Here is a 56,805-nt window from a genome sequence, read left to right on the forward strand (position 1 = left end):
ATGAATCCGGCGATCCTGCGCGCGCAGCCGGCGATCGTCGCCCAGTTGGAAGGGCGCACCCTGCGTCCGCGCTTGAACGACCTGCGTCCGGACCTGTTTCCGATCAAGACCGGCGGCGGCTTCACCCGCGCCGAATCGCAGCACCCGATCAGCCCGAACCAGGCGCCGGACGACCGTTGCCTGTTCGAAGACCCGCGCAATCCGCAGCAGCGTTATTGGCTGCCGCGTTATCGCTTGCGCAGCGCCAACGGCCAGTACGAGATCAAGATCGCGCAGGCCCAGGACGGGTTGTGGGCGGTGAGTCTGGCGTTGGAGACGCTGCCTGCGCCGGAGATCGCCGACGCCGCGCGCACCGCGCAGATGCTCAGCGTCAACCGCGCCGCGGTGATCGCCTACCGGGTGCCCGGCACCGCGATCGAGCAACGCCTGCCGGCCGGCGAAATCCTCGACGACCCGCGCGGCGGTTGCGTGGTGATGCTGCGCCTGAGCCTGGCCGAACGCGACGGCTTGCTGCGCGCGTTCATGGCCCAGGACGCGCAATGCAAGCTGATCGTCTCGCGCGGCTACACCGTGGCGGTGCCGTTGCCGGCGACCGCGGCGCCGGACGCGCCCAAGCGTCAGCTGATGATGATCAAGGGCCAGATGCAGCTGGCGCGCGCGCCGGTGGCGGAGATGGCGATGGCCGCCGCAGTGCCGAAAACCGCGGCGCCGGTGGCGCGCGCGGCGATGCTCAAACCCGGTTTGGCCGCGGGCCTGCGCGCGTCGCCGGCCGGAATGCGCGCCGGCGGCGAATCGATCATCGAAGGCGACGAAGTGTGGCCGCGCAAGCCGTTCCCGCGGCCGCGCCCGATGCCGTTCCCGCAACCGCAGCCCGAGCCGGAACCGCAGCCGATACCGGAGCAACGCTTTGAAGTCTCCAACCAGCTGCAGGACTTCGCCATCGCGTTGTTGTTCGAGCCGCAACTGCATCCCTATCTGTATCCGGCCGGCAGCAACGTCGGCCAGCAGACTTCGCGCTGGGTCGTTCACGCGCTGCGTTATCCCGCCGACACCGGCCGCAGCCACGCCTACTTCCAGGACATGAACGACCCGGCGCGGATCTACTACCTGCCCGACGCGTTCAAACTCGCGCGCCGCAGCGAAGCGCCGCATGCGCCGTCGCTGGTGTTCCAGGTCGACCAGGGCGACAACGCCGAGCAAGTGATGGTGGATCTGACCTGCGAAGTGCGCCCGGTCACCGACGGCGAGCGCCTGCTGGCCGCGCGCCGCGCGCTGGCCGACAAGGTGCCGGCCAGCGCCGACAACCCGCATCGCGAGTTCGAACTGCGCCTGCTGCGCGCCAGCTCGACCCTGAAGATGTCGCTGCTGCGCAACGGCGCGGTGCGTTCGGAAACCGTGCCGGCGACCATCGACTGGGACAACGGCTTCACCGTCAACGAGCGCTTCGAGTTCAAGGATTTCCAGGACGTGTTCGGCGTGCTGATGGCGACCAGCAATTCCAGCCTGCTGCAAGGCAGCGTGGTGGTGGCCAGCGGCGTCGACGAGAACGTGACGGTGCCGGTCAAGCTCAACTTCGCCGACATGGAAGGCGAGTTGTTCCAGTCGATCGAAACCCCCGACGCGCAGACCGGCGCGGTCGCGGTCAAGCTGCTCAACGCGACCGAGAGCAAGCTGCGCATCACCCGCTTGCCGACCTGGATCACTCGCGGCGAGGGCCTGGTCGAAGGCCGGATCGAAGGTCTGGACCTGAGCCAGCCGGTGGAGATCGCGCCGGAGCAGAGCCTGAACTTCACCGTGCAGCCGACCGCGCCGCTGAGCGGCAGCGCCCCGGCCGACGCGATCTTCAACACCGCCTCGGTGCGCAGCATTCCCGACGGCGAGGCGATCCTCAAATACACCCTGGACGATTCCATCGATCAGGAAACCGTGCGCCCGGTGACGGTGATGAGCGCCGCCGAAGTGCTGGCCAACGCCGGCAACGCGGCCGGCGAAATCCTCAACATCGTGGTCGAGTTCCGCGGCAACCGCCGGGTGGTGATCGGCGCGGCCAACCTCAGCCAGGACATCGACGTGCCGGTGCCGCTGATGGACATCCTGCTGCGCAAGGACAGCGAGGGTTTCTACGAATACCGGCAGACGGTGATCTACAAATCCGGGCAGAAAGCGCCGGCCACGCCGTGGCGCCGCGACGACGCCGGCGTGTTGTTCGTGACGGCGGTCTGAGCATGTCGTTCGCATCCCGCCCCGATTGGCGCCAGCCGATGTCGATCGGCGAGCGTCTGGCCTACGCCGCCTACGATCAGCCCGGCCGCTTCCGTTTGCCGCCGGTGCGTTTGGCCGCGCAAGCTGCGGACGGCGAGTCGCCGCTGCGTCTGGATATCGTCCAGCAAGACCGCGGCGCCGCCGGACTGGCGCGTTACTCGATCCTGTCGCTGGCCTTCGCCGCCGATTTCCAGCTCGACGCGGCGCGACAGAACGCGTTCGATGCCGGGCAACGCTTCGAACTGTCGCCGCTGCCGGTGGAGGGCGCGTGGCTGCGCTTGAGCGCGGTGGAGGCGTTGAACCTGCCGCCGTCGCTGGGCGAACTGCTAAGCCTGGACAGCGCCAGCTTGAGCGCGTTGAATCTGGGCGTGCGCCTGGACAGCGCCGCCACCGATCTGTTCGTCGCGGCCTTGCAGCGCGGCTTGCTCGCAGTCGGCGCGCAAGCCTGGCTGCGCGTTCGCGGCGTCGCCGACCGCTTGCCGGTGACGATGAGCTTCGATCCGGCGGCGTTGTTGGCCGTGGTGCGCGGGCTCAGCGGCGGCAAGACGGAAATCGACCACGCGCTGCTGCGGCAGCGCCTGATCGACGCGCCGCAAACTCTGGGCCTGGGCTTGCCGGCCAGCTCCGGCGATGTGCTCAAGCAGCCCTTGGCCGATGCGGTGATCGACCGCATCGCCGCGCGCTTCGCCACGCCGCAGCCGTCCGCGCCCGACGCGCCGACCGGCGTGCGTCTGGTGTTCGACGAAGCGGCGATGGCGTCCGGACGAGTGCAATGGAACCTGGCCGAGCCGCAACTGGCGCCGCGCCTGATCCCGATCGAAGCCGACCCCCTGGGCCCGCTGCGGACGATGGCGGCCGGCGATCTGCACGACGCGGTGGTGCGCCGTCACGACGCGCGCGCCCTGGCCAGCGGCTGGCGCAGCGTCAGCGTGCGCGCCAATCTGCCGGCGCGCCGCGTCGGCGTGATGACCGCGCAAGTCGAACTGCAGCTGCCGGCCAAACCGCCGGCGCGGATGTTCACGGTCAAGGCCAATGCGGCGTTGCCCGCGGGCGACCGGCCGGTCGCCATCGACCTGCGGCTGTCGCCGAGCGAGCCGCTGGCGTATCAGTGGCAGACCGCGGCGGTGGTGCTCAGCGACGGCCGCGCAGAATCGATCAAAGGCCCGACGCGCAAATCCGACCGCGAGCATCTGCTGGTCGGGCCGGAGGATTTCGGCATGCGTCTGATTCCGGTCGAAGCCGAAACCGTGTTTCTGGATCAGGCCGACATCGAAGTCGAATGCCTGGGCACGCGCAAAGGCAAGCCGTGGTCGCTGCGCGGCGTATTGGACCGCGCCGCGCCGGAGCTGGCGTTCGCGGTTCCCTTCGATGTCGACGGCGCAAAGATCCGCGCCACCGCCCAGGCCAAGGCCGATGGCGTGCGCCGGGCGATGGCCCCGGTCGATGCCGAAGACGACGGCCTGCGCATGGACGCTTTCAGTTTCGAAGGCAGCGGCTCGCGCGAGTTGCAGCTGCTGTGCGAATTCGACGACGACGCGGCCTCGCGCAGCATCGAAATCGCCCCGGAAGACGGCATCGACGACAGCGCCCGGCGCAAGCAGATCAAATTCACCCGCAGCAAGCCGCGCGCCGAATGGACCTGGCTGTCGCTGTCGCCGTTCCGCTCCGGCTATCGCTGGCGCTGGCATTCCGGCGGCGCGACACCGGCGCCGTGGTCGCCGGTGCTGCAACCCGATACGCCGCTGCAGGTGCGCAGCAGCCACAGCGCTCAAGGAGTGGGAGCATGAATCCGTACATGGACAGCGGCGCCAGCGACGGCATGGCGTGGGAAGAGATCGGCGGCGTGTGGATCGCGCCGGGCGACGGCCCGATGAGTTGGACCTACCGCGCGCGCGCGCCGAGCGTGGCGCCCGGCGCCGACGGCCGGCCGCAGTTCGCCATGATCGGCGCCGGCGCGGTGACCGTGCTGGCGTTGACCGCGATGTGGGGCGTACCGGCGGCAACGCTGGACGCGCTGCGCGCCGAACTGGCCGCGCGCGCGCAGGTGCCGCCGGCGCAGATTCAGTTGTCGCCGGCGCCGGTGGAAGTCGGCGAGGTGCGGTTGATGCTCGGCGACGGCCACGGCGAATACGTGCAGTTGGCCAAAGCCGCTTGCTCGGGCGTGCCGCCTTATCACGCGGCGTTCAATCTGATGCTCGATCAGACCCAGGCCGAGAAAGTGCGCAGGGCTCTGAACGGCGAGCACGGTTGGCTGGAATTGCGTTACGCGGCGACCGACGCCGCTGCCGCGCGCAGCAGCCGCTCGGTGCAGGACAGCGAATCGGTCGAAGTGAAGGTGTCGCTGGGCGATGCGCAAGGGCGCGTGGAGGCCAGCGCCAGCGCGTACAGCCAGGTCGGCGTGCAGGACGAAGCCGGCTACGGTGCGGGGCGGTCGCGGACGTACTCGGCCGATGCCGCGGATTGGGGGCTGCCCAAGCCTTGAATGGAATCGATGGGAACGCCTTCGTCGGCGCAAGGATTCGCGCGACGGAAGCCTTGATCGTTTCGCCACCGCGGAACTGCTGAGCAAACGCAGCCCGCGGCGACGATATCGATGCAACGGCGCGAATCTGCGCCGGCGGCGTTTGCCGCAAGACCAGCGACGAGCCGAACGCGACCTGCAATCGCGATGGGCACGCTCATGCGCGAAATCGGGATGTGCGCCGGACCGGCGTGCGTCGATGGCCAAGCGCGGCCGCTGGTTTCTGTCGAAAAACCACTTGAAAACAGCGGTTTTTGTTTGTCCGGTGCGAAATGCGCCAAGCGTTAGAAAGATTCGAACCGAACGGTTTACATCGCGGCCTCCCCCATCGCGTGACACCAGCGGCAATGCGCGGGCAAGGAAAGCACGCAACAGGATTGAACGACTCAGGACATCAGGATAAGGAGCAAGTCCATGCTTAAGATCGATAACGTCGACACCCTTCACGACCACGTGGTGTACGGCGACGACGCCAATGATTTCACCTACTACATCATGCCCAACTCGCCGAACTTCGCGAAGATGGCCAGCGGCGGTCTGGCGCTGCGCTTCGTCGAGTACGGCCAGATCCGCGAGGACGGCGGCAAGAAGTTCGGCGGCTTCATCGCTTTCGACACCGAGCTGTCGGTGCCGGCGGACGTGCAGAAGAAGATCACCGACGAGCTGCAGAAGAAGCTGGCCGAGAAGTACAAGGGCAAGACCGTGCCCAAGGTCGCCATCGCCCCGGTCACCTGGACCGACGGCACCGTCGAGCTGCTGCTGACCGAAGGCGGCGCGCTGGTGGAGAAAATCCGCGGCGCCGGCAAGCCGTCGATCTACGGCAAGAACGTGGCCTCGTTCATGGTCGAGCTGACCGAACTGGGCACGGCGATCTTCAAGGAGACCCTCAGCACCGGTTCGGCCTCGGCGGTGCAGGTGGTCTACAAGATGAACTGCTACATGCGCCTGCCGGAAATGAAGGCCTGGGGCACCTGGAACGCGTCGGAGTTCTACAGCTTCTTCCAGGACATCAACACCGAAGACAACTTCTGGAGCGAAGACAGCTACACCGAAGTGGTCAATTCCAGCCGCTACAAGAACGATGTCACCAAGACCCACTTCGACTTCGTCCAGGCGCCCAATCTGAGCGCCGAGGACAACGCCAAGCTGGAAGCCGACATCCGCGCGATCATCAACAAGCAGCTGGAGCAAGCGGTCCAGCGCAACATGCTCAAGGAGATCGCCGAAGTCGATCCCAACACCAAGGAGCTGCGCGAAGGCCAGGACATCGAGGACATCCGCCGCACCATCAACAAGTCGCAGATCGCCAACGTGCGGGTAGAGTGGAGCGAGGCCAAGGCGGTCATCGTCAACCGCAACCCGCAGGGCATGCTGCCGACCATCACCTCGCTCAAGGACGACAAGAACAAGCCGCTGAAGTGGGAGGACTACTACTCCAAGATCAACCTGGACGAGTTCCTCAAGACCGTGCAGGTGGTGATGCGGGTCAACGCCGACTTCGCCAACCTGCCGATCCACAGCGTCGAGGTCAAGATCCGTTACCCGTACGGGCCGAACAAGAAGGTCCAGGAGTTCGTGTTCACCAAGCCTGACGACGTGGCCAAGTTCGAGGCCTTCGTCCACGAGGGCAAGCGCGACTTCACCTATCAGGTGACGGTGAACTACAAGGGCGCGACGTTCAAGCAGGTGTCGGAGGAGATCAAGACCGACGACACCAACCTGACCATCAACGTCGACGACCTGGGCATCCTGGCGCTGGACATCGGCCCGGGCGACATCGACTTCGCGCAGGTGCCGCGCACCCAGATCACGGTGCGCTACAAGCACGGCAAGCAGCCGGTCGAAGCCAAGTTCAACATGACCAAGGACACGCCGAACTTCCAGCTGCGCAAGATCGTCGGCAAGCCGCGCACCGAAGACATCGACCTGGAGTTCCTCTACACCCTGGCCGACGGCCGCCAGGTCAAGAAGATCGCCCAGCAGCAGGCCAAGGAGCTGTACGTCGACGACCCGTTCTCGGCCAGCAAGACCGTGAGCTTCCGCGCCGCCGGCGACCTGGCCGCGGAGATCGCCTCGATCACCGTCGATGCCAGTTACACCGACAAGGCCAACAAGTACAGCCAGAAGACCATCGTCACCTTGTCCAGCGACATGACCTCCTTCGACTGGACCTTCCCGGTGGTCGACGAAACCCTGGGCGAGATCAAGTACTCGGTGACGACCTTGTTCGCCGACGGCACCAGCAAGGAAGAAGCCGAGAAGGTCGCCACGCGCTCGACGATTCTGGTCGGCAAGAAGCTCGATCAGCTGGAAGTGGCGGTGGTGCCGGATCTGCTCAACTGGGACGAGCTCAAGCTGGTCAGCGTGGCCTTGTCGCACGGGACCAAGCGCATCGACCTGCGCTTCAAGCCCGGCGATGAGGAAAAGAGCTGGAAGCTGCCGCTGACCGACGGCGAAGCGCCGGACTACAAGGCCACCGTCACCTACTTCCTGACCGACGGCACCCGCAAGGTGGTGGGGCCGGAGGTGAAGACCGACATGACGATCTTCCTGGAAGTGCCGACCGAGTGAGCCCGCGCGGCTCGCACCACCCGACCGATCCGCGGCGCCGCGCCGCGGATCGGCCGACACCCAACGCTTACGCTTGACTCGGAAGGAGTCCGATCATGCTTCTCCTCGACAGCCGCACTCGCGAGATCAACGGCATCTCGGTCTTTCCCGACCATGCCGATCCCGAGCAGTGGTACTACATGCCGCTCAACCCGCACCTGACCACGGTGCGCGACAAGACCCTGGGCGTGGATGTCCCGCAATTTCTGCTGATCGGTTTCCGCGGCGACGCGGGCACCGGCGGCTTCCTCAATTTCGATTGCAACCTCGGCGCGACCCAGAGCCAGATCGACGATCTGGCGCGCGAAATCGCCAACGCCGAAAACCTGCGCAACAAGCCGCGGATCGCGCCGGTGCCGCTGGAAGACGGCAGCGTGCGCCTGATGATGCTCGGCAAGGCCAGCGGCGATGTCGGCGCGACCCCGGGCGCCGGGCCGCAGTTCGTGCTCAAGATCGACCACGCCGCCAAGCCGGCGCTGTACGGCGCCAACCAGGCCGCGTTCTCGGTGCGCCTGGACCAGGACGGCTACACGGTGATGGAGCAGTGCCTGGAAGGCGAGATCCTGCCGGTGGCGGTGATGTACTCGCTGGACTTCCTCGGCTTGCGCCCGGCCTACAACATCAATCTGAAGATCGATTGGGACCGGGTCCAGAAGCGCATGGACGAAAGCTTCTCCGGCGGCAACATCTTCTTCTCCACCGAGATCGGCAAGGCGGTGGACGAGTTGGTGGAAAGCCGGGCGATCGTGCTGGAGGCCGATACCTTCGTGGCCGAGAGCGAAGACACCAAGGGCATCATCGACCGCCGCGACGCGGCCCTGGCCCAGGTGCGCAACATGATCACCGACGCGTTCTTCACCGCCAGCCTGCCGCCGTGGTCGCCGGAGAAGAAGAACGACTTCGAGCGCGGGCTGGAAGCGATCGGCAAGTTCGCCACCGAATCCTCCGCGCGCGCCGCCGGCGGACCGATCGGCGCGCTGATGCCGAGCTTCAGCTACAAGCGCATGGACTACAAGCGCGTGGACAAGAAGAAGCTCAACGTGAATTTCTCCGAGCGGGTGGCGATCAAGCGCTCGATCTATCCGCAGGGCCATCTGGCCGCGCTGTTCAAGACCATCCGCGAGGGCAACGTGCCGCGCGATCGTTTGGTCAAGCAGATCAGCCTGGACAACGACTTCTTCAAGAAGCGCCGGGTCAAGGTGATCTCGCGCGCCGATCTGGCCGCCGACGACATCGGCAGCGTCAACGTGCGGGTGCGTTACGGCGACAAGGCGCAGAACGCGCTGCTCGGCGCCAGCCAGGGCGAGGCCAGTTTCGAATGGCTGAGCCAGCTCGAACGCGGGCAGATGAAGCGCGAGGTCCAGGTCGAGTACGAGGTCAGCTTCAAGGGCGTGGACGCGGCCGAACGGCCGACCAAGCTCAAGTCCAAGCCGCAGACGTTCGATGTGGAGAACGTCGAGATCATCCCGCGCGATCTGTACACCATCAACACCGTGCCGGTGTTCGCCGAGAACTTCCCCTGGGAGCGCTACAGCTCGGTCGACGTGTTCCTGCGCTACAAGGACCCGATCAACAAGATCAATCAGAACGACCTGGTGCGCCTGACCAAGGATTCGCAATCGGGCAGCTGGAAGATGTTCATGCTCGATCAGAGCAAGACCGCCTACGAGGTGCGGACCGTCTTTCACGGCATCACCGGCGGCGACACCGTGCACGACTGGAAGACCGTGGATGAGCCGCAAGTCAGCGTGCGCAATCCGTTCCCGACCCGGCGCGTCGTCCAGGTGGTGCCGAACTTCAACTGGAACGAGGTGCAGGAGGTGTTCGTCGATCTGCGCTATGTGGACAAGGCCAACAACCTGCAGGAAGAACAGCAGATGTCGTTCCAGGAAGGCGCGGCCTCGCAGACCTTCGCGGTGGACTTGCGCAATCCGGAGGTCAAGGGCGTGTTCTACAGCGTCAGCATCCTCTACAAGGACGGCCGCGACATCGAGGAGATTCCCGAGTCGGTGACCAACAGCAATCGAATCATGCTGAAGGCAGGCATGAAAGGCCGAAGAATCGTAACCGTAAAGCCGCCTTTGGACTTCGCCAAACGCAAGATGCGCAAGGTCAAGGTCTCGCTGCGCTTCGAAGACTTCACCGGCGGCCTGTCGTTCGCGGAAGACTTCGAGTTCACCGATGCCCAGGCCAGCGGCGAGTTCGAATACGACTACCTCGATGCGGCGCGCATGCGCTACGAGTACAAGGCCAGCTATCTGCTCGAGAACGGCACCAACAAGAGCGTCGCCTGGGCGCCGAGCGATGTCACCGATCTGGTGTTGAAGATGCCCTGATGCCGCAACCCGCCGCGCCGCGATTTGGCTCGTCATCCCCGCGCAGGCGGGGATCCAGAGACTTCAGAGCCATGCCGCGATAAAGCCCTGGATTCCCGCCTTCGCGGGAATGACGGAGTGAGAGTACGCGGCGGCCGATGGCATCAGGTACGTAAGGAAACGTTTCCGTCGCGCGCGCCATTCGCGCGCATGGACCAACGATCTATTGGAGTTCGTCATGCTCAGCCTCGAAAAGCCGATCACCATCGACGGCATCACCGTGTTCCGGGACCACTCGGACAAGAGCCAGTTCTGGTACCTGCCGGGGCCGGTGTCGCTGGCCACGCGCCAACCCGACGGGCGCAAGGAATTCAGTTTCCTCAAGTACCGCGTCGCCGATGCCGCAGCGGCCAACAAGGGCGGCGGCTTCGTGATGTTCGTGACCACCTTGCAGCTGTCGCCGTCGATGGAGTCGAAGATCATCGGCCGGCTCAACGCCGAACCCGGCGTGCAGTTGCCGGTGCGGTTGACCTGCGCGACCTTCGAAGAAGGCTCGGTGCAATGCGTCGCCCTCAACGTGCAGGGCGGCGGCGGCACCTCGGCGCAGCCGGCGCAACCGGGCACCTTCAACGCGGTCGAGCACATCCTCGGCGCGACGGTGCCGTCGATGGACGCGGCCAACCGCGCCGCCTTCAGCCTGAGCCTGTCGGCCGAAGGCGCGACCATCCTGGAGGCCGCGCTCAGCGACGGCATGACCCCGATCGGGGTGATCTACAACTTCAAGTACCTGGCGATGCGGCCGGCGCTGAAGGTCACCATCACTGCCGACTTCGAACGCATCTACACCCACTTCAGCGCCAGCCTGGAAGGCCAGTACGCGTGGTTCAAGGCCGGCATCGATGCGGCGTTCGAATCGTTGGTGCAGAACGGCGTGATCGATATCCAGGTGGAAGCCTTCACCGACGCCGAAGACCGCCGCGATCAGGAAAAGTGGGCGCTGGATTTCTTCAAGGAAGATCTGCTGAGCAAGTGGTTCGAGCCGACCTTGGTGCCGGGCAAGCTGGCCACCGATGCCGCGCATGCTGGCGGCGGGACGGGCGGTACCGGAACGCCCGGTACCGGCACTCCGGGCACGGGGACTCCCGGCACTGGAACGCCCGGTACGGGTACGCCGGGCACCGGTACTCCCGGAACTGGAACGCCTGGTACCGGCACTCCGGGTACGGGTACTCCCGGAACTGGAACGCCTGGTACCGGCACTCCGGGTACGGGTACTCCTGGAACTGGAACGCCTGGTACTGGCACTCCGGGCACCGGTACTCCCGGAACCGGCACCCCTGGTACCGGCACTCCGGGCACTGGAACTCCCGGAACCGGCACTCCCGGAACTGGTACTCCCGGCACCGGCTCCCCCGGCACCAGCGCTCCCGGCGGCGGCTTCAGCGGCGGCAGCGCCGGCACCAGCGCGGGCACCGGCACCGGCGGCGCCACCGGCACGCCGCCCGCGCCGCAGATCCAACCCGCGGTGCTCAGCGTCGACTCGACCGAACCTTCGCCGCTGCCGGCGGGCTTGTCGGTCACCCACACCCCGGCCGCCAGCGGCCTGGCCGAAACCATCACCGTCACCGGCGCCGGCGCGGTGGTGAAAGTCGACGACCAAGTGGTCGCCGCCGACGCCCAGGGCCGCGTCGCCATCACCGTCAATCCCGATTCGGCCAAGCGCATCGACGTGCAATGGCCGGCGACCGCGCAAGACCAGACCTTCGGCCTGTTCTTCGATTTCGACAAACCCGCCGAAGCCGGCTGGAACACCAACCCACCGTCGACCCAGTTCCGCGCGTATGTCGACAACACCACCAACGACCCGCGTTATCGCGACGCCTCCGGCACCTTGCGGATCGAAGGCGACGGCAACTGGAGCGGCAGCGAGCGCGGTGCCGAGCGTTTGATGGCGTGGATCCGCGGCTTGCCCGCGCCGCGCAATCTCAATTTCCAGGCCTACGCCAGCCACGAGCACGCCAACGGCGCGACCGAAGGCCAGCGCGAAATCTATAACCGGCGCCTGTCGCAACGGCGGCTCGATGTCGCCCTCGCCGTCGCCCGCCGCGCCGGCGTGCCGATCACCGTGACCACCCAGGCCGCCAATGGCGACGTCCCGGCCAGCAGCCGGCCCGGCACCCATTCGCCGATGGGCGGCGATCCGGACAACCGCGTCGTCCACGTCACCGGCCGCGCCGCCGGCGCTACGCCCAATCGCTGGCACGGACGTTTGCGCCGTCCGGCTTCGGTCACCCCGCCGGTGGTGCCGCCGGTCGTTCCTCCGGTCGTGCCGCCGGTGACTCCGCCCGTCACTCCTCCGGTGACGCCGCCGGTGACGCCGCCGACGTTGCCCACGCCGCCGACCGCGGTCAGCCTGTCGCTCAAGCTCAAGTTCGTGCGCCAGGAAGAACGCAAGAAACTGACCCTGCGCTACAACCGCGCCGAAGCCACCCGCCGCACCTTCGCGCCGCAAGGGTTCTTCGGCCTGATGCTCGGCGATCTGCGCGACAAGTCGAAGTACTTCAAGGAAATCGACCTGGACGATCCGTTCTTCCGTCAGTTCGCGGTCGAGGCGAGCATGCCGATCGCGTTCGAGCCGATCGATCTGAAGTCGGCGCAAGTGGCGCTGGATTACGGCGACAAGACCAAGCCGCGCGATCACAAGCACGCCGATTTCGTGTTCAACCCGGGCGAGGTCGGGGTCAAGCGCTTCGAAGTGTTCATGAACGCGACCCGCGACATCGATTACGCCGCGTCCTACCAGTACCACTTCGATCCGCAATCCGATTGGGCCGCCGACAAGACCTCGTACACGATTCCGGCGGCCAGGACCGAAGACCGCACCTTGTTCGTCAACCCGTACGAACACGTCGAGTTCCGCCAGATCACCGCAACGCCCGGCGATATCGATTGGGACGTGGTCGAGTCGATCGACGTCAAGCTGCAGGCGCGCGGTTACGCCACGCCCGAGCCCAAGACCACGCTGACCTTGACCGCCAACTCCGGGCCCAAGACCTGGCGTCTGCGCGGGGCCAAGCCGGCGCCGGCCAATCGCGGCGTGACTTATCAGATCGTGCAGCGGCGCAAGGGCGTGGCCGCGGCGGACCCGGCCACCGCGCCGGTCGAGATCGACGTGCCCGAGCTGTTGATCCACGACAGCTTCGAGGACGCGCTGCAGCTGGAGTTCATTCCGGTGTTCGACCCGGCGATGGTCAAGCGCGTCTACATCGACGTGAAGTACGAGGACGGCAGCTACAAGCGCAGCGAGCGTCTGGAGATGGCCGGCAGCCAGACCGAGCCGATGAAGTTGCGGATCGCCTTGAAGAACGGCGACAAGCGCAAGTACCGCCGCCGCTTCACCTTCGTCGGCATGCAAGGGCAGTTCGACCAGCGCGCGTGGGTGGACGAAACCGAAGAACTGGTGGCGGTGCTGTAAGCCGATGAACGCCGCCACCGCCCGCGATGGATCGCCACAGCGCAGAACAGGCCAGCCGATGAGCCCGCACGCCGACCTTGCAGCCCGAATGCACGACATGCGCCACGGCGCGGCCGATCTGGCCGCGCCGGTCGCCGCCACCTTGCAACGCCTGCGCGCGGTCCTGCCCGCGCAGGCCGACGCCGCGCAAACCATGCTCGGCCGGGTGCTGGCGCCGCTGCACGGCTCGTGTTGGCCGGAGGTCGCATGGAGTTTCAGCCGCCTGACCAACACCGGTTTGCCGGTGGAGTTCGCCTGGACTTCGCGCGAAGCCGCGGTGCGCTGGACCGCCGAAGTGGCCGCGCCGGAAGTCGCCGAGCACGAGCGTTTGGCGCAGGCCGCGCAAGCCCTGGATTGGCGCGGCGATCTGAGCGAATGGTTCGCCCATCAACGCCAAGGCCGGTTGAAATTCGGCGCCTGGGCATCGGCGCGGCATGGCGACGGATTGGCCAGCAAGTTGTATGTCGATCTGCCGGAAGGGCGCTTGCCGGAGCGTTGGCGGCAGGCGCACCCGGCGCTGGATTCGGCGTTGATGTTCTGGCGCATGTGTGGGGTCAATCCCGACGGCAGCGTGGAGTGCTACGCGCGCGCCAACGAGTTGGATTTGAACGGCCTGCGCGGCTTGGCGCGCGCCACCCTCGGCGATGCCGAGCCGATGTCGCGGCGCTTGATGCAGGTGTTGCCGGCGGACGATCTGCCGCGTCCTTCCGGCATCAGTCTGGCGCTGTCGGCCGACGGCCAGGTGCGCGCATTGACCTGGTTCACCTTCGCCAAGGCGATCTTCCGCGACGACGCGCAAGTGAGCGCGCGCCTGCGCGGGCTGGGCGAGGGCGCGTCGGCGCAGGTGTACGAGGCATTGGCGAGCGGACCGGACGATGGGCGCTGGCGTCACGGCATGGTCGGCGTCGGCGCGGACATCGCCGGCAATGCCTGGGTGCAATGCGGCGTGCGGCCGACATGAGCGGCAGGGCGCAGCGGATGCGCCGTGTCGATCCGAGTGCGGCCGGCGGTGCTTGCCGTGGCGCTCGTATCGACTTGGCTTGCGCGAACGATGCCATCGCCGAGACAAGACCGCGCGTCGATGCAGGTCGCGCGTACCTGCTCGAAAGCCAGGTGAGCCAGGGTGGCGCCCGCCACCGCGACCGCAACGGTTTCGTCACCGCGCTGGCGGTGCGCACATTGCGCCAACGCGGACTGGCGGTGCCGGGCGCGATGCTCGATGCCTTGCAGACCTGCCGCTCCGCGCGAGGCGGTTTCCGCTTCTGGCCCGAAGACGCGCGACCCGATTGGGCGCCGGACTTGCCCGACGACGTCGACGACACCGCGATCATGGCCTTGGAACTGCTGCGTGCCGGCCGCATCGACCTGGCCGACGCGCGCCGCACCGCTTGCATGACCATCGCGCGCCGGCGCATCGCGCGTCTGCCGATGCTGCATCCGCCGTGGCTGCGGATCGGCACCTTCGCCACCTGGAGCCGCGAAGGCGCGCTGTTCGATCTGGTCGATTGCACCGCCACCGCCAATGTTCTGGCCTTTCTCGCCTCGATCGATCTGTCGCACCTGCCCGGCGTCGCCGAAGCTACGGCGATGCTCGATGCGGCCCTGCGTTGGGCCGGTGACGACGAACTGCGTGCGAGCAGCCTGTCGCCGTTCTATCCCGAACCGGCGGAGTTCGTGCTGGCGTTGGAACACGCGGCGCAATGCGGCGCGCAGGGATTGGCCGAGTTGCACGCGCGGGTCGCGTCGACGGCTTGGGGCGCGGATGCGCAAAGCCGCGTCGCGAACCCGGAGCATCGCTTGTGTTCCAGTCCCTACGGCGTGGCGGTTTGGCGTTCGCCGGAACTGGCGCGGTTGCGTGCGTGGGCTTGGCGGTAAGGGCTGGTGGTCGAACGCGGCGGTGGCGTGACTTGCGCGATCGTTGTCGATTCGCGGTCGCAGCTCGCGCAGCTCCTACAGGGCTGCGGGCAAAATCACGAAATAGGCACATGGCCTACCTGTAGGAGCGGCGCGAGCCGCGACCGCGCCAATGAAGCTACCGCGCCGGTGCGATCGCAGTTCCTGCACAACGATCTTCGAAAAAAAAGCCCGGCCTAAGCCGGGCTTTTGCTTGAACGCTCGCCGCCGAATCAGGGCTTGGGCGCGTAACGCAAGGTCACGAACCACTCGCGGCCGGGCTGGTTGTAGTACGACACGGTTTCGTACTCGCGGTCGAACACATTGGCCACCCGCGCCTGCAGGCTCAGCGCATCGGTAAAGGCGTATTCGGCGCGCAGATCCAGGGTGCCGTAGCCGCCGACGCGGACGCTGTTGGCGACATCGTCGTAACGCGAGCCGTAGCCGACCGCGGTGGCGCCGACGCGGAACTTGCCGAAGGCGCGGTCCAGGTCGATGCGGGCGCTGTGCTTGGCGCGGCGCGGCAGGTCGTTGCCGCGGGCGAAGCCGACGCGGTTCTCGGTGTCCAGCCAGCTCGCGCTCGCCGCCAGGGTCCACTCGGCGAAGGTGGTGTCGATACCGATCTCGGCGCCGCGCATGCGCGCGCGTTCGATGTTGTTGGGCAGGTTGATCGCCGAGTCGAAGGTGATCAGCTCATCCACGCGGGTGTCGAAACCGTCGATGCGCGCATTGAAGTTGTCGCCGCGGTAGGCCAGGCCGATTTCCCAGGTCTTGGATTCTTCCGGCTTGAGCTGGGCGTTGCCGAAGAACGGGTAGTACAGCTCGTTGAAGGTCGGCGCCTTGAACGCGGTGCCGTAACCCACGGTGACGCGCCAGTTCTCGGCGAAGTTCAGGCCCCACGCGGCGCCGCCGGTGGTGTGGCCGCCGAACTGCTCGTTGTCGTCGCGGCGCACGCTGGCTTCGAACGACTGGTTGCCGAAGCGGCCCTGGTACTGGACGAAACCGGCCTTGTTGTCGCGTTCGATTTCGTCGTAAGTGGTGTTGCTGTCGACGCGGTCGCGCAGCCAATCGAAGCCGGCGGTCAACACGTGGCCTTCGAAGAGGTTGAAATCGGCCTGCAAGGTCGCGCTATCGCGATCGGTATCGAAGAAGCCGATGCGCTGCTTCGGAGAAATCCCGGCCGGCCCGACGGCCGTGCCCTTGAGGTCGTAGTTCTGCGAGGAGTCCACATTGCGGCCGGCGCTCAGCTGCACATGCACCGCCTCCGACGGACGCCAATCGAGCTTGCCGCCGATCACTTGCTGGACCGTTTCGGAGTAGTTGCCGAAGTCGCCGTCGTAGGAGTTCTGGCCTTCCGCGCGCAGCGCCTGACCTTCGATGCTCCACTGCTCGTTGAACTCGACGCCGCCGCGCAGCGACAGCGCGTGGCTTTCGTAGCCGTCGCGATCGGGCTCGGTGGTGAAGCAGCCGGCGAACACCGGGAAACCGGCGCCGCGGCAAGCGTTGATGCCCTGGGTCTTGCGGAAGCTGTAGTCGGCGCCGAACCAGTTGCCGCCGCTGCGGCCGCCGAAGCCGCTGCCGAACTCGACCGTGCCGTTGCTGCCGCCGCCGGCGTGCACGCGCGGGGCGAAGCCCTGCTGCTCGCGACGGGTGAACACCTGGATCACGCCGCCGATGGCGTCGGCGCCGTACAGGCTCGAACGCGGGCCGCGCACGATTTCGATCCGGTCGATCAGTTCCAGCGGCAGATCCTGCAGCGCGGCCAGACCCGAGGTCGGCGAACCGATGCGGATGCCGTCGACCAGCACCAGCACGTGGTCGGATTCGCTGCCGCGCAGGAACAGCGTGGTCAACTTGCCCTGGCCGCCCTGGTTGGCCAGGGTGATGCCGGCGCGGCCGCGCAGCAGGTCGTTGAGATCGCGCGCCTGGCTGCGCTCGATGTCGGCGCGGTCCAGCACTTCGACCGGGGTCAGCAGATCGTTGACGCTGACCGCGGTGCGGTTGGCGGTGACCACGACCTGATCCAGGTCGGTGGGCGCGCCGGCGGGCGCGGCGACGGCGGTGGCCGGCAGCGCGAGCGCGCAGGCGATGGCGAGGGACAGGTTCAGGCAACGCATGTGGGGACTCCAGCGCACGCGCGATCCAGCGCGCGACGAAAACGGCTAATGGGCGGCGGCGGGGAAGGGACGTGCGGGCAGGCAAGGCAGCGCGCGAAGGCGCTGTAGCCGCCGCAATGCCCTCCGCATCGCAACCTGTGGCGCGTCGAGGCCGGTCTCCGGACTCGCAAGCGGAACGGCGCGGGCCGATTCCCGGGCGCGGCGCCTTCCCGTGACTGAGCACAGTGGCGGTGGCCGCGACCTGACTTGCTTACCGTTGCGGGGGCAGTGCCGGAATGGGCGGGGCGGGTCGGAGTGTCCGACCGGACCTTGGCGCGTCACCGGCTTCCCGTTTCAACCCCGGCGGCTGGGCCGTGGGGTCACCTCGAAGCGGGGCGCAGTGTACGCGATGTGGGGGCGGGGCGCCTGGCGGCCTTCACCCCAACCCACGCCCCGGCCCGAACGCATAGCGTTCGGGCGTTCGGTGTCGCGCGAGCCAATGGCTCGTAAGCGCGACCCCTCACCCCACAAGCGGGAGAGGGGCTTAGAGCGCAGGGGCGAGGGATCGAGCCCTTTTCCCGCTTGCGGCGCCCGAAGGGTGTGCAAGGCTGAGAAGGTGCCCCGAAAGGGCGGATGAGGGCCGGCGGACTCGCAGCGCAGCCCCACTACTTCAATCGTTGCGATCATCGTCGCTGTGCTCGTCGCGCCCATCGTCGTCCGACGGACCATCGCCTTCATCGCCACGATCCTCGTCGTCGCGACCGAACCCGCCACCGAACCCACCCGGCTCATCGAACCGCTCTTCCTGCGCATGCACCGTAGTGCGCACCGGCGCGGCCGCCGGCTTGTTGCGCGGCGCCGGCAACAGCGCGGTGGCGGCGTCGGCGGCCAGGATCAGCTCCTGCCGGCGCTCATCGCTGATCTCCTGCCAGTGGCAGTCCAGCAGCGCGCCTTCGATCGCGTAGAGCAGGTTCAAGGTCGGCTTGAAGCCGGCGCGCTTGACCCGCATGAACGCCTCGACCGTGCCGACCGCGGCGATGTCCTCGTGCGTGCGCAGCCCGACCTGGCGCAGCCAGGCCGCGCTCTTGGGGCCGATGTTGCGCATCTTCGGCGCGCTCATGCCAGCGACTCCACATACACCCGCGCCAGCGCTTCCAGCCCGGCCTGATCGTCGGCGTCGAAACGCGACGGCACCGGGCTGTCCAGATCGAACACGCCGAGCAACTGGCCGTCGCGCAGCAACGGCACCACCACTTCCGAACGCGATGCCGCGTCGCAGGCGATGTGGCCGGGGAACTCGTGCACGTCGGCCACGCGCTGGGTCTGGCGGCTGCTCGCCGCCGCGCCGCACACGCCCTTGTCCAGCGGAATGCGCACGCAGGCCGGCAGGCCCTGGAACGGACCGACCACCAGTTCGCGGCCGTCGTAGAAATAAAAACCGACCCAGTTGAGCTCGGGCAGGGACTGATTGACCAGCGCCGACAGGTTGGCGGCGTTGGCGATGCGGTCGCTCTCACCGTCCAGCAGCGCGCGCGCTTGCTCGACCAATTGGGCGTACTGCTCGGACTTACCGCCCGAAAGTGTGGAGGCTGTAAACATCTTCGGAGTGTAGCAGCGGCGCTCGCCGCGACTACCATGGCCGGTCGGCGGCGCCGAAAAGCGCGAGGTCAGTCACACGCGCCGCCGGTTCCCGCCGCCCTCTCAGCGAATCCTGCCTATGTCCCCGTCTCAACCGCTCCCGCGCGGCCTGTTCGTCACCGGCACCGACACCGGTATCGGCAAATCCATCGCCAGCGCCTGCCTGCTGCACGCCTTGCGCGCCGGCGGCACGCGCGCGGTGGGGATGAAGCCGGTCGCCAGCGGTTGCCAGGCCAGCGATGAGGGCTGGCGCAACGAGGACGCGTTGCTGTTGCAGGCGGCCAGTTCGCCGACGCCGCGCTACCAGGACGTCAATCCCTACGCCTTGCCGCAACCGTTGGCGCCGGAAATCGCCGCGGCCGAAGCCGGCGTGGAGATCTCGCTCGACATCATCGTGCAAGCGCACGCGCGCCTGGCCGCGCTGGCCGAAACGGTGGTGGTCGAAGGCGTCGGCGGTTGGGCCGCGCCGATCAGCGCGGGGCTGGATCAGATCGATCTGGTCCGCGCGCTGCGCTTGCCGGTGGTGTTGGTGGTCGGCTTGCGCCTGGGCGCGATCAATCACGCCCGGCTAAGCGTGCGCGCGATCCAGGCCGACGGCGCCGAGTTGGTCGGTTGGATCGCCAACGGCATCGATCCGCACATGGAGCGCAGCGATGAGAACTTCGAGATTCTGCGCAAGCGTTTGCCGGTGCCGTGCTGGGGGCGTTTGCCGTATGCGGAGCAACCGGATCCGGCGGCGTTGGCGGCCAGAGTCAAGCCTGTTTTCTGAAGGGACGTCTGGCGCTAAGAGCGGCCCGCGCCCTAGCCCTCTCCCGCCAAGCAGGAGAGGGGACTGCCTGACTCCCTCTCCCGCTTGCAGGAGAGGGTTGGGGTGAGGGCAAGGCCGCCGCTCTAGTCCCAACAATAGCCCAAGAAAAAACCCGACAGCTCGCGCTGCCGGGTTCTTAATCGCATCAGACCGCCGGGAGAGAGTCGGCGGGCGGCGAATACTTACTTGGCGGCCGGAGCGGCAGCCTTGGTCGCGGCCTTGGTGGCCTTCTCGACGTTGGCCTGAGTGGCCTTGGCAGCGCTTTCGATCTGCGACTTGGCCAGCTCGGCGATGGCTTCGTTGGCCTTCAAGGTGCGGCCGAACGCTTCCTGACCGGTGCTGACGGCGCGCTCGATGTTCTCGCGAGCGATCTGCACGCCCTTCGGCCACAGGGTCTTGAACGCATCGGCGTCGCGGGCTTCAGCGGCTTCGCCGAAGAAAGCGAAGGTCGCGTTGACGCGGTCTTCGATCGCGGCGATCTGCAGACCGAACACGGCCTCGGCGTTGTCGAGGGCCAGACGGTTGACCTGAGCGGCCGTGTCCGCGAACTGGCGCGTAGCGGCGGCGAACTGTTCGTTGAATTGCTGGTACATGGCTTAGCTCCTGGAGAGGTTCAGACGGAGAACGACTGAATTGTGCGATGCAGCATAGGCGGCCTTTTGTTGCGATGCAACATCGGGCCGACCAGCGGTCGTGAACGGTTCAGAAAACCTGCCTATTCAGCTAGTTGCGGGCGAAGCGGCGCATTGGGCAAAGCGCGGCCGGGGCCGCGTTTGCGCGGCGCGGACGGCCGCTTGGGCCGAGCGTGGCGGCCGGATGTGTCGGAACCAAGGCGGGCGAATGACCGCGCGCCGATTGCGGCCGGCGTGCGCGTTATCGCTGTGCGGCTTTCGCGAAAACGGGCGCGGGCGGGCCAGACGCGGACGCGGCGCCGACGATCGCAACGGCTTCGCTGGAACGGCGCCGGGCGGATCGCCGGTGCCCGGCGCAGCGATCAGCCGCGGTAACGGCAACCCGCGGTGCAGGTCTCGTGCACCACGATCTCGCTCAGCAGCGGCAGCACCGGCTTGAGCTGATCCCAGATCCACACCGCCAGCCGTTCGCTGGTCGGGTTGTCGAGACCTTCGATGTCGTTGAGATAGTGGTGATCGAGCCGGTCGTAGATCGGCTGGAACGCCTTTTTGACGTCGGCGTAGTCCATCACCCAGCCGCTGTGTTCGCCCAACTCGCCGCGCAGGTGCACTTCGATCCGGAACGAATGGCCGTGCAAACGCGCGCACTTGTGGCCTTCGGGCACGTTGGGCAAACGGTGCGCGGCTTCCAGGGTGAAGATCTTGAAGATGTCGACGGAGGTCATGGCGGCGGCCGATGGAGCGATGCGGGCGCTGGCCGGCGGACGGTCGGCGCGTGGGAGCGGAGACGTTGCCTGCGGCCAGGGCGCGCGAAGCGAGCGTGCGACGAAGGCCGGATACGAAAAAGCCCGCTGCGCTGGCGGGCCCGGTGGTGCTGCGCTGATGCGAATGGTGGCTATGGGTGGACTCGAACCACCGACCCCAGCATTATGAGTGCTGTGCTCTAACCGGCTGAGCTACATAGCCACGGGGAACCGCGAATTCTTCATGTCGCGGGCCCGCTTGTCAATCCTTCCGGTCCGCTTTGCCCGACTTGTCGTCTGCGCCACCCCGTGGCAGAGTCGGAGACAGTGAATTTGGAGTCCGCATCGTGATCGATCCGGACGGCTATAGGCCCAATGTAGGCATCGTCCTGATGCACCCGGATGGGCGCCTGTTCTGGGCGCGCCGCGTGCATCGCGACGGCTGGCAGTTCCCGCAAGGCGGGATGAACACCGATGAGACGCCGCTCGAGGCGATGTACCGCGAGCTGCGCGAGGAAACCGGCCTGCTGCCGCAGCATGTCGAGGTGTTGGGCGCGACCCCGGGTTGGTTGCGCTACCGCTTGCCGCCGCGGGCGGTGCGCCGCAACGACCGTCTGGTCTGCATCGGCCAGAAACAAGTGTGGTTCCTGCTGCGGCTGACCGGGCAGGAGTCCGATCTGCGCCTGGACCTGACCGACAAGCCTGAGTTCGATCACTGGCGCTGGGTCGATTTCTGGTACCCGGTCGAGCACGTGGTGATCTTCAAGCGCGGCGTCTACGCCAGCGCGCTGCGCCATCTGGCGCCGTTCGCCCGACACGTAGCCGGCTCGCAGGCGGTGCCCACGCCTGGCCCGGACACCCGCCAGCGCGACCCGCAACTGGCCGCGCACGCCCATCAGCGGCCGCGCGCACGCTCATGCGGGCCGGGCGGCCCCGTCCGCGGCGGCGGCTCCGAGTCCGGCGGCTGAGGCGGGGCAGGCGGGGGGCGTTCAGGCTCCCGGCAGCTATTCGCTCCCGGTTAATTGACAATCATTCGCATCCGTGGCGGAATGGGTTCCGCAGCCAGCCGGCTGCATGCCCGAAGACCCGCACCGTGTACGTCTGCATCTGCAACGGAGTCACCGACCGCGATATCCGCCAGGCCGCCGAGGCCGGTTGCCGCAGCGTGCCCGAGCTGACCATGCGTACCGGCGCCGGCGCCAATTGCGGCAGTTGCCTGGAGTTGGCCGGCTCGCTGCTGGATCAGGCCCGCAACGTGCGCGATCTGCCGTTGGCGGTGATGCAGCAAGCCGCCTGACCCGGCCCGCGGCAGCTTGCCGCGCTACCCGTCGATTCCGCCGAACCGCCCGTCTCCGGGCGGTTTTCGCATGCGCGGCCCGCGCGCGGCGATGGCAACGATTCTCGACCTCCGTTGCGCACGATTCGCGTTTCGTCATAGCTTTTTCGAAAGGGCTACAGTGCCGGCCATTGCAACGTCGGAGCCCGGCCATGAAAGGCGACCCCAAGGTCATCGAATACCTCAACAAGGCGCTCTTCAATGAGCTGACCGCGATCAACCAGTACTTCCTGCACGCCAAGATGCTGAAGAACTGGGGCCTGAAGGAACTGGCCGAGCACGAGTACCACGAGTCGATCGACGAGATGAAGCACGCCGACAAGCTGTCGGACCGCATCCTGTTCCTCGACGGCTTGCCGAACTTCCAGGCCTTGGGCAAATTGCGCATCGGCGAAAACCCGCGCGAGTTGCTGGCCTGCGATCTGGCGCTGGAGCTGGAAGCCATTCCGCTGCTGCGCGAAGCGATCAAGTACTGCGAAACCGTCAGCGACTACGTCAGCCGCAAGTTGTTCGCCGACATCCTCGATTCGGAAGAGGAGCACGTGGACTGGATCGAAACCCAGCTCGCGTTGATCGATCGCCTGGGCGAGCAGAACTATCTGCTGACCAAGATCGAAGGCGAATAAGCCGGTCGCATCGGAACGAAAGCGCGCGGGCCGATCGCCCGCGGCTTGCGTGAGGTTTCAACGGTTCAGCCAGCCAGCGACGTCGATACGAAGCCAGCCCGCCAAGACCCGCGAAACGCGCAAGGAAAAAAGCCGCAGGCGATGAGCCGGCGGCTTTTTTTGTTGGGCGATCGCAGGGCGGCATTGGGTAGCCATGGTCGGGCGTTGGCCGCGTCGCCCATCGTGGTTTGCGTCGTGAGCGAGGTGGCGTGGTCGTACAGGTAGCCCAGATCGATCCGAAGCCCCCTGTAGGAGCGGCGCAAGCCGCGACCGCGAACTTGCCGTTCGCCGCGCAGCCCCGGGGCTGCGGGCACGCGCCCCGAATCAGCCCGAGGCCGAGGCCTGCACCTTCGGCTTGCGCCGGAACAACTTGCGCCAGATCCACCACAACGCCGCCGCGATCAACACGCTGATCGCGATCACCACGCCCAAGGTGACCCACGGATAGGCGAACACCAATGCCAGCAGCCCGACCACCGCGGTGTCCTCGGCCACCGACGCGGTCCAGTTGGTGACCGGCTCGGGCGAGGTGTTGAGCAGCGCGCGCGTGCCCGACTTCAATACATGACTGGTCAGCGCGACGCCGGCACCGGCGGCGAGCGCGCCGGCGCCGAGTTGGCCGTCGGGCGACATGGTCGCGGCCGCAAGAAACGCGCCGACCGGCACCCGCAGCAGGGTATGCAGCAAGTCCCAGCCCGAATCCACGCCGGGAATCTTGTCGGCGAAGAACTCGCCCACGGTCAGCAGGCCGCACACGCCCAGCACCCACGGCGACTGGGTCGCCTGCAGCGCTTGCGGCAGCTCCAGCCAGCCCAGCATGCCGGCCAGGCCGACCCCGAATACGGTCAGATAGACCCGCACCCCCGACAACCAGGCCAGAACTACGCCAACTGCGAACAGGTGCGCATCGGACATCGTGGCGTTCCCGTTAAGATTTAGGGTTGAGTATAGGTAAAGCCGGCGGTGTGAGCCGTCGTCGTTCGTATGACCAAGACCCCGCCGCCGCGTTTCGTCATCGTCCAGCAGCAGCCGGACAAGCGCCCTTATATCTGGTCGGCCGTGGCCGCGGCGTGGGTAGCCTCGCTGCTGGCGGCCTGGTTCTGGTCGCAGTCGCTGGCCGCGCCCAAGCTGCCGCGGCTGACCGCCGAGCTGGAGGCCACCCAGCGCGAGCTGAAACTGCGCCAGCAGCAGCTCGACCGCCTGTCCCAACGCGAATCCACCCTGCAACGCTCCGACCAGATCAGCCGCAGCGCCAACAAGCAGGTGCAGGCGGCCCTGGCCGAGCGCGAGGACGAAATCTCCGATCTGCGCGCGGACGTAGCCTTCTACGAACGCCTGGTCGGCGCCACCGCGCCGGCCAAGGGTCTGAACGTGCACTCGGTGGAGTTCAAGCCCGAGGCCGGCGGCACCTGGCGTTATCAGATCTACCTGACTCAGAATCTCAATCGCGGCGCGGTCAGCAGCGGGGGGCTGCAGTTCCAGGTCGAGGGGGTTCGCGGCGGCAAGCTGGCCGCGATCAGTTGGAACGAGTTGCATCAGAAGTCCCAGGCGCCCGCCCAGGACTATTCCTTCCGCTACTTCCAAGAGCTAGTCGGCAGCGTGATGTTGCCGGACGGTTTCACCCCGCAACGGGTGCGCGTGTCCTTGCGCGGGGCCACCGGCTCGATCGATCAGCAGTTCGCCTGGAAGAGCGGCGTCACCGTAACCGGGGAAACCTAAAGCGATGTTCAAGACCAACAGCAAACCGACCCAGATCCGCGAAGGCCAGGTCGACACCATGATCGGCCCGCAGGTGGTGATCCGCGGCGACCTGCACTTCAGCGGCGGGCTGTATATCGAAGGCCGGGTGATCGGCAAGCTGGTGGCCCAGGACGGTCAGCCGGCCAGCCTGACCCTGGCCGAGAACGGCAGCATCGAGGGCGAGGTGCGCGCGCCGGTGGTGGTCATCAACGGCGAGCTCAACGGCGATGTCTACGCCAGCGAGCGGATCGAACTCGCCGCCAAGGCCCGGGTTCAAGGTAATGTGCACTACAAGGTGGTCGAGATGACGGCCGGGTCGATGCTCACCGGACGCCTGATCCACGCCGAATCGCCGGCGGCGGCGTTGCCGGCGCCTGAAGCGCTGATTACCGCGGACGCCCGGGTGGATTGAGCGGCGCCGCCGGAGCCCATAGACGGAGCGGATGAGCGACCAAACCTCACAGCCCGCGCCGTCTTCCTCCGGCACCCCGGCCGAACGCGCGGACGCGGATCGGCCGGCCCACGGCCCGGACGGCCGCGACTCGCCCGCGCCAGCCGCCTCCGCGCACCGCTGGCGCCTGCCCGCTGCGGTATTGCTGGCCGCGGCCCTGGGCTTCGGCGCCTGGGGTGTGTGGCGTTCGGCGACCGAATCGGATGAACCGGCGCCGCCGGTCGCGGCCGGGACCGCCGCGGCGACCCCGCGCCAGCTGCAGGCCGAACTCGAACAACTGCGCCAGCGCGTGGCCACCCTGGGCCGCTCCGATGCGATCAGCCGCCAGGCCAACCGCGATCTGCAAAGCGCCCTGGCCGAACGCGATGAGGAAATCGCCGGCCTGCGCGCCGATGTCGCCTTCTACGAGCGCCTGGTCGGCGCCACCGGCCAGCGCCGCGGCCTGACCGTGCACACCCTGAAGATGCAGGCCCAGGACGGCGCGCCGTCGGCCTGGCACTTCACCACCACCCTGACCCAGAACCTCAACCGCGGCGCGGTCAGCGCCGGCCGGCTGACCCTGGCGGTGGAGGGCACCCGCGCCGGCAAGCTGGAAAAACTCGGCTGGACCGACCTGCGCCAGCAGCCGCAGGCGCCGGGCACGCCGTACTCGTTCAAGTACTTCGAGCAGGTCGAAGGCGACGTGTTCCTGCCCGCCGGCCTGACCCCGGTGCGGGTGACGGTGCGGCTGACCCCGCAATCGGGCGCGGCGGTCGAGCAGTCCTTCAGCTGGGCCGAGGCCACCCGCGACGCCGCGGTGCCGGCCGAGCCCGCGGCCGGCGGCCGCTGAGCGCGGTTTGCCGATGCGGGCGAACCGGCGCCGCGCCGGCCCGCATCGCACCAGCCGATCGCAGTGTTCGCCTGGCGCGCTTGAATGCGCGCGCGCTGGCCTTATCCTTTCGGCATGGAAATCACCACGCTTAATGCCGCGCCGGACTATCAGTCGCTGGAACGGCCGTTGCAGTTCACCTCGTCGGCCGCCAGCAAAGTGCGCGAGTTGATCGCCGAGGAAGGCAACGATGCGCTCAAGCTGCGCGTTTACATCCAGGGCGGCGGCTGTTCGGGCTTCCAGTACGGTTTCGAATTCGACGAGCAGCAGGGCGAGGACGATCTGGCGGTGCAGACCGACGGCGTGACCCTGCTGGTCGATCCGCTCAGCCTGCAGTACCTGATGGGCGCGGAAGTGGATTACACCGAAAGCCTGCACGGCTCGCAGTTCGTGATCCGCAACCCTAACGCCAAGACCACCTGCGGCTGCGGCTCCTCGTTCGGCGTGTGACTACCGCCGAAGCGGCCCTCGCGAACGCCCGTCCCTTCGCCTTCGTCGAGGCCGACGCGGCGTGGCAAGCGGCGCTGGACCGCGCCGATCATCTGCGCGACCAGTCCGAGGCTTTATCCGAACTGTGGCCGCGCGCGCGGGTGATCGTGCTCGACAGCGCGGGCAATGCCCTGGCCGAGGACAACGGCGATCTGTGCGCGCCGCTCGGTGTGGAGATCAGCCAGGGCCCGGGCGGAGTCGGCGCTTCGATCTTTCTCGGTCTGGCCGCGGACGGCCAGGCCTGGTTCGCGATCGACGCCGAACTGGTCGCCTTCGACGCCCCGCGCCGGGTCGATCTGCGCAGCGCCGCCAGCCAGTGGCCGTTGCTGCAGGCCAGCGTGTTCGCCCAGGCGCGCGCGCTGCAGCACTGGCGCAGCCGCCACCGCTACTGCGGCGTATGCGGCGGCGAGATCGGCTTCGCCCGCGCCGGTTGGACCGGCCGCTGCGGGCAATGCGGGATCGAACACTACCCGCGCACCGATCCGGCGGTGATCGTCGCGGTCAGCGACGGCGAACGGCTGTTGCTCGGCCGTCAGGCCGGGTGGCCGGCGCGGCGTTACTCGGTGATCGCCGGTTTCGTCGAGCCGGGCGAGTCGCTGGAGCAGACCGTCGCCCGCGAAGTGCTGGAAGAAACCGGCGTGCGGGTGCGCAGTTGCCGTTATCTGGGTTCGCAGCCGTGGCCGTTTCCGAGCGCGTTGATGCTCGGTTTCGCCGCCGAGGCCGAACCCGACCAACCCAAGACCGGCGACGAACTCGAAGACGCGCGCTGGTTCACCCTGGATGAGATCCACGCCGCCTGCGAGCGCGGCGAACGCGGCGCCGACGACGGCGGCCTGTTGCTGTCGCCGAGCATCTCGATCTCGCGTTGGCTGATCGATCACTGGCGCGTGGCCGCGCAGGCGCGCGCGCGGCGTTGATTTAGCCAAGGGCGCGAGGGGCGCGCGATACGCGGCCGATCCTGGCCGGACGAATCGTTTTCGCCGCGGACGCGCGGCTTCCGCGTTGGCCGCGGCTTGCGCGAGCCTGTCCACGCCGTGCGAGCCCGCGCGGACGCACAAGCGACGGACGTCGCCTTGGCGTCGCCGCGCCGCGACCGCGCCTGCACCCGGTCGCGCTAGAATCGGCCCAGCTCGCGCTTTTTTCTCCGTCTCGCCAGGAGCGTCGTCCCGATGTCCGTCACGCTGATCGCCGCCGTCGTCGCACTGGTGCTGGGCCATCTCGCGCAATCCTTGGCCGCCTCGGTACGTCACTACGGCTGGTACGGCGATTGGCTGCGCTGGATCGACAGCCGCTTTCCCGAAGGCAGCTTCTGGCGCGGGCGCTGGGGTCTGCTGATCGCGTTGGTGCCGCCGCTGCTGGCGGTCGGCCTGTTCCAACTGGCGCTGGCCGAGCCGCTGATCGGGCTGGGCGGGCTGGTGTTCGCCATTTTCATCCTGTTCTACGCCTGGGGGCCGCGTGATCTGGACCTGGACGTGGAAGCGCTGGCGTCCGCGCCCGACGCCGCATCGCGGCGCGAGGCCGCGGCGCGGCTGTGGCCGGAAGGCGCCACGCCGTCGCTGGACGGCGGCTCGCTGGTCGAAGCGGTGTTCCGCAGCGCCTTGCGGCGCTGGTTCGGGGTGCTGTTCTGGTTTTTGCTGCTCGGCCCGATCGGCGCGTTGGGTTACCGCCTGGTCGCGCTGGCCGCCGAAGGCGAGGCGTCCAAGCAGCTGTCCGGCGAAACCCTGGCCGGCGCGCGCACCTTGCTGGCGCTGCTGGATTGGCCGGTCTCGCAGTTGTTGACCCTGGCGCTGGCGCTGGTCGGCAATTTCGACACCGTGCTCGGCGCCTGGCGCGAGGCCGGCGGCGCGCGCTTCACCCTGGAAAACCGCTTCCTCGGCGCGGTCGCCCGTGCCAGCGTCAAGTGCGAGCTGGCCGAAGAGGCCGCCGACTACCTCAACGAATCCGGCGTCGCCGCCCCGGGCCTGCCCGGCCAGGGCGTGGCGGTGGTCGGCGGCGAGGTGCCGGAGCTGCGCGATGCGATGAGCCTGGTCTGGCGCAGCCTGCTGGTGTGGCTGGCGGTGCTGGCGCTGTTCGTGATCGCCGGCTTCGTGGCCTGAATCCCGGCCCCGCCGAACGCGCGCACGGTTCGGTATGAACTGTGCCGCGCGTCGCCCGAATCGGACCGCCTAAGCGAAAACCCAACGCCGCCGCACGGTTGGGGTAGGGGGGAGCGTCGGGGCTGCGTTTGAACGCATAGGGTTGCAGCGAAGCTGCGAGCCGCGCGGTCGAAGGTTTCTGGCCACCCCGGGAATCTCGACGGTCCTGCCGAGGGGGCTGGACAGTTTCGCGCGCCGCCGCATTCACGGCCCTGTCCGCGCATCGGAACGTGCGGTCGCTACCACAGCAGCCAGACAGCGGCAGCGAAGATGCAGCGCTTTACCCGCGCACGAGAGTCCGGCGTCCAAGATCGGGCCTCGTGTGCGGAGTAAACGTCGCCTCGTCGCCGCTAGCCTCATCACGCCAGCGGAGGATTCGGATTTGGTGAATCGCTTCACGTCACAGCTCCTGGTCGGTCTGAGTCAGGCCGATCCGAGCCCCAAGGGTTTTACGCCCGGCGTTACCGCGCAGGGCGGCCTGGGTTTCGTTCACCCGCCCGTTGCGGCTGGGCTAGTATCGAAGCAAGTAACCGGGGCATGGGCGAAGGTGGACGTGGGCCAGGATTCCACAGCGGCTAATCAGCCCGCGACGACGCGGCAGGGCGGCGACGATCACTTCGTCGGTTTTCTGCGCGAACATCGCGAGCCGTTGATCGCGTTTCTACGCAAGTCCGCCGCCTCGCACGAGGACGCGCAGGACATCGCCCAGGAAACGATGATGCGCATGCTGCGTTATCGCGACCAGCCGGCCGATGCGCTGAAGATCCTGATGTACCGCATCGCGATCAATGCGCTCAACGATCGCGGTCGGCGCCAGAAAACCCGTCACGCGCCCGAGCATGTGAGTCTGGACGAGGACTATCACGCGCTGCCGTCGCAAGAACCCAGCCACGATCAACGCGTGGCGACCGAGCAGGAGTTGGCGCTGGTGCGCGCGGCGATCATGCAATTGCCGATGCGCAGTCGGCAGATCTACCTGCTCAACCGCATCAACGGAATGAGTTACACGCAGATCGCACGTCACTGCGGTATTTCTGTAAAGGCGGTGGAGAAGAATATAGGCCGGGCGCTCGCGCTGTTGCGCGCGCGTATGAAGGAAAGCGGCTACGAGAGCTTGCAAGAACCATGACTACGATAAAACCCACATCGACCACAGCGACAGGCGATCCCGGCGACGGCCGCGCGGAAGCGTGGGTGGCGTTGCTCGATTCGCCCGAATGCACGCCGCAGGACCGCGCCGAGTTCGATCGCTGGCTCGACGCGGCGCCTTCGAACGTGCTGGCCTACGTCGAGGCCGAGCGCGCGCACCAAGCCGCCGCGCAGTTGTCGGGCGATGAAATGCTGCAAGCCGCCGCGCGCATCGCCTGGCGTTCGACCGGACGCGAAAGCGCGCGTTCGCGCTGGTGGATCCCGGCGGCGACCGCGGCTTCGTTGTTGGTCGCCACCGTGGTCGGCGTCAACTGGCTGCGCACGCCGGTACCGGCCGCCGAAGCGCATTACCTCACCGCGGTCGGCGAGCAGCGCACGCTGCGTCTGGCCGACGGCACCGAAGTGTTGCTGGACACCGATTCGGCGATCGTCGCGCGTTTCGATCAGGACCGTCGTCAGGTCGAGGTCGACCGCGGCCGCGTCCAGTTCAAGGTCGCCGCCGACGCGCGGCGTCCGTTCTCGGTCAAGGCCGGCACCGGCCTGATCCGCGACATCGGCACCACCTTCCAGGTACGCAAGGACGACAGCGCGGTCAACGTCGGTTTGATCGAAGGCGAGGTGATCGTCTCCAACGGCATCGCCCAGGCCGGCAGCACCCTGCAGCCGGGCCAGCAGATCAGCTACGACCACAGCGGCCGGATGAGCCCGCCCGAGCCGCTGGACCTGAGCGTGGCGCAGTCGTGGCCGGCCGGCGATCTGGTGTTCAAGAACCGGCGCCTGGACGCGCTGCTGATCGAAATGAACCGCTATTCGGCGACCAAGCTGCGCCTGGCCGATCCGGCGCTGGGCAAGATCACCGTCAGCGGCGTGTTCCACATCGGCGATCAGGCCGCGCTGCTGGAAGCCCTGGAGCAGGGCTGGTCGCTGAAGGCCGAACAGCGGGCCGAGGGCGACATCGTTTTGCATCGCAAGGCCGGCTGAGCCCCCCGCATGGCGTAGCGATGCTATGGTTGGGCCACGCCAACACACAGGGGGCGTACAGGTTCAGCTGTAGTCCGATCGATGCGGTTGGTGGATGGCCAAGATTTCTCATGCGTTCATCGTTTCCGTCGCGCTGACGTTCTCGTCCGTTGCCGGGGCTTTACCGGCCGCTCAGGGCGACATTCCAGCCGATGGCTACAACATTCCGCCCGGCGCGTTGGACGACGCGCTGAACGCGTTCGCGACCCGTAATCGTTTGCAGCTGATCTATTCGCCGGCCCTGGTGGCCCGGCGGCGCACCGCCGGCCTGAACGGCGTCACCGGCATACGCGAGGGTTTGGCCCAGTTGCTCGACGGCACCGGCCTCACCGCGGTAGCTGTAAAAGCCAATGTCTACTTGCTGCAGCCGGCTCCGCGGCCGCGGCCGAAACCGGCCGCGCCGGTCGCGATCAAGCCGGCCGCGCCCAAGCAGCCGACCACCACCGAGCTCGATACGATCCACGTCACCGGCACCCGGATCGGCCGCGCCGCGTTCGAAACCTCGCTGCCGCTGACCCTGATCACCCAGGAACAGATCCGCGCCAGCGGCCATCAGACCTTGTTCGATCTGCTGCGGCTGATGCCGGGCATGACCGGCCACCATCCGCGCAACGTCGCCACCGAAGGCGGCGCCAGTCAGGTGCCGTCGGCGGCGGCCGCTTCGGCCAGCCTGTACTCGTTGGGGCCGCGCGCGACCTTGTTCCTGGTCGACGGCCGGCGCATGGCCAATTACGGCCTGGTCTCCACCGACATGGGCGCGCTGACCGATCTCAACGGCATTCCGTTGAGCATGGTCGATCACATCGAAATCGCTCACGGCGGCGCCTCGGCGATTTACGGCGCCGACGCGATGGCCGGCGTGGTCAACATCATTCTCAAGAAGGACTACCGCGGCGCCGAAGTCGGCGGCAGTTTCGGCGTCTCGCAACGCGGCGACGCCGAACAGCAACGCCAGTTCGCCAGCTTCGGCGAGCAGACGCCCGGCGGCGGCAACATCTTCGTCAGCGTCGATCACTTCACCCGCAATCCGCTGATCGGCAGTCAGCGCGAATGGAGCACGGTGGATCAGCGCCGTTACGGCTTGCTCGACCGACGCATCCTGTCGGGTTTCGAGGATTTCGATGCCGGCGGAATTCGCGCAGTCAATGGCTGCAAGAGCCGCGACGCCACGCCCACCGGCATCGATTGCAGCCTGGATATTCCGCGCTACGTCAGTTTGCAGCCGGGCATCACCAGCAACGCTTTCTACACCCACTTCCGTCAACCGCTCGGCGAAAACACCGAGTTCTACGCCGACCTGCGCGCCACCCGGGTCAGCCTGGAAATGCAGAATGCGCCGTTCTACGCCTCGATCAATCTGCCCGAGGACCACCCCGACGCGTACAAGCCCAAGCCGTATCTGGATTTGAACTACTGGTTTTCCGAAGTCGGCCCGGTGCGCAACCGCACCACCACCAGCACCCGCGATTTCACCGCCGGTCTGAAGGGCTATCGGGACAAGTGGGAGTGGGACGTCAGCCTGTCGCGCCGGCGCAACAAGGTGGTCAACCGCATCGACGGCTTGATCAGCGTGCCCGCCGTCGATGAGGCGGTGCAGACCAAGACCTTCCACTTCGCCAAGACCGAAGAAAACACCCCCGAGGTGATCGAGGAAATTTCGCCGCAGGTCACCATGGGCGGCGAAATGGTGCTCGATACGGTCGCCGCCAGCCTGGAAGGCCCGTTGTTCGCCTTGCCGGCCGGCGACGTGCAGGTCGCGGTCGGCGCCGAAGCGCGGCGCGAACGCTTGAGCAACCGCCCCGACCAATCGTTGGTGCGCGGCGACGTGGCCTTGGCGCAGGAACTGGACGAACGCGAGGCCACCCGCAACACCGCGGCGATCTACGGCGAGGTCAACTTGCCCTTGCACGAAAAGTTGTGGATCGACGCCGCGTGGCGCCTGGACCGCAACAGCGGTTACGGCAACCAGGCCTCGCCGATGTTCGGGGTGCGCTGGCAGCCGTGGCAGTCGCTGATCCTGCGCGCTTCGGTGGGCGAGGGCTATCGCGCGCCGACCTTGGCCGAACTGCGCCGCCCGCTGGTGATCGGTACCGAGGGCCTGGTGCCCAACGGCGAGGCCACCGCGCCGTGTCTGATCGACCTGGGCAATGCGTGCCTGGTCGACCAGCACGCCACGGTCAATCCCGATCTGCGCCCGGAAACCTCGACCAGCCGCAGCATCGGCCTGAGCTGGACGCCGAGCGAAGCCTTCACCGCCAGCGTCAACCGTTATCGCATCCGCCGCCGCAACGAAATCCTGGCGATCAGCGCGATCGCGCGGCCGGAGTTGTATCCCGAAGCGATGGTGCGCGACTCCGATGGCTACCTGACCGGCGTCAACACCTACCTGGACAATATCGGCAGCACCGAGGTGCGCGGCTGGGAGTTCGAAACCGAATACCGCTTGCGCGCCGGACGCTGGGGCAATTTCACTTTCCGCCTCAACGGCCACTACATGGACAGCCTGTTGCGGCGCGGCCATCCTGCCGAGATCGAGCGCGATTACGCCGGCTTCGGCACCCCCGACCGGACCGTGCTGGGCAGCGTGCGCTGGACCTACCGCGATTGGATCGCCACCGCCAACGTGCGGTACATGGGCCCGGCCACGGTGGGGATCGACACGCCCGGACAAACCTGTCCGACGATTCGCGGCGTGCCCGGCCGCTGCCGCACGCCCAGCGCGACCTTGCTCGGCGTCGACCTGGCTTACGGCGGTTTCGACAAATGGCTGATCGGGCTCAACGTCAGCAACCTCAACGACCGCAAGCCGGTCAACTACGACTACAACAACGGCGGCTACAGCATCGTCGACGACGATCCGGTCGGGCGTTATTACTTGATCAGCGCGATGTACCGGTTCTGACCGGCGGCCGGTTTCAACCCGGCGCCAGCCACGAGAACGGCGGCCACGGCAGATTGCGCAAGACCCAGAACGCGGCCAGCAGGCCGATCCAGAAGCGACCGTTGGCGAGCGTGGCGACCGCGCGCCTGGGCAGCGGCAAGCGATAACCCAGCGCGTGCAGCAGCAACAGCGGCAGGGTCAGGATCAACCACGGCAGCAGCGGATTCATCGCCAGCATCTGCGCCCAATCGCCGTGCGCCAGCGCGTGCGCCGCGCGGGTCATGCCGCAGCCGGGGCAGTACAAACCGGTGAGGTGATAGAACACGCAGCCCGGCAGCGGGCTGTCGGCCGAGTTCGGATCGATCCGCCGCAGCGTCCACACCCCGGCCGCCGCCACGGCGCTGGCCGCGGTGGCGACGATGGCGAGTTGGGCATGGCGCGAGCGGACGTTCACTGGATCGTTCTCAGCCGCGCAGCGCGTCTTGCAACTGATCGATGACGGCTTGCGGAACCAGCGTGGAGGCGTCGATGAAGGCTCTGACCAGGTTGCCGATCAAGCTGAGCCCGACCAACGCGGTGCCGACCCAGCACCAGACCTTCGCCGTCTCCGACGCGCGCCGCGCGCCGTCCTCATCGCCCGCGGCCCACAGGCCGTCGACCTTGCCGCCGTACACGATCGCCACGATCCCCGGCACCGAGCCAATCAGGCAGCACAAGCACGCGCCGAGCACGGTCAGGGTGATCGACCAGGGCAGGTAGTTCGAATACGGCGAGGCGGCGCGGGCAGGCTGGTTCATGACGGTCCTTGTGTCTGGGTGGGGCGGGGGACAGGGAACTGTGGGTATCCCGGCTCTTGGTTATCCGGCGGCTACCTGTTGCTTCGCTCGATTCCGTCTTCCCGATTCCCGGCGGCCGCCTACAGCGGCCGCATCCATCCTAGCAGCGACCCACTACCGCGGCGCGATCAGGCTTTGTCGCCGCGCAAGGCCCGCACCTGCGCTTCCAGCGATTCCGCGCTGGCCTGGTGCGGGTCGACCGGCGCCTGCGCGATCACCTCGACCTCGGCGCGGAACCGTCGCGGCACCCGCATCCGCCGCAGCCGCGAATCGCGCTTGCTCCACATGCTGCTCCACATCCCGCGCAGCGCCATCGGGATCACCGGCACCGGGTTCTTTTCCAGCACGCGCTCGACCCCGGACTTGAACGGCGCGATCTCGCCGTCCTTGGTCAGCGCGCCCTCGGGGAAGATGCCGACCAATTGGCCGTCGGCCAGCGCCGCATCGATTTCCTCGAACGCGCGCCGCATCACTTCCGGGTCTTCCTTGGCGCCGGCGATCGGAATCGCCTTGGCGGTGCGGAAGATCCAGCTCATCACCGGGATGTTGAAGATCTTGTAATACATCACAAAGCGCACCGGCCGCGGAATGCTGGCGCTGAGGATCAACGCGTCCATGTAGCTGACGTGGTTGCATACCACCAGGCCCGGGCCTTCGTCGGGAATCCGCTCGGTGCCGGTCACCCGCAGCCGATACAGGCCGCGCACCAGCACCCAGCTGAGAAAGCGCATCAGGAACTCGGGCACCAGGGTGAAGATGTAGATCGCCACCAGCGCATTGGCGATGGCCAGGGCCAGAAACACCTGCGGAATCGTCCAGTGGAAGAACCGCTGCACCACCACGCCCAGCACCGCCGCCAGCACGATGAAGGCCGCGTTCTGGATGTTCATGCCCGCGATCACCCGCGACAGCTCGTTCTTCGGCGAGCGGTTCTGGATCAGCGCGAACAGCGGCACCACGAAGAAACCGGCGAACACGCCGATGCCGACCAGATCGATCATGATCCGCCACGAGCCCGCGCCATGAACGAAATCGCCCACGCTCAGGCCGTGCGCGACCGCCGCGCCGGGGCGGGCGAAGTACAGATCGATCATGAAGGCGCTGATGCCGAACGCGCCCAGCGGCACCAGGCCGATTTCGACCGTGCGCGCCGAGAGCTTTTCGCACAGCACCGAACCCACGCCGGTGCCGATGGAGAACAGCGCCAGGGCGAAGATGTACAGCGTCTCGTTGCCGCCGAGGTTGGTCGAGGCATACCCCGGCAACTGCGCGGTCAGCACCGTGCCGACGAACCAGAACCACGACACGCCCAACACCGAATTGCGCACCGCCGGCTGGCGGCGGGTCATGCGCATGATCTTCACCGACTCGGGAATCGGGTTCCATTGGATCTTCAGGTCCGGCTCGCCAGCGTCGGTGCGCGGAATCATCCGGCTGACCAGATTGCCGGTGATCGCCAGCGCGACGATCGCGCTGGCCGCGACCACCGGGCCGTGGGTGCCGGCCAGCTTGAAGATCAAGCCGCCGAAGATCATGCCGGTGAGGATCGAGATCGAGGTGCCCATCTCGACCAGACCGTTGCCGCCGGTGAGTTCTTCGGGCTTGAGCACCGAGGGCAGGATCGAATATTTGACCGGCCCGAACAGGGTCGACTGCAGGCCGGTGCCGAACAACGCGATCAGCAGCACGGTCATGCTCTGGGTCAAAAAGCCGATCGCCGCCACGCTCATGATCACGATCTCCATCGTGGTCGTGATCCGGATCAGCTTGTGCTTCTCAAGTTTTTCGGCGATCTGCCCGGCGGTGGCCGAGAACAGGAAGTAGGGCAGGATGAACAAGGCCGGCGCGAGGTTGGTGTAGAGCGTGCGCTGCGCATCGTCCACGCCCAGGTAGAACAGCAGGCCGATGATCGCCTGGCGATAGACGTTGTCGTTGAAGGCGCCGAAGGCCTGGGTCAGGAAGAACGGCAGGAAGCGCCGTTGGGTGAGCAACGCGAACTGGTTGTGCGCCATGCCGTCCTGCTTGTCGGTTCTGGTCCGCGCCTGGATGCGCGGCTCGGGCGAAGGATTCGCGTGGGGAGCCTAACAAAACGCGGCTGGCGCGGTGTAGCCGGGCGGGCCGGGTAGCGTAAAACTAGCCCGGCGATGGTGCGAGCTTAGACCTGAGGCCGCGCACCGCCATGCCTGGGCAGGGGCGGGCTCAACGCCCGGTCGCGTCCTGCCAATCGGCCGGCTTCTCCCGCGCCGCCCGGCTCCATTCCGGCTCCTGCCGCCAGCGCCGGGTGGTGCGCTGGAAAAACTGGCTGTTGGGCACCTGCAGCACCGTGTCGTCGCCGTTGGCGTGGGTTTCCTGCAGGGTGGTGTAGACGAAGTTGATGTCGATCACCCGCCCGCGCAGCCCCGGCTTGTCGCCGCCTTCCAGCACTTCGATGTAGTCGTACAGCCGGAACGGCCGGGTGGTCAGGATCAGCAGCGCGCAGAAAATATTCGACAGCACGCTCCACGCGGCGAAGAACGCCACCGCGCCGACTGCGACGAACCCGGTCAAGGTGGTCCACACCACCGACCCCGGAATCCCTAAGCGGTTGAGCAACAGCAACAGCGCGGTGATGTAGATCACCGTGCTCAGCACCCGGCGCACGCCGATGGCGAACGCCGGGGCCAGGTCGTAACGCGTGGACAGGCGTTTGAGCAACTGCCGCAGCAGCGTCGTCAGCAGCCACGCCGCCACCAGGATGGCCAAGGCCTCGCCGAGCTTCGCGGCGATGTAAGCGGCTTGGGCGATGGTCGGCGACATGCGGGGCGGCTCTCGGACGGCGGGCGGGGCCGCTCAGTGTACGAACAGGCGGGTTAGCGCGCCGTACAAAAAGGGGCGGCTGCCGCCGGGCCGGCGCGATCGCTCACTTCGCCGCGTCGCGGCCGGGTTCGGTCGCGGGGCGATACAACGCGGCGATCTGCGGAATGAAACGCTCCGGATTGGCTCCGACCAGATTGGTCAGCACGACCACCGCCAGGCGCTCATCCGGATACACCACGAACGCGGCGCGCGCGCCGCCGATACCGGCCACCTGCCGCTGCGGCGCGCTCGCCAACACCGGCCAGCCCGCGCCCCAGCTGCCGTCTGCGCCGCTGTTCAATTTCTCCGCGGTCCACATCTGGCGAACGCCATCGGCGCCGAGCAACTTGCCGTCAGACAGCGCGAGGATCCAGGCGGCGAGTTCGTTCGCGGTGGTTTGAATGCCGCCGCCGGCCCACAGCCCTTGCGGCATGTCGTAGAACCAATGCGACAAACGTTCGGCATCGCCCGCCGCGTCGGTCTTGCGCGGGAAGTAGCTGTACATCGTGGCGGCGTTGGCGATCAGGTCGTAGCTGTCGCCGAAGGTCGACGAACGCATGCCGACGGGGGCGAACTGCCGCTGGGCCAGGTAGCGCTCGTACGGCATCTGGCTTTGTTTGGCGATGATCCGCGCCAGCAAGGCGTAATTGAGTTGGTTGTAGGTGAATCGCTCGCCGATGGCCGCTTGCATCGGCAGGGCTTTCACCGTCGCCCACGCCTGCGTTTCCGAGCCGCCGCCGACCAGGCCTTGCGCATCGACGATATCCGGCAGGCCCGAGGTGTGCGCCAGCAATTGGCGGACGCGCACCTGGCGCCAGGCTTCGGGCAAATCGTCCAGATAGCGCGAGATCGGCGCGGCCAGATCCAGGCGACCGTCCTGAACCAACTGCATCGCGGCCACGCCGGTGAACGACTTGGTCCCGGAGTTGATCGGGAACAGCGTGGCATCGGTGACCGCCACGCGGTTCTCGACGTTGGCCAGGCCGTAGCTTTCCGACAGCACTACCTTGCCGTCTTTGACGATCGCCACCTGCAAACCGGGAATGCGCCGATCCGCCATGGTTTTCCGGATCAGTTCGCGGGCCTGCTGGTTGGCCGTATCCAGCGCGCTCGCCGCGAAGGCCAGATGAGGAAGGAACAGCAGGGCGGCAGCGATGAACCCGAAAGCGCGGTAACGGCCAGACGGCATAAGACTTCCTTGATGAGCTTGCCAATGCGGTGAGCGAGGAGGGTTGGTCCCGCCAACGCATCCGACGGGACTGAGTCGGATGCACCGGCGTGCCCTGCGGTTTACGAGTCTGCCTGAATCGGCCGCGTAAGCCCCGCGGGATTACGAGTGTCACGCCGCCGCGGATGTGTGACCCCTTGCCCGAGCGGCGCCGGGACGCAGTGGTATCCCTGTGCCGTCCGCATCGACTGCGCAGCGCGCGCACTCGTTGGCGAGCCGACCCTATCCATCAAGAGGGGGCATCATGTCGAACCGTACCGAAACCCATCCCGCGCGCTGGCGCCTCTGGTCGATGGCGCTGAGCCTGGCCGCACTGTTGCCGACCGCCGCATCGAGCGCCGACCACGCCGGCCAGCTCTATCTGGACTACGCCGAAGTACCGTTGATCACCCGCCATGCCGGCGCGCATCAGTGGATGGTCGTGCAAAGCTACATGCGCGTGCACGTCGATATCGCCCAGCTCAAGGCGGCCAATCCCGGCATGCGCGTCTTCATGTATTTCGAAACTGCCGGCGCTTACGACTTGCCGCCGTCGGAAGAACCGTGGCCGTCGGGCGTGTCGTACCGCTGGGTCAAGGCCAACCGCCCCGAGTGGATCGTCAAGGACCGCGCCGGCCGCCCGATCACGTTCTGGGGCGGCGAACTGTATCTGTACGACGTCGGCAACAAGGCCTATCAGGACGAATGGGCCCGGCGCGCGATCGACTACGCCAAGACCGGCGGCTTCGACGGCGTATTCGCCGACGACGTCAACATGGGCGAAAGCTTCCGCTCTACCGGTTGGTCGGGCACCTCGCCCAAATACCCCACCGACCTGTCGTGGACCCAGGCCACCGAATCCTTCCTCAACAACGTCGCGCCCAAGCTGCGCGCCGCCGGCATCGCGCTGCTGCCCAACGTCGCGTCCGCGTGGAACTCCGACCGCGCCACCCAGGTGCGGTGGGCGAAAATCGCCGGCGCTTATGCCCGCGAGCACTATCAGTCCTGGCCCAACGGCGACGCCCCGGGCGAATACGATCCCAACAAAGGTTTGCTCGGCGGTGCCGACTGGGCGTGGATGAGCGCGTTGCATCGCGACATCGTTGCTGCCCGGGTGCCGTTCTACGCCTTCCCCCATGCCGGCGGTTGGCAGGCGATCGACAAGATGCGCTACACCCGCGCTTCGTATTTGCTGTGGTACGACCCAGCGTTGGCGGGCGGCTATGCCTACGCTACCGGCGGCGGGCCCCACACTGGGCAGGATCCCTACAACGCCGCGTGGAACTTCGATCTCGGTGCGCCTACTGGTCCCGCGGTTCAGCGCAGTTCCGGTGTGTGGGCGCGGAGCTTTGCTCGCGGTACGGTCGTTGTCGATTCCAATACCAAGACGGCTACCGTTACGCCGTGATCCGCATGGCCTACTTGTGGGAGCGGCGTCTTACAGGGGGTTCCTTCGGTAACGAGCCGCGACCGCGAATTCTCTTCGATTACGGCGAGGCTATTGCCTCGCGATACGCCGCCAGCAGCGTTTGTTCGGATGCTTCGTTGGCTATGTGCACCAGTAGCGTTTCATCGAGTTCGATCGTCGGATGAGCCGAGGAGCTCTCCGCGAACCGAAACACTTCATCCAGCGTTTCGTCTGTATGCCATGTAGTCATGACGAATTGGTCGTCCGGAATGTCGCCATAGTCGAAGACCTGCAGGATCGCCCAATCCACCGCATCGTCCCAAGCGCTGCAATCGGCGCCCCAAGCCATCATGTACAAACAACCCGAGTGCACCAGCCAATCGCTGACCGAGGATTGCCAGACAGGCGAGACCATCTGTTCGGCGATGACGATCGCGCGGAAAGGCCGGCGCGCGCTCATCGGCGGCAACGCGGAGCCAGGGGCCAGATGCAGGTAAGCCAGTCGTTTGGTATGAGCGACTCCGCCGGCGCCCTGGTCGAGCGATGAGGTAGGACTAGACATCGTCGTTCTTATACGCCTGACGCCACCAAGGCTCATCCGGCGACTCGCGATAAGCGAACCATCCTGAGGGCATGTCGGCGAGTTGGGTGAGCGTCGGATCGCGGTCGATCATGCACCCCAGGCAGACGACTTTCCCGTCCGCCGGAGCATTGGTGATGCCGCACATGAACTGCCAATCGCCCTCATGGTCGTGATAGACCTCAAGCACCTGGCGCGATCCGTCGAGCACATGCCGGGTGGTGAAGCACAGGGTGTTGATCGGATCGTCGAATGGCCAATCCGATTCGTCGAAGCCGTGCGGATGGCTGGTGGCGTCAGCGGGGCCTGCGAGCTCAGGGCGAGCGGCGAAGCGTCTTCGAAGATAAGCGAAGCCCGAGCGAAAACTTCCGAACACAGACACCGCTCAATCCCCGTCCCGCACGCCCAGGCGGCTTAGCGCATACACATACGCCGCCACGACCGTGCCGTCCTCAAGGATGGCGGAAGCCAGAACCCGCTCATAGCCTTCGCCCTCGAACTCATCCAGGCGGGCCCAATGCGCGGGCAGGGCATCGGAACTGAAGACCAGACCTTGGACCGCATCGGCGCCCTTATCCAACACGATCCCGGGATAACCCGCGGCTGCGCCCCAGCCCTGCGCGTGCAACGTGCCTCGCACCGAAGCGGGTATCCAGGTGCCCGGCACATCGGCCAACACGTGCGCATTGGGCTTGCCGGGGGCGAGGGTTCCGTAAACGAAGAGTCGATGGGTCATGACTCAAGCATAGCGAATGCGGAAGCCGACCCGCGCGATCGGCCGGGCGAACAGCCCGGTTCAGCCCGTCGGCTGCCGCGCGAGCGCCGCCGTCGCCACCACCGCGATCAGCGCCAACAGCACCAGCCAACCGAAGCGCTGATAGAACGGAATCGGATTGCGCCCGATCAAGGCCTCCGCCGCGCGCGCATTGAGCAACCAGCCGTGCGTGCAGACCGGGCAGACCAATTGATACTGCTTCGACATCACAAAGCCGAACAGGTGGTAGAAGTGGCCGTACTCGTACTTAAGACGCAGGTCGAAGTCCTGGTCTTGCCGGCAGTTCTGGCAGTGCTCGCGTTGCGGCAGGTCGAAGGTCAGAACCCAGTCGCTGGTGCCCCAAAGAATCATGGTCGTCCCTGAAAATCGATGACTGTCCTGAGGGCGCATCATACCGCTCGAGATAGCCGCCTCGGTGCTCGGACGGCATTCCTTCGGGCTGCATGCCGTATCCGCGGCCGGGACTATTGCTCGATCCGCTGATACGCATCCAAAATCGCATCCCTGAACTCCACGGGCAGGGCGTCGTAGTTCTTAGCGCGGTCGGCCAGCTTTTCATCCACCCAGGTGGAGGTGTCGTACCCCGATGCCACCGCGTGCAGCACCAGCAGGGTGCAGGCGGTGAACTCGCGTTCGTGGCCCGGTGTTAGCGAACTCGCGCACAGCTCGATCACTTCGTAGGGATACCAGTGTTGACCCCGTGTTGGGACGCGGTCCTGCGAGGCGATCAGCTGCTTCAACGCCTCCAGATGGACGTCGGCGTTGACGCCGTAGTCGCTCTTGGCGATGAATCGAAGCTCAGCGTGCGTGAGCGATTTGAGCAGTTCGTCGAGCATCGTTCTGGCGTCCATGGTTGAACCGGGCGGCCGTCGATGCGGCTTGGGCTGGCGTGGTCAGACGGATATCGCCCGGCAAGCTTTTTTGACCTTCAGCGCCCACTGCGCATCGCCGGGCTCGACGATCACCACACGGAAGCCATGGGTTTCGCCTTCGAGCGCCACGCCCGCGGAATCGTCCACCAACCAATCGATGCCGAAGGCCGGTGGAAATTTGGAGGGGCTGATGGGTTTGCCGCGCAGCGCATCCGCGTGTGAGGTTCCGTTCACCACACCTCCCAGGCGGACGCCTGCGCAGCGGAACCAGAGGCGGATGGAGCGCTCCGGCCTCAGCGATGAGGTGTAGATCCATACGTCGTGTCCGTCGGCCTGCAACTCGCGCATCAGCGCAACGGCGCCTTCGCGCAGGCGTTCGCGGAAGAGCAGGCGCAGCGGGAACGGCAAGGCCGTCGATGGAAACTGGTCCTTGCCCAGCGGGGTCAAGGTGCCGTCGATGTCGAAGGCGATGCGCATGGAGCTGCGTGGCTTAGTTCAGCAGCCCTCTTTCGCCCACCACGTCGATCTTGGCCGGATGGCTGCACTGATCGCGATACATCTGCTTCATTTCCGGGCTGATCCTCTTCGCTTTCTCGACCAGCGTAGCGCGCAACTCTTTCATGTCGTCGCTGCCTTCCCCCACGATCTGCTCGACCAGCGGCAGGCAAGCCGGGTACTTGGCGCTCAGTTGTTGCTGGTATTTCCTCAGCGCCGGCATCGTTTCCGGAAACATGTGGTTGCAGATCGGCGCCATCAGGCGGTGATTGGACAGCGCCACCAGTTCATCGGACTTGCAGCCAGGCGGCAGGGTCTGTGCTTGGCTGGGCGCGAGGGCAGAGGCGGCGACAAGAACGGTTGCGATCACAGCGGTACGCATGGGCCATTCCTTTGGGCGGCGCGTCAAGGCCGACGCGTGGCGGTTGAAATTCTGCGGAGGCCGTTGCAGGCATGTCAATCACCGACGGGCGCGGCGGGCTCCGCCTTTGGTCCGTGCGCCCTCGGACCTGCGGCACCGCCGAAGGTCGGTGGTCGCGGTCGCTGGGGCGGGTTACGGTCGCGGTCTGTTCGGCGAGGTCGCGACGATGTTGACGGTGTACGGTTTCTCCCGCATCCACGCGATGGCCTACGGCCGCACCCGCGATCTGCGGGTGTTGTGGGCGTTGGAGGAAATGGGGCTGCCGTTCGTGTTGATGGGGCTGGATTACGCGAACGGCGAGTTGGATGCGCCGGCGGTGCGCGCGCTCAATCCGTTCCGGCAGTTGCCGGTGATCGACGACGACGGCGTGGTTGTCAGCGAGTCCGGGGCGATCGTGCTGTATCTGGCGCGCAAGTCGGGACGCTTGTGGGCGGCCGATGAGGCGGGACGGGCGCAGGTGTCGCGCTGGTGTTTTGCGGCGTTGACGACGGTGGAGCCGCCGCTAGTCGGCTTGGACTTGCTGGAGATGAGTCAGGTTCAGGAGCTGCGCGAAGAGTGGAGTGCGATGGCCGAGCGCGCGCTGTCGAGCCTGGAGGATTGGTTGCAAGGGCGCGAGTTCGTGGCCACCGACGCATTCACCGTGGCCGATATCCTGATGGCGCTGGTGTTGAGCGATCTGCGCGACGATGCGGTGTTCGCGCCCTATCCGGCGGTGCGCGCTTATCGCGAGCGGTGCCTGGCCCGGCCGGCATGGAAAACGGTGTGCGAGGCTTATCGGACCTGGGTAAAGCCGGACTAAGCCGCATGTGCAGATCGCGTTAGCGCGATGTAGCGATGCGGTGAATATGCAGTGACGGCGGCGCGAGGGCGCCGGTGCGTTTCGCGTGCAGCCAGCTTGGGACCGATACGCTCGAAGCGGTTACCGCCGAGAGGAGGTCTGTATGTCCGCCGATACCAGGACGCCGTTGGATCACGTCAACGCGAGCTTGAATCAGCTCAAGGAAATGCGCCATTACGCCAAGAACTACGTGGAGCAGTTGACCGCGCAGTGGCTGTTGTTCGATGGCGAGTTGAAGAAGTTGAAGCAGGCCGGGAACATCGAGGCGCTGATGGTGCAGCAGGGCGAGTTGTACGAGGCGCTGGAGAAAGAGATCGGCGAGTTGGAGGAGTGGGTGGTGAAGCTGCAGCCGGCGCCGGAGGAAGCGGCGGGATAATGCGTTAGAGGTTGCCGCGATTGCTCCCTGTAGGAGCGGCGCAAGCCGCGGCCGTGAAACCTCATATACGACGTAGGCGTGGTTGCGCGGTCGCGGCTTGCGCCGCTCCTGCAGGCAGTCAGCCGAAAATGCGAAACGGCCGGGAGAGTGCTTCTCCCGGCCGTTTTGTTTGCGTCAGTCGCGGCGATCAGGCTTTGGCGGCGCGTTCGCGCTCGATCGCGCGCCAGCCGATGTCGTTGCGGTGGAACTCGCCATCCCAGCCGATCTTGGCCAATGCGGCGTAGGCCTCGCGCTGGGCCTGGGCGACGTCGTCGCCGAGCGCGCATACGCACAGCACCCGGCCGCCGGCGGTCAGGGTTTCGCCGTCGGCGCCGAGCTTGGTGCCGGCCTGGAAGACCTTGGCGTGCGCGGGCTGGGCGGCGTCGAGGCCGTGGATGGCGTCGCCGGCTTTCGGCGTGTCCGGGTAGTTCGCCGCGGCCATCACCACGCCGAGCGAGGGGCGCGGGTTCCACTGCGCCTGCGCGCGGTCGAGCTTGCCGTCGATGGCGGCTTCGACCAGGTCCAGCAGGTCCGAGTCCAGGCGCAGCATCACCGGCTGGGTTTCCGGGTCGCCGAAGCGCACGTTGAATTCGATGACTTTCGGCGCGCCTTGCTGGTCGATCATCAGCCCGGCGTAGAGGAAGCCGGTGAACGGCACGCCGTCGGCGATCATGCCCTGCACGGTCGGCATCACCACTTCGCGCATGACCCGGTCGTGCACTTCGGCGGTGACCACCGGCGCGGGCGAGTAGGCGCCCATGCCGCCGGTGTTGGGGCCGGTGTCGCCGTCGCCGACGCGCTTGTGGTCTTGCGAGGTCGCCATCGGCAGCGCGTGCTTGCCGTCGACCATCGAGATGAAGCTGGCTTCTTCGCCGTCGAGGAATTCTTCGATCACCACCCGCGCGCCGGCGGCGCCGAAAGCGTTGCCGGAGAGCATGTCGACGATGGCGGCCTCGGCCTCGGCCAGGGTCATCGCCACGATCACGCCCTTGCCGGCGGCCAAGCCGTCGGCCTTGACCACGATCGGCGCGCCTTTCTCGCGAACGTAGGCCAGGGCGGCGTCGACGTCGGTGTGCACGGCGTAGTACGCGGTCGGAATGCCATGGCGGGCCAGGAAGTCCTTGGCGTAGGCCTTGCTGCCTTCCAACTGCGCGGCGGCGGCGGTGGGGCCGAAGATGCGGCGGCCGTCGGCGCGGAAGCGGTCGACCACGCCGGCCACCAGCGGCGCTTCCGGGCCGACCACGGTGACGGCCACGCCTTCGGCGGCGGCCAGGGCGAGCAGGCCGTCGATGTCGGTGGCGGCCACCGCGACGTTGCGGCACTTGGCTTCGTGGGCGGTGCCGGCATTGCCGGGAGCGACCAGAACCTCATCGATGCGCGGGGATTGGGCGAGCTTCCAGGCCAGCGCGTGCTCGCGCCCGCCGGACCCGATGACGAGGACCTTCATGCGTGCTCCAGGGAAATAACCGATGGGGAGGGGCTTATAGCCGCTGGAATTCTACGGCAGGGGCCGGGGAGGGGCGACCGGCTGTTACCATCGCGGCGGCTGCTTGCGCGACGTCCGCGGTTTGTTCAGGGATGGGACGGCGCTCGCGGCGGCCGGGGCCCGAGCGGGCGCCGGGCACTTCACGCCGGCCGCGGCGCCGCCCGACGGCGGCATCGGCCGGGGCGGCACGGACGCGGCAAGCGTTTTCCCTTCTTCGTCTACTTTCGGAACCGTCCGCATGGATTGGCTGCTGCATCAGATCGAACGCGCGATTTCCCCGGTGATTCACGGGATCAACAACGTGCTGTGGAACTACGTGTTGATCTACGGCCTGTTGGCGGTGGGCATCTTCTTCACCGTGCGCCTGGGCTTCGTGCAGGTGCGGCGCTTCCCGCACATGCTCAAGGTGATCGGCCGCGGCACCGACGGCGACGATGCCGGCATCTCGCCGTTCCAGGCGCTGTGCACCTCGCTGGCCGCGCGGGTGGGCACCGGCAACCTCGCCGGCGTCGCCATCGCGATGAGCCTGGGCGGGCCGGGCGCGCTGTTCTGGATGTGGTGCACCGCGGCGGTGGGCATGGCCACGGCGTATGCGGAAAGCTCGCTGGCGCAGCTGTACAAGGTGCGCGATGAGAACGGCCAGTACCGCGGCGGTCCGGCGCACTACATCGCGCGCGGTTTGCGCGCGCCGAAGATGGGCTGGGCGTTCGCGGCGTGTCTGTTGTTCTCTTACGGCGTGGTGTTCAACGGCGTGCACGCCAACGCCATCGCCCAGTCGGTGGGCGAGACCTTCAAGTTCAGTCAGACCCAGGTGGCGGTGGTGTTGGTGCTGCTGACCGGCGCGATCATCTTCGGCGGCCTGCGTTCGATCGCCAAGGTGGCCGAGTGGGTGGTGCCGTTCATGTCGCTGGGCTATATCGGTCTGGCGGTGTGGGCGCTGGTGGCGCATTACGACCAGATCCCCGAAGCGGTGATGATGATCCTGCGCGGCGCATTCGGCCTGGATCAGGCCGCGGGCGGCATCGCCGGCGGCATGGCGGCGGCGATGCTCAACGGCGTCAAGCGCGGTCTGTACGCCAACGAAGCCGGCATGGGCAGCGCGCCCAACATCGCCGCGGCGGCGACGCCGGTGCCGCACCATCCCTCCAGCCAGGGCTTCGTGCAGGCGCTGGGGGTGTTCTTCGACACCATGTTCATCTGCACCGCGACCGGCCTGATCGTGCTGCTGTCGGGCGTGCTGGGCCAGGGCGGCGACGGGGTGATCATCACCCAGCGCGCGATGACCGTGTTCTTCGGCGAGTGGGGCGCGTGGTTCGCCTCGATCGCGCTGTTCTTCTTCGCCTTCACTACGATTCTCGGCAATTACTCGTACGCCGAGAGCGGCTTGCTGTACATCGGCGGCGGGCGCAAGTCGCTGTTCGTGCTGCGCATCGTGGCCTTGTGCGTGATCGTGTGGGGCGTGTTCTCCAAGGTGCAGCTGGTCTGGGACGCGGCCGACGCGGCGATGGCGGTGATGGCGACGCTGAACCTGATCGCGGTGGTGTTGCTGGCCAAGGTGGTGGTGAAGCTGACCCGCGACTACGACCGCCAGCTGGACGAAGGCAAGTCGCCGGAGTTCCACATTTCCCAGTACCCCGAACTGGGGCACGGGGTGGATCACGAGATCTGGAAGGAGCGCGGCAAGCGCGAGCCGTAAGCCGCGGTCCAGACTGTAGGGGCGGCGTGAGCCGCGACCGCGACATCGCACATGCGTCGTAAGCCGGATGTCGCGGTCGCGGCTCGCGCCGCTCCTACAGGGAGCTTGGGTTGGATCGTTAGGGGCGGTCGCAGCCTTGTTGCTGCAGCACCTGCTCGGATATGACGAAACGCCCGTCCTTGTGCGGGATCTTGATGTTGCGTCCGACCGGATGCGCGCCTTCGCGGCCGATGACGTCGAGGATCTGGCCGTAGCGCGCGTAGTCGTATTGCGAGTGGTCTATGCGCAGCACGCAGCGCAAGTCGGTATCGGCGCTCTGGACCCGCGTGCCGATGCTGAGCACCGGCTCGAACTCGTGGTACTCGGACATCCATACGGCCAGATTGGCCTGTGGATTGCGTTGCGGCGCGGCGCCTTGAATCAGGAAGGCCGCGCGTCCCGGGCCCCATTCGCGCAACTCGACCACGCCGGCCTGGCCGGCCAGCGGCGTGGCGATGCCGCGCTTGCTCGACCAGACCCGCACTTGTTGTTGTTCGCTGCGGGCATCGGACAAGATCCACACATCGACCGAACCGCCGGCGCCGGTGCTGCATACCGCGATGTCGCGCGCGCCGCGTTGTTCCGGGCCGCTGTCGGCGCAGACTTTACGCCGCACGGACGTGTTGCGGCCGCCGGCCGATTCCATCCCGCGCCACGAGCGGCCGTCGAGGCGGACGCGTTCGCCGTAGGCCTGGGAAAGCACGCGCGCGGCGTCGGTGTCGGGGATCTTTTGCGAGGGCAGCGGTTGCAGGGCCAGGGCGGTGGGCGCGCACAGGGCCAAGGCTGCGGCTAGCGCGGGGAGGCGCAGTGGCGAAGGCGCAGTGCGATATCCAGGCATGACGATGTCCTTATCGATGGGATGCGGGGCAGTATGCGCCTGTTGGAGCACTGCATCCGCGTCCTGGCGAGCGACTCCCCATCACCCATGGGCGAACGACTCTCCCACCCCGTCATTCCGGCGAAAGCCGGAATCCATTTTGCTGTTGCTTGGCTCTACCGGTGAAAGCTCAAGAGCAAGATCAAAATGGATTCCGGCTTTCGCCGGAATGACGGTGGTTGGGGATGCGCCGCGGCTTAGTGAATCGCCGAAGCCGGCAGCTTGCCGTCTTTACGCAGCCGCTCGATCGCCAGATTCGACAAGCTGTCCCACAGCGGCGGCGGCAGCTGGTTCTTGCGCAGGTGCCACAGCAGGGCGATGGACTGATAGCGGCCTTCGCGCCAGGTCAGGGTGGCGCGCCAGGACGGTTGCAGGCTGTGCGGGTCCAGCAGTTCGACCCGGTAGTTCTGTTCGCTGACGGTCGCGCCGTCGAGCGCGAGCTGTTGCAGCGACACCCGCAGCACCGGCGCATTGGCGGCGCGCAGCGCTTGCATGGTCTGGGTCTGGTACTGCGCGGCGGCTTGTTGTTCCGCCACGCGCGAGGTCTGGCCGAAACGTTCTTCGTCGCTGCGAGCGTCCAGTTCCTGGGTTCGGTAACCCATCTCGCCCAAGCGCTTGGCCAGCGCGTGCGCGACTTGCTCGGTGTAATCGCGGCGCACGCTGCCGATCTCCAGCGACACGTCCGGCTTCACCAGCAGCACCGTGATCGCGCTGCCGTCGATGCGGTAATCGCCCAGCGTTTGGCTCTCCACCGCCTGCCGGCGGGTGTACTGCCACGCGCCCCACAGCGTGATCACCGCCAGCAACACCAGCAGCACGGTGAGCTTGCGCGCGATCGAGCGGCCGAGGGTACGGCTCAGCGGCGGTTTGGCGGTTTTCAGCGGTTCGGACATGGCATCGGATCGCGCGGGCGGGCGCGGGGCCCGCCCACGCCTGGGCTCAGTGACGGAAGTGGCGCACGCCGGTGAACACCATCGCCAGGCCGTGTTCGTCGGCGGCGGCGATGACTTCGTTGTCGCGCATCGAGCCGCCCGGCTGGATCACCGCCTTGATGCCGGCCGCGGCGGCGGCGTCGATGCCGTCGCGGAACGGGAAGAACGCGTCGGAGGCCATCACCGAGCCCGGCACGATCAATCCGGCTTCCTCGGCCTTGAGCGCGGCGATCTTGGCGCTGACCACGCGGCTCATCTGGCCGGCGCCGATGCCGATGCTGCGGTGATCGCGGGCATAGACGATGGCGTTGGACTTGACGAACTTGGCGATCCGCCAGGCGAACAACAGATCGCTCAACTGCGCGTCGGTCGGCGCCAGCTTGCTGACCACCTTCAACTCATCGCGGCCGACTTCGCGCAGGTCGCTGCTTTGGATCAACAGGCCCGAACCGACGCGCTTGGTGTCGTGCATGTTGCGGCCGTCGCCGTGCGGGATGCGCAGCACGCGCACGTTGGCCTTCTTCTTGGCGTATTCGATCGCGCCGTCCTCGTAGTCGGGCGCGATCAGCACTTCGACGAACTGGCGATCCAGAATGACCTTGGCGGTGGCCGCGTCGAGCTTGCCGTTGAAGGCGATGATGCCGCCGAAGGCCGAAGTCGGGTCGGTGGCGTAGGCCAGTTCGTACGCGTCGCCGCAGGCCACGCCTTCGGCCACGCCGCAGGGGTTGGCGTGCTTGACGATCACGCAGGCCGGGCGCTCGAACTGGCGCACGCATTCCCAGGCGGCGTCGGCGTCGGCGAGGTTGTTGTAGCTCAGCTCTTTGCCCTGCAACTGGGTGAAGGTGGCCAGGGTGCCGGCGACCGGGTACAGATCGCGGTAGAACGCGCCGCTCTGATGCGGGTTTTCGCCGTAACGCAGGTCCATGACCTTGACGAAGCTGGCGTTGTGTTGCGACGGGAAGGTCTGCTTGCTGCCGTCTTCGGCGATGGCCGACAGGTGGTTGCTGATCGCCGCGTCGTACTGGGCGACGCGGTTGAACGCGGCCACCGACAGGGCGAAGCGGGTGTTGGCGCCGAGCGCGCCGCCGTTGTCGCGCAATTCGGCGATCAGGCCGGCGTACTGGGCCGGATCGGTGGCGACGGCGACGCGGGCGAAGTTCTTCGCCGCCGAACGCAGCATCGCCGGGCCGCCGATGTCGATGTTCTCGATGATGTCTTCGAAGCTGCTGGCCGGATCGGCCGCGACTTTCTCGAACGGGTACAGATTCAGCACCAGCAGATCGATCGCGCCGATGCCGTGCTCGGCCATCACCGCATCGTCGATACCGGCGCGGCCGAGCAGGCCGCCGTGGACGATCGGGTGCAGGGTCTTGACCCGGCCGTCCATCATTTCCGGAAAGCCGGTGACCTCGGAAACGTCGCGCACCGCCAGTCCGGCGTGGCGGAGGGCCTTGGCGGTGCCGCCGGTGGACAGCAGTTCGACGTTCTGCGCGGCCAGCGCCTGGGCGAGTTCGATAAGGCCGGTCTTGTCGGACACGGACAGCAGGGCGCGGCGGATGTGAACCGGCGTGCCGGTCGAGCGATCGGAGGTCATTCGGGGAGGAGGGCAGCGGAAGGGCGCGGGAATTATAGCGGCGCCGGGGCTGGGGCCGGCTGTTCATGCCTGGCGGGGCCGAGGCGACGGCCTTGCGTACTCCAGCGAATCCACCCGAAGCGTTCCCCCCTTTGAAAAAGGGGGGCAGGGGGGGATTTGCTCCGGCGGCAAGCAAAAGCTCAAATCCCCCGCGTCCTGCGGACGCTCGCCCCCTTTTCTAAAGGGGGCAAAAGCAAAAAACGGCTGCGGCGGGGCTCAGCGCTATCCCGGCGGTCGAGCATTCCGATACCCGCCCGATCCGCCGCGGCCGCGCCGCCGGAAGGCCGCCACTGGCGCCCGCAGCGGCTAAGCTGGATGCGTAAGCTAATCGGCGATCGCCCGCGAGGGCGCGAGGACTGCTCAGGGAATGGCATCGATTTACGCGTTGAAAGGGCGCTTCCAGGCGCTGCTGCGGCCGCTGGTGCGCGGATTGCACGCCGGCGGGATCACCGCCAATCAGGTCACCACCGCCGCGGCGGTGGCATCGCTGGCGGTCGCCGCGCTGGTGTTCTGGGGCGCGCCGCAACGGCCGTGGCTGTTCGCGCTGCTGCCGGCGTGGATGTTCGTGCGCATGGCGATGAACGCCATCGACGGGATGTTGGCGCGCGAGTTCGGCCAGCAATCGCGGTTGGGCGCGTACCTCAACGAGTTGTGCGATGTGGTGTCCGACAGCGCCTTGTATCTGGCGCTGTGGGCGGTGGCGGGCCTGGATCCGGCGGCGCTGATCGCGTTCGTGCTGTTGGCGGCGTTGACCGAATACGCCGGCGTGCTGGGCCCGATGATCGGCGCGCCGAGGCGTTACGACGGGCCGATGGGCAAGAGCGACCGCGCGTTCGTGGTCGGGCTGATCGGCTTGTTGCTGGCGCTGGGCTGGATCGGCGCGCGCGTGGTGGAACCGATGCTGATGCTCGCCAGTGCGTTATGCGTTTGGACGGTAGTGCGCCGCGTGCGCGCCGGTTTGCGGCATGATGCCGCGCAGGATGCGAAGCAAGGACAAGGAGAGCAATCATGAGGGAGCGGTCATGAGCGAAGCGCAAGAAGCTTATTTCGCCACGTTCGACGACACCGAGCTGTTCTATCGCCACTGGCCGGCCGACAAGCCCGGCCAGGGCCCGCGCCGGGCGGTGGTGCTGTTGCATCGCGGCCACGAGCATTCCGGGCGGGTGCAGCATCTGGTCGCCGAGCTGGGGCTGGAAGAATTCGATGTGTTCGCCTGGGACGCGCGCGGCAACGGCCGTTCGCCGGGCGAGCGCGGCGACGCGCCGGGATTCGCGGCGCTGGTGCGCGATCTGGACCGCTTCGTCGCCCACATCGGCGCGCGCCACGGGGTGCAGCCGGAGAATCTGGCGCTGATCGCGCAGAGCGTGGGCGCGGTGGTCGCCGCGACCTGGGTGCACGATTACGCGCCGCGCATCCGCGCGCTGGTGCTGGCCTCGCCGGCGTTCAAGGTCAAGCTGTACGTGCCGTTGGCGCGACCTGGGCTGGCCTTGATGCAGAAGCTGCGCGGCAATTTCTTCGTCAACAGCTACGTCAAGCCGCAATGGCTGACCCACGATCCCGAGCGGGTGGAGAGCTACCGCACCGATCCGCTGATTACCCGGCCGATCTCGGTGCGGGTGCTGCTGGGCTTGTACGAGGCCGCCGACCGCATCGTCGCCGACGCGCAGGCCATTACCGTTCCGACCCAGTTGCTGGTCTCGGGTTCGGACTTCGTCGTTCATCGCGGCCCGCAGGACCGTTTCTACGAGCGCCTGGGTTCGGCGATCAAGGAACGCCATTTGCTGCCGGGTTTCTATCACGACACCTTGGGCGAGAAAGGCCGAGCCGCGGCGGTCAACCGCATCCGCGCCTTCGTCCAGGCGCGCTTCGCCGAACCCTTGGTGCGCGCGGATCTGTCCCAGGCGCATCGCCACGGGCCCAGTTTCGAGGAATCGGAAAAGCTGTCCTGGCCGCCGGAGCGTTGGTCGCTGGCCGATCTGCGCTGGCGCTTCGTCCGCGCCGGCCTGCGTTTCGGCGGCAAGCTGTCGGAAGGGATCAAGCTGGGGCTGGACACCGGTTTCGATTCCGGCAGCAGCCTGGATTACGTTTACCGCAACGAAGCGCGCGGCGGCGGCCCGCTCGGGCGCATGGTCGACCGCAATTATCTTGAAGCGATCGGCTGGCGCGGCATCCGTGTGCGCCGCACGCATTTGCACGAGTTGCTGCGCGAGGCGATGCGCCGATTGCGCGCGGCGGGCTTGCCGGTGGACGCGGTCGACATCGCCGCCGGCCACGGCCGCTACGCGCTGGAAGCGCTGGCCGGCGAGGGCGAGCGCGCCGATTCGATCCGTCTGCGCGACTACAGCACCCTCAACGTCGACAAGGGCCGCGCCTTGATCGAGGCGCTCGGCGCCGGCGCGGTGGCGCGTTTCGATCAGGGCGATGCGTTCGACCGCAACGCCCTGGCCGGACTCGATCCCAAGCCGACCTTGGCGGTGGTGTCGGGTTTGTATGAGCTGTTCCCGGACAACGATCTGGTCCGGCGTTCGCTGGAAGGCCTGGCCGCGGCGGTGCCGCCGGGCGGGTTTCTGGTCTACACCGGGCAGCCGTGGCACCCGCAACTGGAGTTCATCGCCCGCGCGCTGACCAGCCACCGCGGCGGCGAGGCCTGGGTGATGCGTCGGCGCAGCCAGCAGGAGATGGACGATCTGGTCCGCGCGGCCGGTTTCGCCAAGGTCGATCAGCGCATCGACGCCTGGGGCATCTTCACCGTGTCGCTGGCGCAGCGGGTCGGCCCATGACCGCTGCGACCGCGCGCCGCCCGTGGGGACGGGCGGCGTTGTGGCTGCTGTTGCTGGGGCCGCTGTTCTTCCTGAGTTACGGCTACGCCAACTCGGTCGCGGCCGCGCGCGCGAACGTGCCGAGCGTGGTGTTCGCCTGGGAACAGGCGATTCCGTTCTGGGCCTGGACCATCGTGCCGTATTGGTCGATCGATGTGTTCTACGGCATTTCCCTGTTCGTCTGCCGCGACAAGCGCGAGCTCGATACGCAGGCGTTGCGGCTGTTGACCGCGCAGGCGATCGCGGTGAGCTGCTTCTTGTTGTTCCCGCTGCACTTCAGTTTCACCCGGCCCGAGACCGGCGGCGTGTTCGGTTGGTTGTTCGATGTGTTGTTGGGTTTCGACAAGCCGTTCAATCAGGCGCCGTCGCTGCATATCGTGCTGTTGATCGTGCTGTGGGCGCGCTTCGCCCAGCATTTGCGCGGCGCTTGGCGCTGGTTGCTGCACGGGTGGTTCGCGCTGATCGGCGTGTCCGTGTTGACGACGTATCAGCATCATTTCGTCGACATTCCCACCGGCGTGCTGGCCGGCTGGCTGTGCGTGTGGCTGTGGCCGGAACGCATCCGCGCACCGTGGCGCGAGGCGGCGCTGGCGCGCGACGGCAAGCGTTGGGCGCTGGCCGCGGCGTATCTGGCCGGCGCGGTGTTGTGTGGTTGGGCGGCGCTGGCGTTCGGCGGTTGGGCCTTGTGGCTGGGATGGCCGGCGTTGTCGCTGCTGTTGGTGTCGCTCAATTATGCGGTGCTGGGCCCGAACGGCTTTCAAAAGCGCGAGGACGGGCGTTTGAGCCATGCCGCGCGCTGGTTGTATGCGCCCTACTTGCTGGCCGCATGGATCAACTCGCGCTGGTGGACGCGGCGCGCGCCGCGGCCGGAGTGGGTGACCGACGCGGTCTGGCTCGGCCGGGTGCCGGCCGCGGGCGAGCGCGAAGGTTATGCGCGGGTGGTCGATGTCAGCGCGGAACTGTCGCTGACGCCGTGGCGGCCGGGCGATGCGGTGCGGCCGATGCTGGACCTGGTGGCGCCGACGCCGGAGCAGTTGCGCCAGGTCGCGGCCGACATCGAGGCCGCGCGCGGACACGGCGAGATCTTGGTGTGCTGCGCCTTGGGCTATTCGCGCAGCGCCGCGGCGGTCGCGGCGTGGTTGCTGCACAGCGGGCGCGCGGCGAGCGTGGACGAGGCGATCGCGGTCGTGCGCAAGGCGCGTCCGCAAGTGGTGTTGCGCGAGCCGCATCGGCTTGCGTTGCAATCGATGCTGCGGCCGCCGTCTTCGGCGACGGCGGAAGAGCAGGCCGCATGAGCCCGGCCTCCGATCATCCACCGTCCATCGGCGCGTTCGAACTGCGCGCGATGGCGGCCTTGCTCGCGCAGGGGCGCTGGTTGTGCGTGGCGTCGTTGACCTTGTGGGCGTCCGGCCTGTTCGGGCTGGCGTTGTCGACGGCGGTGCCGGGTTCGCAATTCGCCTTGCTGATGCTCAGCCTCGCCGCCGGTTTGCTGCAGCTGTACTACGCGGTGCGGGTGGATTTCGATGCGCGTTTGTTGCGCGCGTTGGCCGAAACAGGCGGTAGCGGGGCCGATGCCGCGCAGCGCCTGGATGCGGCATTGCGCTCGATGGGTTTGCTCAAGGCGGGCCGTGAAGGCCGCGATTGGGCCTCGCGTTGGCGCGGTGCGCGCAGCCTGTTGTTGCGCCAGGGTTTCAGCTTGATCGTGCAATTCGTCGCCTTGATCGGCGCTTACGGACGAGTGTGGCTATGAACGACAGCGTGGAGTCGGCGCAGTGGACCGAGGCGCAACATGCGCTGTGGCAGCGCTTGCGCGATTACCGTTTCGGCGGCGAGAACCCGCGGCCTTTCCTCGACCGTATCGCGCATGTGGGGCAGTCCTCGCGCGAAACCGCCGAGACGGCGCTGGAGGAGTACCGGCGTTTCTGCTTCCTCGCGGTCGAAGCGGGGCATGAGGTCACCCCGAGTGAGGTCATCGACAAGGTCTGGCACGCGCACATGACCGACACGCGCGATTACTGGCTGCGGTTCTGCCCGCAGGTGCTCAAGCGCGATCTGCACCACGCGCCGTCGCTGGGCGGGCAGGCCGAGGACGCGCGCCATCAGCAGCAATACCGCGACACCCTGGACAGCTACCGCCGATATTTCGGCGAACCGCCGGTCGAATTCTGGCCGCCGCCGCGCGCGCCGGCGCGGCCGAAGCGGCAGGCGAATCCGCGCGAATCGCGGGTGCGCTTGCTCTCGCCCTGGGCGTCGGCGCCGGAGGGGATCGGCCCGTTCTTCTGGTTCTTCAGTTTGATCCTGGCGCTGGTGTACCTGCTGGGCGCCTGGGTCCAAGCCACGTTCAATCCCCTGGACTGGCGCGGCGGCGGGTTCCTGGTGTTGTTCATCGCGGCGATGCCGTGGGCGTACTCGGCCGGCACCGCGATCAAGCGCACGTTGCGCGGGCCGAATCGGCGCACCCATGCTGCTTGCGACGATCCGGTCGAACTGGGTTTTCTGGCCGGCGGCGAAGAACGCGCGGCCGATGTGGCGCTGGTGGAGTTGATGCAGCGCGATCTGCTCCAGCTCGATTACAGCGACAGCGCCGCGGTCGCGGCGAGTCGCCGCGATCCGGTGTGGCTGCGGGTGGACGGCAGCCAGAACGCGCAGTTGCCGCCGCTGTTGCGCATCGCCGCCGAAGTGGCTGCGCGCGAACAAACCTTGGGCGCCACGTTGTTGGCGTTGCAGCGCGCTTACATCCCGGTGGCCGCGCAACTGCGCCGCAACGGCTGGTGGTTGCCGGCCGCGCGCGAATGGCGGATGCGGCTGGCCGGCAGCCTGCCGTTGCTGGCGTTGAGCTTGCTCGGCGTGGCCAAGATCGGGGTCGGGATGTTCC

General features: G+C 67.1%; 50 protein-coding genes, 1 tRNA gene, 2 pseudogenes and 1 riboswitch (1 of these 54 only partly in view). Of the genes and pseudogenes, 30 read left to right on the top strand and 23 right to left on the bottom strand.

The genetic code is table 11. The annotated features are described in order from the left end of the window. The 8 genes and pseudogenes from V7787_RS17770 to V7787_RS17805 all read left to right on the top strand — a co-directional run. Positions 1-2,223: pseudogene (locus V7787_RS17770) on the top strand (hypothetical protein); the annotation flags it as partial. A 2-nt stretch (positions 2,224-2,225) separates the two neighbouring features. Continuing rightward, on the top strand, positions 2,226-4,049 hold the full coding sequence (locus tag V7787_RS17775; protein ID WP_336088842.1) for a hypothetical protein: 1,824 nt from the start codon (positions 2,226-2,228) through the stop codon (positions 4,047-4,049). After that, complete coding sequence (locus V7787_RS17780; RefSeq protein ID WP_336088843.1) at positions 4,046-4,744, top strand: hypothetical protein; 699 nt, start codon at positions 4,046-4,048, stop codon at positions 4,742-4,744. The genes V7787_RS17775 and V7787_RS17780 overlap by 4 nt, the downstream gene beginning before the upstream one ends. A 453-nt stretch (positions 4,745-5,197) precedes the next feature. Next, positions 5,198-7,354, top strand: a complete 2,157-nt coding sequence (locus V7787_RS17785) for a hypothetical protein (protein ID WP_336088844.1) — start codon at positions 5,198-5,200, stop codon at positions 7,352-7,354. Positions 7,355-7,449: 95 nt separating this feature from the next. Beyond that, positions 7,450-9,729, top strand: coding sequence for a hypothetical protein (locus tag V7787_RS17790; RefSeq protein ID WP_336088845.1), 2,280 nt, complete (start codon positions 7,450-7,452; stop codon positions 9,727-9,729). A 217-nt stretch (positions 9,730-9,946) separates the two neighbouring features. Continuing rightward, positions 9,947-13,183 carry a hypothetical protein gene (locus V7787_RS17795; protein WP_336088846.1) on the top strand — a complete coding sequence of 1,079 codons (3,237 nt, stop codon included), beginning with the start codon at positions 9,947-9,949 and terminating at the stop codon, positions 13,181-13,183. A 58-nt stretch (positions 13,184-13,241) separates the two neighbouring features. Continuing rightward, positions 13,242-14,183 carry a hypothetical protein gene (locus V7787_RS17800; protein WP_336088847.1) on the top strand — a complete coding sequence of 314 codons (942 nt, stop codon included), beginning with the start codon at positions 13,242-13,244 and terminating at the stop codon, positions 14,181-14,183. 17 nt (positions 14,184-14,200) lie between these two features. Next, positions 14,201-15,097 (top strand): hypothetical protein, encoded by an 897-nt coding sequence (locus tag V7787_RS17805; RefSeq protein ID WP_336088848.1) that lies wholly within the window; start codon positions 14,201-14,203, stop codon positions 15,095-15,097. Between the two features lie 251 nt (positions 15,098-15,348). On the opposite strand, the gene btuB is transcribed toward V7787_RS17805, so the two are convergent. From btuB to V7787_RS17820, 3 genes are all read right to left on the bottom strand, one after another. Beyond that, positions 15,349-17,232: a TonB-dependent vitamin B12 receptor gene (btuB, locus tag V7787_RS17810; protein WP_336088849.1), complete on the bottom strand. Its 1,884-nt coding sequence runs from the start codon at positions 17,230-17,232 to the stop codon at positions 15,349-15,351. Between the two features lie 132 nt (positions 17,233-17,364). Beyond that, positions 17,365-17,614: riboswitch (cobalamin riboswitch) on the bottom strand. A gap of 267 nt (positions 17,615-17,881) precedes the next feature. Next, positions 17,882-18,331, bottom strand: coding sequence for a TfoX/Sxy family protein (locus V7787_RS17815; protein ID WP_336088850.1), 450 nt, complete (start codon positions 18,329-18,331; stop codon positions 17,882-17,884). Continuing rightward, the gene (locus tag V7787_RS17820; protein ID WP_336088851.1) at positions 18,328-18,810 is read right to left on the bottom strand and encodes a GAF domain-containing protein; all 483 of its coding nucleotides are present in this window, start codon (positions 18,808-18,810) and stop codon (positions 18,328-18,330) included. Before V7787_RS17820 ends, V7787_RS17815 begins: the two co-directional genes overlap by 4 nt. A gap of 118 nt (positions 18,811-18,928) precedes the next feature. On the opposite strand from V7787_RS17820, the gene bioD reads away from it, so the two are divergent. Beyond that, positions 18,929-19,618, top strand: coding sequence for a dethiobiotin synthase (gene bioD, locus V7787_RS17825; protein WP_336088852.1), 690 nt, complete (start codon positions 18,929-18,931; stop codon positions 19,616-19,618). Positions 19,619-19,839: 221 nt separating this feature from the next. Here bioD and V7787_RS17830 read toward each other — a convergent pair whose 3' ends face one another. The 3 genes from V7787_RS17830 to V7787_RS17840 all read right to left on the bottom strand — a co-directional run bounded on the left by V7787_RS17830 (position 19,840) and on the right by V7787_RS17840 (position 21,255). Then, on the bottom strand, positions 19,840-20,250 hold the full coding sequence (locus tag V7787_RS17830; RefSeq protein WP_336088853.1) for a phasin family protein: 411 nt from the start codon (positions 20,248-20,250) through the stop codon (positions 19,840-19,842). 401 nt (positions 20,251-20,651) lie between these two features. Further along, on the bottom strand, positions 20,652-21,014 hold the full coding sequence (queD, locus tag V7787_RS17835) for a 6-carboxytetrahydropterin synthase QueD (RefSeq protein WP_336088854.1): 363 nt from the start codon (positions 21,012-21,014) through the stop codon (positions 20,652-20,654). 164 nt (positions 21,015-21,178) lie between these two features. Continuing rightward, positions 21,179-21,255, bottom strand: a tRNA-Met gene (locus V7787_RS17840). 124 nt (positions 21,256-21,379) lie between these two features. On the opposite strand from V7787_RS17840, the pseudogene V7787_RS17845 reads away from it, so the two are divergent. From V7787_RS17845 to bfr, 3 genes and pseudogenes are all read left to right on the top strand, one after another. Further along, positions 21,380-21,838, top strand: a pseudogene (locus tag V7787_RS17845) (RNA pyrophosphohydrolase); the annotation flags it as partial. Between the two features lie 287 nt (positions 21,839-22,125). Continuing rightward, the gene (locus V7787_RS17850) at positions 22,126-22,329 is read left to right on the top strand and encodes a (2Fe-2S)-binding protein (protein WP_336088855.1); all 204 of its coding nucleotides are present in this window, start codon (positions 22,126-22,128) and stop codon (positions 22,327-22,329) included. 191 nt (positions 22,330-22,520) lie between these two features. After that, on the top strand, positions 22,521-22,994 hold the full coding sequence (gene bfr, locus V7787_RS17855; protein WP_336088856.1) for a bacterioferritin: 474 nt from the start codon (positions 22,521-22,523) through the stop codon (positions 22,992-22,994). Positions 22,995-23,357: 363 nt separating this feature from the next. Here bfr and V7787_RS17860 read toward each other — a convergent pair whose 3' ends face one another. Beyond that, positions 23,358-23,948, bottom strand: coding sequence for a DUF4126 domain-containing protein (locus V7787_RS17860; protein WP_336088857.1), 591 nt, complete (start codon positions 23,946-23,948; stop codon positions 23,358-23,360). A gap of 69 nt (positions 23,949-24,017) precedes the next feature. Here V7787_RS17860 and V7787_RS17865 point away from each other — a divergent pair, with 69 nt between their 5' ends. The 9 genes from V7787_RS17865 to V7787_RS17905 all read left to right on the top strand — a co-directional run bounded on the left by V7787_RS17865 (position 24,018) and on the right by V7787_RS17905 (position 33,787). After that, positions 24,018-24,752 carry a DUF6776 family protein gene (locus V7787_RS17865; protein ID WP_336088858.1) on the top strand — a complete coding sequence of 245 codons (735 nt, stop codon included), beginning with the start codon at positions 24,018-24,020 and terminating at the stop codon, positions 24,750-24,752. A gap of 4 nt (positions 24,753-24,756) precedes the next feature. Further along, positions 24,757-25,185 carry a bactofilin family protein gene (locus V7787_RS17870; protein WP_336088859.1) on the top strand — a complete coding sequence of 143 codons (429 nt, stop codon included), beginning with the start codon at positions 24,757-24,759 and terminating at the stop codon, positions 25,183-25,185. Positions 25,186-25,216: 31 nt separating this feature from the next. Continuing rightward, on the top strand, positions 25,217-26,053 hold the full coding sequence (locus V7787_RS17875) for a DUF6776 family protein (RefSeq protein WP_336088860.1): 837 nt from the start codon (positions 25,217-25,219) through the stop codon (positions 26,051-26,053). A 114-nt stretch (positions 26,054-26,167) separates the two neighbouring features. Beyond that, positions 26,168-26,542: an iron-sulfur cluster insertion protein ErpA gene (gene erpA, locus V7787_RS17880; protein ID WP_336088925.1), complete on the top strand. Its 375-nt coding sequence runs from the start codon at positions 26,168-26,170 to the stop codon at positions 26,540-26,542. Continuing rightward, positions 26,539-27,498: an NAD(+) diphosphatase gene (gene nudC / locus V7787_RS17885; protein WP_336088861.1), complete on the top strand. Its 960-nt coding sequence runs from the start codon at positions 26,539-26,541 to the stop codon at positions 27,496-27,498. The genes erpA and nudC overlap by 4 nt, the downstream gene beginning before the upstream one ends. Before the next feature lie 252 nt (positions 27,499-27,750). After that, positions 27,751-28,677 carry a hypothetical protein gene (locus tag V7787_RS17890; protein WP_336088862.1) on the top strand — a complete coding sequence of 309 codons (927 nt, stop codon included), beginning with the start codon at positions 27,751-27,753 and terminating at the stop codon, positions 28,675-28,677. 424 nt (positions 28,678-29,101) lie between these two features. Further along, the gene (locus V7787_RS17895; protein WP_336088863.1) at positions 29,102-29,845 is read left to right on the top strand and encodes an RNA polymerase sigma factor; all 744 of its coding nucleotides are present in this window, start codon (positions 29,102-29,104) and stop codon (positions 29,843-29,845) included. After that, entirely contained in the window at positions 29,842-30,846 is a 1,005-nt protein-coding gene (locus V7787_RS17900; RefSeq protein WP_336088864.1) for a FecR family protein, read from the top strand. Before V7787_RS17895 ends, V7787_RS17900 begins: the two co-directional genes overlap by 4 nt. Before the next feature lie 94 nt (positions 30,847-30,940). After that, positions 30,941-33,787: a TonB-dependent receptor gene (locus V7787_RS17905; protein ID WP_336088865.1), complete on the top strand. Its 2,847-nt coding sequence runs from the start codon at positions 30,941-30,943 to the stop codon at positions 33,785-33,787. Between the two features lie 13 nt (positions 33,788-33,800). On the opposite strand, the gene V7787_RS17910 is transcribed toward V7787_RS17905, so the two are convergent. The 5 genes from V7787_RS17910 to V7787_RS17930 form a co-directional block, all read right to left on the bottom strand. Continuing rightward, a complete protein-coding gene (locus V7787_RS17910; RefSeq protein WP_336088866.1) occupies positions 33,801-34,220 on the bottom strand; it encodes a DUF2752 domain-containing protein in 420 nt (139 codons plus the stop codon). A 10-nt stretch (positions 34,221-34,230) separates the two neighbouring features. Next, entirely contained in the window at positions 34,231-34,563 is a 333-nt protein-coding gene (locus V7787_RS17915; protein WP_336088867.1) for a CD225/dispanin family protein, read from the bottom strand. Positions 34,564-34,730: 167 nt separating this feature from the next. Continuing rightward, a complete protein-coding gene (locus V7787_RS17920) occupies positions 34,731-36,614 on the bottom strand; it encodes an MFS transporter (protein ID WP_336088868.1) in 1,884 nt (627 codons plus the stop codon). A gap of 187 nt (positions 36,615-36,801) precedes the next feature. Beyond that, positions 36,802-37,398, bottom strand: coding sequence for a mechanosensitive ion channel domain-containing protein (locus tag V7787_RS17925; protein ID WP_336088869.1), 597 nt, complete (start codon positions 37,396-37,398; stop codon positions 36,802-36,804). A gap of 103 nt (positions 37,399-37,501) precedes the next feature. Next, a complete protein-coding gene (locus V7787_RS17930) occupies positions 37,502-38,626 on the bottom strand; it encodes a serine hydrolase domain-containing protein (protein ID WP_336088870.1) in 1,125 nt (374 codons plus the stop codon). Positions 38,627-38,909: 283 nt separating this feature from the next. Between V7787_RS17930 and V7787_RS17935 the strand changes: the two genes are divergently transcribed. After that, a complete protein-coding gene (locus tag V7787_RS17935) occupies positions 38,910-40,052 on the top strand; it encodes a putative glycoside hydrolase (RefSeq protein ID WP_336088871.1) in 1,143 nt (380 codons plus the stop codon). A gap of 79 nt (positions 40,053-40,131) precedes the next feature. Here V7787_RS17935 and V7787_RS17940 read toward each other — a convergent pair whose 3' ends face one another. From V7787_RS17940 to V7787_RS17970, 7 genes are all read right to left on the bottom strand, one after another. After that, complete coding sequence (locus tag V7787_RS17940; RefSeq protein ID WP_336088872.1) at positions 40,132-40,614, bottom strand: DUF7684 family protein; 483 nt, start codon at positions 40,612-40,614, stop codon at positions 40,132-40,134. Further along, positions 40,607-41,014 carry a hypothetical protein gene (locus tag V7787_RS17945; RefSeq protein ID WP_336088873.1) on the bottom strand — a complete coding sequence of 136 codons (408 nt, stop codon included), beginning with the start codon at positions 41,012-41,014 and terminating at the stop codon, positions 40,607-40,609. Before V7787_RS17945 ends, V7787_RS17940 begins: the two co-directional genes overlap by 8 nt. Positions 41,015-41,017: 3 nt before the next feature. Beyond that, positions 41,018-41,368 carry a gamma-glutamylcyclotransferase family protein gene (locus V7787_RS17950; RefSeq protein ID WP_336088874.1) on the bottom strand — a complete coding sequence of 117 codons (351 nt, stop codon included), beginning with the start codon at positions 41,366-41,368 and terminating at the stop codon, positions 41,018-41,020. A gap of 60 nt (positions 41,369-41,428) precedes the next feature. Further along, positions 41,429-41,797, bottom strand: coding sequence for a hypothetical protein (locus V7787_RS17955; protein ID WP_336088875.1), 369 nt, complete (start codon positions 41,795-41,797; stop codon positions 41,429-41,431). Positions 41,798-41,871: 74 nt separating this feature from the next. Continuing rightward, complete coding sequence (locus tag V7787_RS17960) at positions 41,872-42,243, bottom strand: hypothetical protein (RefSeq protein WP_336088876.1); 372 nt, start codon at positions 42,241-42,243, stop codon at positions 41,872-41,874. A 57-nt stretch (positions 42,244-42,300) separates the two neighbouring features. Beyond that, on the bottom strand, positions 42,301-42,756 hold the full coding sequence (locus V7787_RS17965; RefSeq protein WP_336088877.1) for a hypothetical protein: 456 nt from the start codon (positions 42,754-42,756) through the stop codon (positions 42,301-42,303). 13 nt (positions 42,757-42,769) lie between these two features. Beyond that, on the bottom strand, positions 42,770-43,156 hold the full coding sequence (locus tag V7787_RS17970; protein ID WP_336088878.1) for a hypothetical protein: 387 nt from the start codon (positions 43,154-43,156) through the stop codon (positions 42,770-42,772). A gap of 148 nt (positions 43,157-43,304) precedes the next feature. On the opposite strand from V7787_RS17970, the gene V7787_RS17975 reads away from it, so the two are divergent. Continuing rightward, positions 43,305-43,994 (top strand): glutathione S-transferase family protein, encoded by a 690-nt coding sequence (locus V7787_RS17975; protein WP_336088879.1) that lies wholly within the window; start codon positions 43,305-43,307, stop codon positions 43,992-43,994. A 142-nt stretch (positions 43,995-44,136) separates the two neighbouring features. Continuing rightward, positions 44,137-44,409, top strand: a complete 273-nt coding sequence (locus tag V7787_RS17980; protein WP_336088880.1) for a hypothetical protein — start codon at positions 44,137-44,139, stop codon at positions 44,407-44,409. A 187-nt stretch (positions 44,410-44,596) separates the two neighbouring features. Here V7787_RS17980 and purD read toward each other — a convergent pair whose 3' ends face one another. Further along, positions 44,597-45,895 (bottom strand): phosphoribosylamine--glycine ligase, encoded by a 1,299-nt coding sequence (purD, locus tag V7787_RS17985; protein ID WP_336088881.1) that lies wholly within the window; start codon positions 45,893-45,895, stop codon positions 44,597-44,599. 277 nt (positions 45,896-46,172) lie between these two features. Here purD and V7787_RS17990 point away from each other — a divergent pair, with 277 nt between their 5' ends. Then, a complete protein-coding gene (locus V7787_RS17990) occupies positions 46,173-47,630 on the top strand; it encodes an alanine/glycine:cation symporter family protein (protein ID WP_336088882.1) in 1,458 nt (485 codons plus the stop codon). Between the two features lie 118 nt (positions 47,631-47,748). Here the strand turns inward: V7787_RS17990 and V7787_RS17995 are convergent, their stop codons facing one another. The 3 genes from V7787_RS17995 to purH form a co-directional block, all read right to left on the bottom strand. After that, positions 47,749-48,507, bottom strand: coding sequence for a hypothetical protein (locus V7787_RS17995; protein WP_336088883.1), 759 nt, complete (start codon positions 48,505-48,507; stop codon positions 47,749-47,751). A 236-nt stretch (positions 48,508-48,743) separates the two neighbouring features. Then, complete coding sequence (locus tag V7787_RS18000; protein WP_336088884.1) at positions 48,744-49,439, bottom strand: hypothetical protein; 696 nt, start codon at positions 49,437-49,439, stop codon at positions 48,744-48,746. A gap of 46 nt (positions 49,440-49,485) precedes the next feature. Next, positions 49,486-51,072, bottom strand: coding sequence for a bifunctional phosphoribosylaminoimidazolecarboxamide formyltransferase/IMP cyclohydrolase (gene purH / locus V7787_RS18005; RefSeq protein WP_336088885.1), 1,587 nt, complete (start codon positions 51,070-51,072; stop codon positions 49,486-49,488). 406 nt (positions 51,073-51,478) lie between these two features. Between purH and V7787_RS18010 the strand changes: the two genes are divergently transcribed. The 5 genes in view from V7787_RS18010 to V7787_RS18030 are tightly spaced (at most 10 nt apart) and all read left to right on the top strand, a layout consistent with a single transcriptional unit that may run on beyond the window. After that, positions 51,479-52,123, top strand: a complete 645-nt coding sequence (locus tag V7787_RS18010; RefSeq protein ID WP_336088886.1) for a CDP-alcohol phosphatidyltransferase family protein — start codon at positions 51,479-51,481, stop codon at positions 52,121-52,123. Between the two features lie 10 nt (positions 52,124-52,133). Beyond that, positions 52,134-53,891: a bifunctional alpha/beta hydrolase/class I SAM-dependent methyltransferase gene (locus tag V7787_RS18015; protein ID WP_336088887.1), complete on the top strand. Its 1,758-nt coding sequence runs from the start codon at positions 52,134-52,136 to the stop codon at positions 53,889-53,891. Continuing rightward, the gene (locus V7787_RS18020; RefSeq protein ID WP_336088888.1) at positions 53,888-55,225 is read left to right on the top strand and encodes a phosphatase PAP2/dual specificity phosphatase family protein; all 1,338 of its coding nucleotides are present in this window, start codon (positions 53,888-53,890) and stop codon (positions 55,223-55,225) included. The genes V7787_RS18015 and V7787_RS18020 overlap by 4 nt, the downstream gene beginning before the upstream one ends. Then, a complete protein-coding gene (locus tag V7787_RS18025; RefSeq protein ID WP_336088889.1) occupies positions 55,222-55,680 on the top strand; it encodes a hypothetical protein in 459 nt (152 codons plus the stop codon). Before V7787_RS18020 ends, V7787_RS18025 begins: the two co-directional genes overlap by 4 nt. Next, positions 55,677-56,805: the 5' portion of a TIGR04222 domain-containing membrane protein gene (locus tag V7787_RS18030; protein ID WP_336088890.1), read on the top strand. It continues 341 nt past the right edge of the window; only the first 1,129 of its 1,470 coding nucleotides appear in the window; the start codon lies at positions 55,677-55,679; the stop codon falls past the right edge of the window. Before V7787_RS18025 ends, V7787_RS18030 begins: the two co-directional genes overlap by 4 nt.

The organism is Pseudomonas sp. CGJS7 (assembly GCF_036961695.1).

Excerpts from the sequence above, each read along its gene's own strand:
- V7787_RS17775 (WP_336088842.1), top strand. The coding sequence starts at position 2,226 with ATGTCGTTCGCATCCCGCCCCGATTGGCGCCAGCCGATGTCGATCGGC.
- V7787_RS17780 (WP_336088843.1), top strand. The coding sequence starts at position 4,046 with ATGAATCCGTACATGGACAGCGGCGCCAGCGACGGCATGGCGTGGGAA.
- V7787_RS17785 (WP_336088844.1), top strand. The coding sequence starts at position 5,198 with ATGCTTAAGATCGATAACGTCGACACCCTTCACGACCACGTGGTGTAC.
- V7787_RS17790 (WP_336088845.1), top strand. The coding sequence starts at position 7,450 with ATGCTTCTCCTCGACAGCCGCACTCGCGAGATCAACGGCATCTCGGTC.
- V7787_RS17795 (WP_336088846.1), top strand. The coding sequence starts at position 9,947 with ATGCTCAGCCTCGAAAAGCCGATCACCATCGACGGCATCACCGTGTTC.
- V7787_RS17800 (WP_336088847.1), top strand. The coding sequence starts at position 13,242 with ATGAGCCCGCACGCCGACCTTGCAGCCCGAATGCACGACATGCGCCAC.
- V7787_RS17805 (WP_336088848.1), top strand. The coding sequence starts at position 14,201 with ATGCGCCGTGTCGATCCGAGTGCGGCCGGCGGTGCTTGCCGTGGCGCT.
- btuB (WP_336088849.1), bottom strand. The coding sequence starts at position 17,232 with ATGCGTTGCCTGAACCTGTCCCTCGCCATCGCCTGCGCGCTCGCGCTG.
- V7787_RS17815 (WP_336088850.1), bottom strand. The coding sequence starts at position 18,331 with ATGAGCGCGCCGAAGATGCGCAACATCGGCCCCAAGAGCGCGGCCTGG.
- V7787_RS17820 (WP_336088851.1), bottom strand. The coding sequence starts at position 18,810 with ATGTTTACAGCCTCCACACTTTCGGGCGGTAAGTCCGAGCAGTACGCC.
- bioD (WP_336088852.1), top strand. The coding sequence starts at position 18,929 with ATGTCCCCGTCTCAACCGCTCCCGCGCGGCCTGTTCGTCACCGGCACC.
- V7787_RS17830 (WP_336088853.1), bottom strand. The coding sequence starts at position 20,250 with ATGTACCAGCAATTCAACGAACAGTTCGCCGCCGCTACGCGCCAGTTC.
- queD (WP_336088854.1), bottom strand. The coding sequence starts at position 21,014 with ATGACCTCCGTCGACATCTTCAAGATCTTCACCCTGGAAGCCGCGCAC.
- bfr (WP_336088856.1), top strand. The coding sequence starts at position 22,521 with ATGAAAGGCGACCCCAAGGTCATCGAATACCTCAACAAGGCGCTCTTC.
- V7787_RS17860 (WP_336088857.1), bottom strand. The coding sequence starts at position 23,948 with ATGTCCGATGCGCACCTGTTCGCAGTTGGCGTAGTTCTGGCCTGGTTG.
- V7787_RS17865 (WP_336088858.1), top strand. The coding sequence starts at position 24,018 with ATGACCAAGACCCCGCCGCCGCGTTTCGTCATCGTCCAGCAGCAGCCG.
- V7787_RS17870 (WP_336088859.1), top strand. The coding sequence starts at position 24,757 with ATGTTCAAGACCAACAGCAAACCGACCCAGATCCGCGAAGGCCAGGTC.
- V7787_RS17875 (WP_336088860.1), top strand. The coding sequence starts at position 25,217 with ATGAGCGACCAAACCTCACAGCCCGCGCCGTCTTCCTCCGGCACCCCG.
- erpA (WP_336088925.1), top strand. The coding sequence starts at position 26,168 with ATGGAAATCACCACGCTTAATGCCGCGCCGGACTATCAGTCGCTGGAA.
- V7787_RS17890 (WP_336088862.1), top strand. The coding sequence starts at position 27,751 with ATGTCCGTCACGCTGATCGCCGCCGTCGTCGCACTGGTGCTGGGCCAT.
- V7787_RS17900 (WP_336088864.1), top strand. The coding sequence starts at position 29,842 with ATGACTACGATAAAACCCACATCGACCACAGCGACAGGCGATCCCGGC.
- V7787_RS17905 (WP_336088865.1), top strand. The coding sequence starts at position 30,941 with ATGGCCAAGATTTCTCATGCGTTCATCGTTTCCGTCGCGCTGACGTTC.
- V7787_RS17915 (WP_336088867.1), bottom strand. The coding sequence starts at position 34,563 with ATGAACCAGCCTGCCCGCGCCGCCTCGCCGTATTCGAACTACCTGCCC.
- V7787_RS17920 (WP_336088868.1), bottom strand. The coding sequence starts at position 36,614 with ATGGCGCACAACCAGTTCGCGTTGCTCACCCAACGGCGCTTCCTGCCG.
- V7787_RS17925 (WP_336088869.1), bottom strand. The coding sequence starts at position 37,398 with ATGTCGCCGACCATCGCCCAAGCCGCTTACATCGCCGCGAAGCTCGGC.
- V7787_RS17930 (WP_336088870.1), bottom strand. The coding sequence starts at position 38,626 with ATGCCGTCTGGCCGTTACCGCGCTTTCGGGTTCATCGCTGCCGCCCTG.
- V7787_RS17935 (WP_336088871.1), top strand. The coding sequence starts at position 38,910 with ATGTCGAACCGTACCGAAACCCATCCCGCGCGCTGGCGCCTCTGGTCG.
- V7787_RS17940 (WP_336088872.1), bottom strand. The coding sequence starts at position 40,614 with ATGTCTAGTCCTACCTCATCGCTCGACCAGGGCGCCGGCGGAGTCGCT.
- V7787_RS17950 (WP_336088874.1), bottom strand. The coding sequence starts at position 41,368 with ATGACCCATCGACTCTTCGTTTACGGAACCCTCGCCCCCGGCAAGCCC.
- V7787_RS17955 (WP_336088875.1), bottom strand. The coding sequence starts at position 41,797 with ATGCGCCCTCAGGACAGTCATCGATTTTCAGGGACGACCATGATTCTT.
- V7787_RS17960 (WP_336088876.1), bottom strand. The coding sequence starts at position 42,243 with ATGCTCGACGAACTGCTCAAATCGCTCACGCACGCTGAGCTTCGATTC.
- V7787_RS17965 (WP_336088877.1), bottom strand. The coding sequence starts at position 42,756 with ATGCGCATCGCCTTCGACATCGACGGCACCTTGACCCCGCTGGGCAAG.
- V7787_RS17970 (WP_336088878.1), bottom strand. The coding sequence starts at position 43,156 with ATGCGTACCGCTGTGATCGCAACCGTTCTTGTCGCCGCCTCTGCCCTC.
- V7787_RS17980 (WP_336088880.1), top strand. The coding sequence starts at position 44,137 with ATGTCCGCCGATACCAGGACGCCGTTGGATCACGTCAACGCGAGCTTG.
- purD (WP_336088881.1), bottom strand. The coding sequence starts at position 45,895 with ATGAAGGTCCTCGTCATCGGGTCCGGCGGGCGCGAGCACGCGCTGGCC.
- V7787_RS17990 (WP_336088882.1), top strand. The coding sequence starts at position 46,173 with ATGGATTGGCTGCTGCATCAGATCGAACGCGCGATTTCCCCGGTGATT.
- V7787_RS17995 (WP_336088883.1), bottom strand. The coding sequence starts at position 48,507 with ATGCCTGGATATCGCACTGCGCCTTCGCCACTGCGCCTCCCCGCGCTA.
- V7787_RS18000 (WP_336088884.1), bottom strand. The coding sequence starts at position 49,439 with ATGTCCGAACCGCTGAAAACCGCCAAACCGCCGCTGAGCCGTACCCTC.
- purH (WP_336088885.1), bottom strand. The coding sequence starts at position 51,072 with ATGACCTCCGATCGCTCGACCGGCACGCCGGTTCACATCCGCCGCGCC.
- V7787_RS18010 (WP_336088886.1), top strand. The coding sequence starts at position 51,479 with ATGGCATCGATTTACGCGTTGAAAGGGCGCTTCCAGGCGCTGCTGCGG.
- V7787_RS18015 (WP_336088887.1), top strand. The coding sequence starts at position 52,134 with ATGAGCGAAGCGCAAGAAGCTTATTTCGCCACGTTCGACGACACCGAG.
- V7787_RS18020 (WP_336088888.1), top strand. The coding sequence starts at position 53,888 with ATGACCGCTGCGACCGCGCGCCGCCCGTGGGGACGGGCGGCGTTGTGG.
- V7787_RS18025 (WP_336088889.1), top strand. The coding sequence starts at position 55,222 with ATGAGCCCGGCCTCCGATCATCCACCGTCCATCGGCGCGTTCGAACTG.